Below are 57,671 nucleotides of genomic sequence, written 5' to 3' on the forward strand. Positions count from 1 at the left end.
CCATGGACCTGAAGGCGTGGAAGGTCATTGATGACGCGGGCATGCGCGGCGCTGTGCGGGGTGGGGCGGTGATGAACACCATGCATTCCAACTTCCTGACCAATGCAGGCGGTGCCACGGCGGCGGACCTTGAAGGATTGGGCGAAGAGGTCCGAAAAAAGGTTTACGACACCAGTGGCATCACGCTACACTGGGAAATTATGAGGGTCGGCGAACCGGCCCCAACGGTCTGATCCACCTGAACGGATCTTGGGCCCCACAGGCAGGGGCCACGGCAGAGACAAATGATGGCCCGTCCAAAAGGGCCACGAAAGAGGCGGACAGTGTCGAGCATGACACCCAAAACAGTCGCTGTCCTTTTGGGCGGCCCGTCGGCTGAACGTGAGGTATCCCTCAGTTCAGGGCGCGAATGTGCGGCCGCCTTGCGGACCGCCGGTTTTGATGTCGTGGAAATTGATGCAGGCGCGGATTTGCCCGAACAGCTGAAGGCGGCAAAGCCGGATGTGGTGTTCAACGGGCTGCACGGGCGCTGGTGCGAAGACGGCGTGGTGCAGGGCTTGTTGGAATGGATGCGGCTGCCTTATACCCATTCGGGCGTCATGGCCTCAGCCATTGCCATGGACAAACAAAAGACCAAAGACGTCTACCGCGCCGCAGGGCTGCCTTTTGTGGACAGCGTCTTGGCGACCAAAGACCAGATCGAAAGCGCCCATATGATGGAGCCGCCTTATGTGGTCAAACCCTTCAATGAAGGGTCCAGCGTGGGCGTCTATATCGTGACCGAACGGGCCAATGGCACGCCAACCTTGGCCCCCGATTTGCCCGAGACGTTGATGGTCGAAACCTATGCGCCGGGGCGGGAACTCACGACCGCAGTGATGGACGGGCGCGCGTTGACGGTCACAGATATCATCACCGACGGCTGGTATGATTACGCCGCCAAATATGAAACCGGCGGTTCGCGCCATGTGATCCCCGCCGACATCCCCCAGCCGATTTTTGACGCCTGCATGGAATACGCTGTGCGCGCGCACAACGCCCTTGGCTGTCGCGGGATGAGCCGGACAGATTTCCGCTGGGATGAGGCGCGCGGCCTTGAGGGCCTGATCTTGCTGGAAACGAACACCCAGCCGGGGATGACGCCGACGTCGCTGGCCCCTGAACAGGCGGCCCATTGCGGCATGTCGTTTCCCGAACTGATGGCTTGGATGGTGGAGGACGCGTCATGCGACCGATGAAGGCTGACCGCAAAGACCTGCCGCGCCGCGATCCGGCCCCCAGCCGGTGGGGCTACCGCTATCAGCGGCTGATGCTGACGCCGGGGTTCCGGCGGATGCTGCGGGTGGGCGTGCCTGCTTTGCTGATCGGCGGCATAGTTGCTGGATGGACGGCCCGTGATGCCAACCGCCAGATGATTGCCGATGCCTATGCGGATATGAAAACCCAGATCCAGCAGCGTGAGGAATTTCTGGTCAAGGTCATGGCCGTCGACGGGGCGGACGAGGGCCTTGCGGCAGATGTGCGCACAGTATTGCCGGTGGAATTTCCGGTCTCCAGCTTTGATCTCAATCTTGAAGAGATGCGCCAGACAGTGGCGGCGCTTCCTGCGGTGGCTGAGGCGTCGTTGCGGGTGCGGCCCGGTGGGATTTTGCAGGTGAATGTGACGCAGCGCCAACCGGTGGCGGTGTTCCGCGCGGCCGACGGGCTTAAGCTGATCGACAGTGACGGCGTGCTGATCCAGTCTATCGTGGCACGCGCCGACCGTGCGGATTTGCCGTTAATCACGGGGGACGGCGCCCGTGATGCGCTGACCGAAGGGCTTGAGATTTACCGCGTCGCGGGTCCCTTGGCCCCGCGGATGCGCGGTGTCGTGCGGATGGGGGAACGTCGTTGGGATGTGATCCTCGAAAGTGGGCAGCGCATTTTGTTGCCCACAACCGATCCGGTGGTCGCCTTCGAACGGGTGGTGGCCATGACGGAGGCGCAAGACCTCCTCGACCGAGATGTGGTCGTCGTCGACATGCGGCATCCGGCGCGGCCCACGATCAGAATGAACGAACAAGCGTTGACGAATTTGCGGCAGACAAGTGCGTCGGCGGAACAATAAAGAGACCATTCAGGCAGGTGTGTAGATTATGAGAGACCTTTACCAATCCCAGCGCGCCCAACGGGCCATGCGTCAGGCGGCGATGCAACGTGGTGTTGTGGCCATTCTGGACGTGGGGTCGTCAAAAATTGCCTGTCTGGTGTTGCGCTTTGATGGGCCGGAACACTTTGGCGACAGTGACGGTGTGGGGTCCATGGCGGGGCAATCGTCGTTTCGGGTGATTGGTGCCGCGACCACGCGGTCGCGGGGTGTCCGCTTTGGTGAAATTGACGCCATGGCCGAAACCGAACGCGCCATCAGGACTGCTGTGCAAGCGGCCCAGAAAATGGCCAATGTGCGCGTAGATCATGTGATTGCCTGCCTCAGCGGCGGGCGTCCACGGTCCTACGGGCTGGACGGACAGGTCGATGTGCAGGGCACGGTTGTGACCGAAGGCGACATTGGCCGCGTTTTGGCCGAATGCGACGTGCCGGACATCGGGGCAGGGCGCGAGGTTCTGCATGCCCAGCCGATTAACTTTGCCCTGGATCATCGCAGCGGCCTCGCCGATCCGCGCGGGCAGATCGGGCAGACCCTGACGACCGACATGCACATGATGACCATCGAAGACAGCGTCATCGAAAACCTACTTTACTGCATCAAACGGTGCGATCTGGAACTGGCGGGTGTTGCATCCTCGGCCTATGCGGCGGGGATTTCGTCGCTGGTGGAAGACGAACAGGAACTGGGGGCGGCCTGCGTTGATATGGGCGGCGGGTCCACCGGCATTTCGATCTTCATGCGCAAACACATGATCTATTCAGACGCCGTGCGCATGGGCGGCCATCACGTCACATCCGATATTTCCATGGGCCTGCAAGTGGCCCCCGCCATGGCCGAACGGATCAAGACCTTCTACGGCGGGGTCCTTGCCACCGGCATGGACGACCGCGAAATGATTGAGGTCGGCGCAGACACCGGCGATTGGGAACATGACCGCCGCACGGTCAGCCGCGCCGAACTTATCGGGATCATGAAGCCCCGTGTTGAAGAAATTTTGGAAGAGGTCCGCGTCCGTCTGGATGCGGCAGGTTTTGAACATCTGCCCAGCCAGCAAATCGTGCTGACCGGCGGTGGCAGCCAAATTCCGGGCCTTGATGGGCTGGCCTCAAAAATCCTGGGCCAGCAGGTCCGCATCGGGCGGCCCTTGCGCGTGCAGGGTCTGCCGCAGGCGGCCACGGGGTCGGCGTTTTCGGCGGCTGTTGGCCTGTCGCTCTTTGCGGCACACCCGCAAGACGAATGGTGGGATTTCGACATTCCGGCGGAAAAATACCCCGCGCGGTCCTTCAAACGTGCGGTCCGTTGGTTCAAAGAGAACTGGTGATACGCAAGATTTCGCCTAAAACCCCAAATACGGCGAAAAATCACGGGCGACGCCCCACATTTTGCGGTGTTTTTGCGTTTTTTCCGTGACCATTCCGGCCAAGACCGTTAGGGTTTTGGGAAGATTCAGGCAAATACGCCCGGTGGGACGGGCCAAACAAAACAGGCGGACAGACACATGACATTGAACCTTTCCATGCCCGGTCAGGAAGAATTGAAGCCCCGCATCACCGTGTTCGGTGTGGGTGGCGCTGGCGGCAACGCGGTCAACAACATGATCGAACAGCAGCTGGAAGGCGTTGAATTTGTTGTTGCAAACACCGACGCGCAGGCGCTGCAACAGTCCCACTCGGACGCGAAAATCCAGATGGGCGTGAAAGTCACCGAAGGTTTGGGCGCAGGCGCACGGGCAACCGTGGGCGCCGCTGCCGCCGAAGAATCAATCGAACAGATCGTCGATCATCTGGCGGGTGCGCACATGTGCTTCATCACCGCTGGCATGGGTGGGGGCACCGGCACAGGGGCCGCGCCGATCATCGCGCAGGCCGCCCGTGAATTGGGTGTTCTGACCGTTGGTGTCGTGACCAAGCCGTTCCAGTTCGAAGGCGGCAAGCGCATGAAGCAGGCCGAAGACGGCGTCGAGGCGCTGCAAAAGGTCGTCGACACGCTGATCATCATTCCCAACCAGAACCTGTTCCGCCTGGCCAATGAAAACACCACCTTCACCGAGGCCTTCAGCCTTGCAGATGACGTGCTGTACCAAGGTGTCAAAGGCGTGACCGATCTGATGGTCCGTCCGGGCCTTATCAACCTCGACTTTGCAGACGTGCGCGCTGTGATGGACGAAATGGGCAAAGCCATGATGGGCACAGGTGAAGCCGACGGCCCAGATCGCGCCGTTCAGGCTGCCGAAAAGGCCATCGCCAACCCGCTGCTGGACGAGATTTCACTGGAAGGCGCACGTGGCGTGTTGATTAACATTACCGGCGGCTACGATCTGACCTTGTTCGAACTGGACGAAGCGGCCAACAAGATCCGCGAAAAAGTCGATCCAGAGGCGAACATCATCGTGGGCTCCACGCTGGACACCGACATGGAAGGCAAAATGCGCGTCAGCGTTGTGGCCACAGGCATCGATGCCGTCGCCAAGCCCCATGACATCCCTGTGCCACGCCGCCCCATGGCCGCCCCGTTGACACAGCAGGTCACGGCTGAAGTGAAAGAAGAAGCACCGGCCGCTGTGGTCGAAACCCCTGCGCCCGCAGCCGCCGAAGTTGAAGCCGCACCTGCACCGCAGGTCGCAGCCGAAGCCACTCCGGAGCCATCCCTGTTTGATGAGGCTCCAGCCGCCGCACCAACATTCGACGCGCCCGCCGCCGCGGCTGCCGCCGAAGCAGACCTGCCACCGGCAGCCTACCAGCCGCGTCCGGAGCCTGCGATCGACGCGCCGGTTGACGGCTTCGTGGCCCCGCAGCGCCCTGCCGTTGGCACACCAAGCCAAGAAACGCTTGATCGCCTGCGCACTGCAGCAGCACGGTCCGCACCTGCGGCCCCAACTGCCGCACCTGCGGAGTCCGAAGACGCGGCAAAGCCCCGCATGGGCGGTTTGAACAGCCTGATCAGCCGCATGACCGGCCAGCAGGGCGACGGTCAGACCAAAGAGCGCCCTCAGCCACCCGTGGCGACATTGCGCGAAGATCCGGCGACTCAGCCTGAGGCAGACGAAGATCAGGAACGCATCGAAATTCCGGCATTCCTGCGGCGTCAGGCGAACTGATTTCGATCTGACGCAAGGTAACAATTTATCAAAAGAGGCCACCTTCGGGTGGCCTTTTTCTTTTTGAAATCAACGCACTGCTGCGCTGCAGCGATCAATCCGGCGGCATTGCGCCCGTTTGTGACAGTTCTGTTTCAGACCGTTACAAACTGTGTGTTGAGCCTAAGCCCTATGATCCTTAGCTCTTTATCAACCAAAGAGGATATACCCGTGCAAACCACGCTGGACACCATTGTCGCATTCGAAGGAAAGGGCCTGCACACAGGCGCTTTTGCCTCGGTCGTTGTGCGTCCCGCTCCTGCGGATCATGGCATCGTCTTTCGGCGGACAGATGTGACGGACCACGCTGATGTCAGTGCACTGTGGTCTAACGTTATCGTGTCGCCCCTCAACACGCGGATTGAAAACGCGGCCGGCACCAAAGTGTCGACGATTGAACACATCATGGCGGCCCTCGCAGGCTGCGGCATCCACAATGCTTTGATTGAGGTCAGCGGACCAGAGGTGCCGATCCTTGACGGGTCTGCGGCGGAATTTGTCGAGGGCTTTATGCGGGCAGGGGTCCGGACCATGTCCGCACCGTTGCGTGTGATTGAAGTCCTTAAACCCGTGACAGTGACAGTGGGCGGCGCGACCGCGACGCTGACACCGGCGGACACGCTGCACATCGAATTTGAGATTGATTTCGCCGACCGCGCCATCGGTCATCAGGAAAAGCACCTGAACATGTCCAACGGCGCTTTTGTGCGCGAATTGTGCGACAGCCGCACGTTTTGCCGGTCGTCGGATGTGGACGCCATGCGCGCCCAAGGTCTGGCGTTGGGCGGCACGTTGGAAAACGCTGTTGTTGTGGACGGTGCTGAGGTTCTCAGCCCCGGTGGCCTGCGTCACCGTGATGAGGCCGTGCGCCATAAGATGTTGGATGCATTGGGTGATTTGTACACAGCCGGTGCACCGATCCTTGGCCGTTACACCGGCCAAAAGGCGGGTCACGCTGTGACGAACGCCTTGTTGCGCGCCCTTTTTGACGACCCTGACGCGTGGGGCTGGGCCGTGGCCGATGCGGCGACGGCTGCGCGTTTGCCAGGTGCTGGAATTCGTTGGTCCGACCTTCCCGCAGTTGCGTGAACGTGATCGCGCAAAAGGCATTTTTCCTCTCATTTTTCTGTGCTAGACCCGTCGTAACCGAGGGCTATCTTCGGATAAGAATTTGACGCGGGGGCGCCTTTTCATGTTGGGCCGCAGCAGCACATCACTTCGATTTGGCCTGATCGCAGGCACCTTGGCGCTTGGCCTGTTGGCAGGCTGCGGCGGCTTTGACAGCCGTGCCGAAGGCGCACTCGAAGGCTATACAGCGCAAGAGATTTTCGAGAGGGGCGAATATGAATTGGCCCGTGGCGACGCCGATGATGCGGCCTTCTATTTCGGTGAGATTGAGCGTCTGTACCCCTATTCCGAATGGGCCAAACGCGCATTGATCATGCAGGCGTTTTCCTATCACCGCGATCAGGATTACCCCAATTCCCGCGCCTCTGCCCAACGCTACATCGACTTCTACCCCGTCGACGAAGACGCGGCCTATGCACAATATCTGCTGGCGCTGTCCTACTACGATCAGATCGACGAAGTGGGCCGCGATCAGGGCCTGACGTTCCAAGCGTTGCAGGCACTGCGCGTTGTGATCGAACGCTATCCCGACAGCGAATATGCGCAGTCGTCTGTGCTGAAATTCGATCTGGCCTTCGACCATCTCGCGGCCAAAGAGATGGAGATCGGTCGTTTCTACCTCAAACGCGATCACTTTGCCGCTGCCGTGAACCGGTTCCGGACGGTGGTTGAGGATTTCCAGACCACATCCCACACGCCTGAGGCGCTGCACCGTTTGGTGGAATCCTACCTGTCACTGGGGCTGGTCGAAGAGGCACAGACCGCCGGTGCGATTCTTGGGTTCAATTACCAGTCCACCGAATGGTACGAAGACAGCTTTGCCCTGCTGACCGGTCAGGGGCTTGAACCGCAGGTTCTGGGCGACAACTGGCTGGCCGCGATTTATCGCCAGATGGTGCGCGGCGAATGGCTCTGACGGGGGAGGCGGGGTAACCCCCCGTCCTTTGGGACATGCTGCGCCATCTTGATATCCGTGACATGCTGATCATTGACCGGTTGGAGCTTGCGTTCCAGCCCGGCCTGAACGTGCTGACCGGTGAAACCGGTGCGGGCAAGTCTATCTTGCTGGATTCACTTGGTTTTGTTCTGGGCTGGCGGGGCCGTGCGGAACTGGTGCGCCAAGGGGCCGAACAGGGGGAAGTCACGGCAGAGTTCGATTTGCCCGACACCCATCCCGCGTGGGACGTGCTGCGGGAGGCCGGTTTTACCTATGACGACGCGCTGATCCTGCGCCGCATCAATACCCGCGACGGGCGCAAGACCGCGTGGATCAACGACCGCCGTGTGAGTGGTGACATCCTGCGGCGTGTGTCTGAAACCTTGGTGGAATTGCACGGACAGCATGATGATCGCGGGTTGTTGAACCCCCGCGGGCACCGGATGTTGCTGGATGATTTCGGCGGGCTGGCGGCCAAGATCGCCAAAGTCCGCACCGCGTGGCGCAGCTTAAGCGATGCGCGAAAAGCGCTGGTGACGGCTGAGGCGCGGGTGGCCGAATTGCAGGCGGAAGAGGAATTTTTGCGCCATGCGGTGGCGGAGTTGGACAAGCTGTCACCCGAGGCTGGCGAAGACGCAACCCTTGATCAACAGCGCCGCCGGATGCAGGCCGCCGAGAAGATCGGTGAAGACATTTCAAAGGCATATCAGGCGCTTGGCCTGCAAGGGGCCGAAGGTATGCTGGGCGACGCGGCACGTTGGCTGTCTGACGCTGCAGGGCAGGCAGACGGCACATTGGAGGGGGCCTTGGCCGCCCTAGATCGCGCGATGACCGAATTGAGCGAGGTGCAATCAGGCGTGGAGGCCTGCATGGATGCGCTGGCCTTTAACCCCCATGAACTGGAACAGATCGAAGAACGGCTCTTTGCCATCCGCGGTCTGGCCCGCAAGCATGATGTTCTGCCCGATGAATTGGGCACCTTTGCCGATGATTTGCGCGGACGGTTGACCGCCTTGGACCAAGGCGCATCCGATCTGGCCGATTTGACGGCTGCGGTCACGGCGGCTCAGGCGCATTACGACATGGCGGCGGGTGATTTGACGGCGGCGCGCACAAAGGCCGCGAAGGCGCTGGACACGGCCATGGCCAAAGAACTCGCCCCGCTGAAAATGGACCGTGCGGTCTTTGTCACCAATGTAAGTCCCGCAGAGGCAGGCCCCGACGGCGTGGATGAAGTGGCCTTTACCGTCGCCACCAACCCCGGCGCGCCTGCGGGACCCATCGGCAAGATCGCCTCTGGCGGTGAGCTCAGCCGGTTTTTGCTGGCGTTGAAGGTGTGCCTGACGAGGGCGGACTCCGGTCTGACCTTGATCTTCGATGAGATTGATCGCGGTGTCGGTGGGGCCACGGCGGACGCCGTGGGGCGGCGGTTGTCGCAGCTGGCAGGGCAGGGACAGGTGCTGGTCGTGACCCATAGCCCGCAAGTCGCGGCCCTTGGGGATCATCATTGGCGGGTCGAAAAACGCCAGACAAAGGACGCGACGCTGTCGACGGTGGTCGGTCTGTCTGAGGGCGACCGCGTGGACGAAATTGCCCGTATGATCTCAGGTGATCGCATCACGGATGAGGCCCGCGCAGCGGCGAAATCCCTTCTGGCCGCGTGACCGCGCCAGATTGAAAATCTGATAGGTTTCGCGTCGTTCACGGTCAGATGGACGCTAAAAATGTTCGAAATAGACAAGCGAATTTGCTTAGCCGTTGATGCGCACGACTTTGCCGGGGTTCAGGATATTCTGCGGGTCCATGGCACGTTTGATCGACGCCATGACGTCCCATCCGGCCCCGTGTTCCGCGCCCATGAAATCCAGCTTGCCCATGCCGACCCCGTGTTCGCCGGTCACGGTGCCACCCAAGGCCAGCGCACGGTCTGCCATCCGATTGGACAGGTCCTTGGCTACCGCCCGTTCCTCGGCGCTGTCAGGGTCGATCAACAGGATCGCGTGAAAGTTTCCATCCCCCACATGGCCCAAAATGGGGGCCGGAATGGGGGAGGCATCAATGTCGGCATGGGTTTCCGCGATCGCCTGCGCCATGGCACTGATCGGCACGCAAACGTCCGTGACGATGGCCTTTGCGCCCTTGCGCCACCCCAGAATGGCCCAATAGGCATGGTGCCGCATCCGCCAGAGCCTTGTGCGATCTTCGGGGCGGGTGGCCCAATCGAAATCGGACCCTCCGAAATCTTCCGCGACCTCCCCAAAACGCGCGACGTGTTCGGCCACGCCCGTGTCCGATCCGTGGAATTCAACCATCAGATGGGGCGTTTCTGGAAAGGTCGCGCCCGAATGGGCGTTGACGGCGACCACGCTGGCCGTGTCCAGAAATTCGATGCGCGCCATGGGGATGCCCATGGCGATGGTGGCCGTCACAGCGGCAATGGCGTCGTCGATTGTGCCAAAGGCACAGGTGGCGGCGGCCACGGCTTCGGGCTGGCCTTGCAGGCGCAGGGTCAATTCGGTGATCAGGCCCAACGTGCCCTCAGACCCAACCATCAACGCGGTCAGATCATAGCCCGCGCTGGATTTGCGCGCCCCCGATCCGGTGCGGATGATCCGGCCATCAGCCAACACGACCTCAAGCGCCAGCACGTTGTCGCGCATCGTCCCGTAGCGCACGGCGGTTGTTCCGCTGGCACGGGTCGACGCCATTCCGCCCAATGACGCATTGGCACCGGGATCCACGGGAAAAAACAGGCCTGTGGCGCGCAGGGCGTCGTTCAGCGCCTCACGTGTGATGCCGGGCTGCACGCGGACGGTCATGTCTTCTGCGCGGACCTCGACCACCTCGGCCATGTTACGAAAATCAACGGTGACGCCGCCTTGGATGGCCGATGTGTGCCCCTCAAGCGACGTGCCCGCGCCGTATCCCATCACGGGGCAGGCGTGGTCGGCACAGATCGCCACGATCTGCGCCACCTCGCCGGTGTTCTGCGGATAGGCCACCGCGTCGGGCGGGGTTACGGCAAAGTGCGATTCTGATTGGCCATGTGTGTCCAAATCGGACTTGGACAGCGACAGCCGATCGCCTAACAAAGAACGTAGCGCATGGAGCGCGGTTTCGATGGACATAGAACCCCCATTGCAGTCGCCAAACACTAGACCAGCCATCCGCCAAGGGAAAGCAAAGGGGCTGCGATGAGCAAGCCGCAAAAGTCGGTGATCGGGCAGGGCGTTGATGACGCCCTATGCGCGTGCCGCGATGCTTGGGGTGTGGTGCGCACCCGTGGACCCAGCCAGGTGCAGTTCTGGTTTATCGCTTTGCTGGTGGGCATCGGGGCGAGCCTTCTGGCCATTGCCTTTCGCTTCGGGATTGAGACGTTGCAAACGCGGCTCTATGGCACTGATGACGTGGCCAACCTGCACACGACCATCGCCAATCTGGATTGGTGGTGGATCCTGACGATCCCCGTATTGGGCGGTCTGGCCGTCGGTCTGCTGCTGAACCGGTTTACAGACGACGGGCGCGTGCGGTCGGTGGCCGATGTGATCGAAGGCGCTGCCCTTTACGAAGGCCGTGTGGAACGCCGCCGTGGCCTTGCATCGGCTGCGGCGTCTTTCATCACCCTGTCCACCGGTGGATCAACGGGCCGTGAAGGGCCGGTGGTTCACTTGGCCGGCATTTTATCAAGCTACATCAGTAAGTTGATCCGCGCAGACGGCATCACCGGGCGGGATTTGCTGGGCTGCGCTGTGGCGGCGGCGGTCTCCGCCAGCTTTAATGCGCCCATCGCGGGCGCGCTTTTCGCGCTTGAGGTCGTGTTGCGCCATTTTGCCGTGCACGCCTTTGCGCCCATCGTGATCGCCTCTGTCGCGGGGACGGTCATCAACAGGCTGGTCTACGGCGATGTGACGGAATTCATGTTGCCGAACCAAAACATCCTCGCCTTCTACGTGGAATTGCCCGCCTTCCTGATCCTTGGCCTTTTGTGCGGTTTGATCGCCGTCATCCTGATGCGGGTGATTTTCTGGATGGACGACACCGCCAGCGCCCTGCAGCAGCGCACGGGCCTGCCACGATATCTGCGGCCCGCGCTTGCGGGGCTTTTGCTGGGCGCCATCGCGATCTTTTATCCCCACATCATCGGCGTCGGATATGAAACCACGTCGGACGCGCTGACAGGACGGCTGCTGTTTCATGAGGCTGTGGTCTTCGTCATCATCAAAATCTTTGCCGTGGGCATCACCATGGCAGGCCGCATGGGCGGGGGCGTGTTTTCGCCTTCGTTGATGGTGGGCGCGTTGACGGGCTTGGCGTTCGGCATTGTGGCCACGGCCATCTTCCCTGACGTGTCCGGTGAAGGCACGCTTTATGCGCTGGCAGGCATGGGCGCGGTGTCGGCGGCGGTGCTGGGCGCACCGATTTCGACAACCTTGATCGTGTTTGAACTGACCGGCGACTGGCAGACCGGTATCGCGGTGATGGTGTCGGTGTCCCTGTCGTCGGCACTGGCGTCCCGATTGGTCGACCGCAGTTTTTTCCTTACGCAGTTGGAACGACGCGGCGTGCATCTGGCGGCAGGGCCACAGGCCTATCTGCTGGGCACGTTTCAGGTGTCATCGGTGATGCGCAGCATGGATCACCCTCGCGCCGCCGACGCTGAGACCTGTGCGACCCTAATCAAAGAGGGCACTTACGTGTTTGAGGACAAGACCCTCGATCAAGCGATGCCGATCATTGAGGCCACGGGATCAAGCTTCATCCCCGTCGTGGCCCCAGCACAGGGCGATGGCCCGCCGGAATTGCGCGGGGCCCTGTTTCAGGTGGATGCTTTGCGCGCCTTCAACCGCGCCTTGGCGGCGACGGCTGCGGAAGAACATTCCTAGGGTCCTGACCCTAAAGCTGCTCAACCGCGACCTTATTGGTGTAGAATGCAAGGTAGCCTTTGATCTGCGCCACGTCGTCTTTCGGGTCCTCGTAGGACCACGCGGCGTCCTTGAATGTCCCGCTTTTGGCGACAAAATCATAATGGGTGGCGACACCCTTATGCGGGCAGGTCGATACCGTGTCGGATTTTTCGAAAAACGCCATAGAGATGTCATCACGGGGGAAATAGATCACCTCGGAGTAGTCGCCTTCGGCCAGTTCCAGCGCGTTTTCCGTCTCGGCCAATACGGCGCCGGCTGCGCGTACGGTCCATGTACCCTGTGCCGGTCTGATCTTGATGTAATCGCCCATAGCGATGTCCTCCCCAAAAAAGCGGTTGATCCTCGACCCTTCGATCCCGGATATCACGGCCTGCGCGTAGATGTGTTGTGTAACGTCTAGGTTACAAGGGGGCGCAAGCGGCAGTGAGCCAATCAAGCGCCGATCCCTCTACACGTGGGCCGATTTTTTGCAGTGTATCAGAATGATAGCGGTCAATCCAAGCGTGTTCGTCAGATGACAGCAACGTCACCTCAATCAGATGCCTGTCCAGCGGGACGAAGGTGAGCGTTTCAAAGTCCAGCATCGCGCGATCATCGCCGCCTTCGATCGCAGCGGCCTCCTGCACCACGATCAGGTTTTCGATGCGAATGCCAAAGGCGCCCTCACGGTAATACCCCGGTTCATTGGACAGGATCATGCCGGATTCAAGCGGCGTCATCGACCTGCGCGACAGGCCCTGTGGTCCTTCGTGGACAGACAAATAGGCCCCCACGCCGTGTCCTGTTCCATGATCGTAATCCTGCCCGGCCAGCCACAGCGGATAGCGCGCCAGCGCGTCCAGATCACTGCCGCGCACGCCCTTGGGAAACCGCGCGCGGCTGATGGCGATCATGCCTTGCAGAACGCGTGTGTAGCAGGTCTTTTCCAGCGTCCCGACCTGACCCACAGCAAGGGTGCGGGTGATGTCGGTGGTTCCGTCCATATACTGCCCGCCGCTGTCCACCAGCAGCAGCTCACCCATAGACACGGGGCGGTTGGTGTCTTCGGACACGCGGTAATGCACAATGGCCCCATGAGGGCCTGCGCCGCAGATGGTCTCGAACGAGATATCGCGCAAGGCGTTGGTATCGCGCCGAAATCCTTCAAGGGCCGTGACCACGTCGATTTCCGTTAACCCGCCCTTGGGGGCCTGTGCGGACAGCCAGGCCAGGAACCGCACCATGGCCGCGCCGTCGCGCAGATGGGCGTCCCGGGCGCCTGAGATTTCGGCGTTGGTTTTGCGGGCTTTGGGCAAGACACAGGGATCCTGCCCTTTGACCCAATGATCGTCCTGCAGGGATTGTGCGATGGCGTAGGGCGTGCGGTCGGGGTCAAGTCGCAAAGGATGGTCCAGATCCGTCAAAGCGGCCAGTACAGCGCCTTCGGGTAGGACGACCACGCCATCATCAAGGGACAGATCGGCGGCCTGCTCCGGCTGGCAAAACACCTCAACCCGCGCATCATCATGCAAGATCGCCATGGCATGGGGCACCGGATTGCGCGGAATGTCTGTCCCACGAATATTAAGCAGCCACGCAATGCTGTCAGGCGACGCGATGAAGGCCGCGCGGTGGCCCGCATCGCGCAAAGCGTCTGCCAATCGCGCGCGCTTGTCGGTCGAACGTTCCCCTGCCAAATCATCGGGATAGGCCGTGAAGGGCGCATGGGGTGGGGCCGGGCGGTCGTCCCAGATCACATCAATCAGATTGTCCGTGGGCACCAAGGTGACGCCCGACCCGGCCAGCCCTTTTTCAAGCGCCTCGACTTGCCCGACCGTGTGCAGCCATGGATCATAGGCCAGCCGTTTGACACCCTCTTGGGCACGCACCCAATCGTGCAGCTGGGTTTCGGGCCAATGGACAGGCGTGAACACATCCGCCACCTGATCGCGCACCTGAACACGGTAGCGACCGTCGATAAACACGCCTGCGATGTCCTTCAGAACACAGGCAAAACCGGCCGATCCGGTGAACCCTGTAAGCCACGCCAATCGGTCATCGGCCGGTGCCACATATTCCCCCTGAAACCGGTCCGCACGTGGCACGATAAACCCGTCCACGTCGCGCTCGGCCATCAGATTGCGCAGTTTCGCAAGACGGGCAGGGCCCGCCTGCGGTGAAGAGGTCACCTCAAATGTCTGAAACATGCGCACCCCCTGTTTCGTTTTGCCAAAAATACTCACATCCGACGCGTCAACGTCGCGCCAGACCTATCCAGCCTTGCGCATTCCCAAGACACGGGCCCGTTTGCGCGGGTCGCTGTCAAACAGGCTCGCCAGTTGTTCGGTCATGGCGCCGGCCAGCTGTTCCACATCCGTAATGGTCACCGCACGGTCGTAATACCGCGTCACATCATGGCCGATCCCGATGGCGATCAATTCCACCGCGCGCCGTTTTTCGACCATGGCGATCACATCGCGCAGATGTTTTTCCAGATAATTGGCGGGGTTAACAGACAACGTGCTGTCATCCACCGGTGCGCCGTCGGAAATGACCATCAGCACCTTGCGGGCCTCGGGCCGGGCCATCATCCGGCGGTGCGCCCATTCCAGCGCCTCACCGTCGATGTTTTCCTTCAGCAGACCTTCCTTCATCATCAGACCAAGGTTGTCGCGGCTGCGCCGCCATGGCGCATCGGCCCCCTTGTAGACGATATGACGCAGGTCATTCAGGCGGCCCGGTTGTTGCGGGCGGCCCTCGGCCAGCCAACCTTCACGGCTCAGCCCGCCTTTCCAAGCTTTCGTCGTAAACCCGAGGATTTCGACCTTCACCTGACACCGTTCCAACGTGCGCGCCAACACGTCCGCGCAAATGGCCGCAATGGAAATGGGCCGCCCGCGCATGGACCCGGAATTGTCGAGCAAAAGCGTCACACAGGTGTCGCGAAATTCGGTGTCCTGTTCCACCTTGAAGGACAAGGGCGTCGTGGGGTTGGCCACAACCCGTGCCAAACGGCCCGCGTCCAGAATGCCCTCTTCCTGATCAAAGGACCAACTGCGGTTTTGCTGGGCCTGCAAACGGCGTTGCAATTTATTGGCCAGCCGCGACACCGCCCCTTTGAGCGGTTCCAGCTGTTGATCCAGATAGGCGCGCAGGCGTTCCAGCTCCGCCGGTTCGGCCAAATCCTCGGCCCCGATTTCTTCGTCGTGATCGGTGGAATAGACCACATAGTTGGGGTCGGCATCGGACACGGGCTGGGGGGCGGGGGGCTCCATCGGGGCCTCGCCTTCGGGCATCTCTGCTTCCTCGGCCATCTCCGATTCCGCGCTGTCATCCATTGAAACCTGAGCTTCAGCCGAATCCTGCTGTTCTTCTTGGGATTGTTCCGGCGTGCCTTCGGTTTCGTCCTCGTCACCGTCATCCTGACCGGTGGATTCGGGCTCCTGCTCCTCCTCCTCGCCGGTGTTGGCGTCCTCTTCGTTGTCGCCCATGTCATCGGGGTCATCGCCCAGCTGGTCGCCGTAGCCCATGTCCTGAATGATCTGGCGCGCAAATTTGGCGAAGGCCGCCTGATCTTCAAGCGTGTCTTGCAACCCTTCCAGCGTGCCGCCGCAAGTGTCCTCAATAAACCCGCGCCACAGGTCCATGACGTTCTCGGCCCCGCGCGGCATATCGCGGCCTGTCGCCAGATGACGGATCAAATAGCCCGCGGCCGTGGCCAGCGGCGCCTCGGACGCCTCACGGATCTGGTCATACCCCTTGCGGATCGCCTCATTGCCGATCTTGGCGTCGATATTGCCCGCTGTGCCGGGCATATGACGCGCGCCCACGGCTTCGACCCGCGCGTTTTCCATGGCGGCGAACAGGTCTTGGGCCATCTGGCCCTGCGGCATGTATTTCGCGGCCACACCTGCGTCGTGATACTTGTGGCGCAGCGCATAGGCATCCGCCGTCCCGCGCGCGATCAACACCTCTTCGCGGGTCATCCGGCGGCTGACCTGTGGCAGACGCACGGTTTCGCGCGTGGCCCCGGGCGGGTCCACGGTAAAGCTGACGGCCAATTCCGGATCGTCGGCCATGACCTTCGTGGCCTCGGCCAGTGCCTTTTTGAACGGATCGGCGGGATTGTCGGAGGGTTTGTTCATTGAGGTCTCTTACGGCGCGTGTTGACCTGCAACCTAGTGCCCCGCGACATGGAAAACCAGAGCGCGCGGCGACTTCTGGGGATCAATCAGTCAAGATATCAAAAGCGTCGTGCAAGACTGCACAAGTTCTGCTGCGCGTCCCTTCGCCCAATCGTCTTCGCGGAAGGTGGCGCGGGTCAAAAGGGCGGAGTGGGCGGATTTGGCCTCGATCCGCCAATTGAGGACCTGCCGCCCCTGTCCTTGGTCCATTGTGGCAAAGACAAGGTCCACCATCATGCGTCTTTGCTGTTCGGTCTGACGGGCGCGGTCATCATTCATCAGCCATTCATGTTCCATCTGTGCGGATAAGCGCCCCGCGCAGGATGCAAACAGTCGAAGGGGATCGCTGAAGTCGGCCACCGCGGGCGGCGCAAAAAGGCAGGTCAATGCTGCGAAAACAACTGCCTGCTGCGTTGTTCTTTTTCTGCTCATGTTTTCAGCATTGGGCATATTTTTCCGCCCGTCAAGTTTGCAGTATGGAAACTTTTAACGGGTCGGGGGAGGGCGCAAAGAAAAAGACCGCAGCCTTGGGGCGCGGTCTTTTCGAGGTGGTGTTTGTGATCAGGTGGTCAGATCAGCCAAGTGACGTGCTTGCCGCGCTTTCGGGCAGTTCCTCGTCAAAGCAGCGCTGGTAGAACTCTGCCACGGTCTGGCGTTCCAACTCGTCACATTTGTTGAGGAATGACAGGCGGAAGGCGTAGCCCACGTCTTGGAAAATCCGCGCGTTTTCGGCCCATGCGATGACAGAGCGGGGGGACATCACGGTGCTGAGGTCGCCGTTCATGAAGGCCGTCCGCGTCAGGTCCGCGACGGTGACCATCTGGCTGACGGTCTTGCGACCGGCCTCGGTGTTGAACTGCGGGGCTTTGGACAGGACGATGTTCGTTTCCGCATCATGGCTGAGGTAGTTCAATGTCGCGACCAGCGACCAGCGGTCCATCTGGGCTTGGTTGATCTGCTGGGTGCCGTGATAGAGGCCTGTGGTGTCGCCAAGGCCCACGGTGTTGGCTGTCGCAAACAGGCGGAAGTTGGGGTTTGGCGTGATGATTTCGTTCTGGTCCATCAACGTCAGCTTGCCGTCGGTTTCCAGCACACGCTGGATCACGAACATCACGTCGGCGCGGCCTGCGTCATATTCGTCAAACACGATCGCCACAGGATTGCGCAGCGCCCACGGCAGGATGCCTTCGTGGAATTCCGTGACCTGAACGCCGTCGCGCAGTTTGATCGCGTCCTTACCGATCAAATCAATCCGGCTGATGTGGCTATCAAGGTTCACACGCACACAGGGCCAGTTCAGGCGGGCGGCGACCTGTTCGATGTGCGTGGATTTACCCGTGCCGTGATAGCCCTGCACCATGACGCGGCGGTTGTAGCCGAAACCGGCCAAGATCGCCAAAGTCGTGTCGGGATCAAATTTATAGGTCGGATCGATCTCTGGCACGCGGTCGCTCATGCCTGGTGCGAAGCCCTTGACCGTCATATCAGTGTCGATGCCGAACACCTCACGCACAGATACGTCTTCGGTGGGTCTCATCATCGGGTCCAAGGTTCCGTCGGCCATATCCGTGCCTTCACTTTCAAGAAAAATTTCGTCGTATTCGCGCTTCGGGATGCAACATATCGCGGTTCGCTGCAAGGGGAAGGGGGGCTGCGACATTGCTTGCCATACTGGGACGATCTGTCATTGTCGGAAACGGACTTCAGGGAATGCATTTCGCCATGACGACACCGGACGATATCGAACATATGATCCTGCGCATTGGCATGGGGGATCATAAAGCGTTCGAGGCGCTTTATTCTGCGACCTCCGCGAAACTCTTTGGGATCATGTTGCGTGTCTTAAAGGACCGCGCAGCAGCAGAAGAGGTTTTGCAGGACGTTTATTTGCGTTTGTGGCAGGGGGGTGCGCAGACGTACTCCGCCGGAAAAGCAAGCCCGATCAGTTGGTTGGCCACCATTGCCCGCAACAGATCGATCGACAAGCTGCGTCAGATCCGTCCCAGCACAACGCTGGATGACGCCCCCGAACTGGCCGATCCCGCCAAAGGCCCAGAGGCTTTGGCGATTGCGGCCTCAGAACGTGCGCAAATCTTTGCGTGCCTTGACGAACTCGACCCGGACAGATCGGCCGCCGTGCAGGGGGCCTATCTTGATGGCGACACCTACGCCGATCTTGCGGCCCGTTTCGACGTGCCCCTGAATACAATGAGAACATGGCTGCGCCGCAGCCTGATGCGCCTGAAGGACTGCTTGAGCCGATGACCGATGACAGCCTGACCCCCGATGATTTCGGCGACGATGTGTTGGCCGCAGAATATGCCTTGGGCGTTCTGACCGGTCAGGCCCATGCCGATGCGACCGAAAAGGCGCGCAGCGACCCTGCGTTCGCCATCGAAGTGAACGCATGGCAAGACCGCTTTGCCGCCATGACCGAGGCCGTGGCCCCCGTTGCCCCGCCGCGTGGAGTGTTCAAACGCATCCGTCGCGAGGCCTTCGGCGAAAGCCGACTTGGCTTGTTGCGCCAGCTGGGCATTATTCCGGCCTTCATGGGGGCCGCTGCGGCCGCCCTCGTGCTTTACACGGCGGTCGAATTCGGTGTCTTTACCCAACCTGGGGAACCGACCCCAACCCTTGTGGCGCAGATGATCGCAGAGGATAACACCCTTGTCGTGGCGGCTGCCTATACTGATGACGGCAACCTGTTTGTCGAACGCCGCGTGGGCGCGAGCGCGCCGGGCCGTGTTCTGGAACTGTGGCTGATTTCCGGTGAAGACGCTCCGGTGTCTTTGGGCGTCTTGGCGCAAAATCAGGTGTTGGATCAGATCGCCGTGCCTGAGGATTTGCGCGACCGGCTGATCGGCGGGGTCCTTGCGATCTCAGACGAACCGCCGGGCGGCTCCCCCACAGGGGCGCCCACTGGGGCGGTCTTGGCCGTGGGCGAAATCACGACCCTTTAGCGAAATAAAATCGAAACGTCTGAAACTTAGGCGTTTCGGTCTTCGTGTCTTCTCCATAAGCGCCGCAATCACGCGGTGCGACGTCGAAAGACACTGGAGACCTTTATGCTTACCAAGACCCTCGTATCCGCCACAGCCCTGACACTGACGGCAAGCTTTGCCATGGCAGACGCCCACGCCGAAAACCCCATGGTGGGCGGAGCAGAGATGCTGGCCGAACAAAACATCATCGAAAACGCAGTGAATTCCCCCATCCACACTACGCTTGTGGCTGCGGTTCAGGCTGCTGGTCTGGTTGAGACCCTGTCCGGTCCCGGCCCGTTCACGGTATTTGCCCCGACCGATGACGCCTTTGACATGATCTCGGACGCGAGCCTTGCGGCGCTGCTGGACCCCTCCGCCAAAGCACAATTGACACAAATTCTGACCTGCCACGTTGTTGGTGCGGAAGTGTTTTCCGATGCGATTGGTGGCATGATCGCCGACAGCGGAGGCACACAGGCCGTCGAAACACTGGGCGGTTGCGTTTTGACCGCACAGATGGACGGCGATGCGATCACCCTGACGGATGAAAACGGCCGCGTGGCGACTGTCACGATTGCCGATGTCGATCAGTCGAATGGCGTTATTCACGTCATCGACCGCGTTATGCTGCCACAACAATAAGAACTGGCAGCTGGTCCAAGGGTCCAAGGTATGTATCCCAGAACGTAACCCGTGATCGGACCCTTGGTCACAAATCCGTGCGCCGCGCATTGAATCATCCCAGATTGTGCGGCGCACGGTGTATTACCGACCCAATCCACACCGGAGAGCCCTATGAACCGCCGTACATTTTCCTTTGCCGCCCTGACCGCCGCCTTCACCGCAGGCCAGTCCCGTCCGGCCCAAGGCGCGTTCGAAATCACCCGCACCGATGCCGAATGGCGCGCCATGCTGACGCCCCTGCAATATCGCGTGATGCGCGAAGAAGGCACCGAACGGGCAGGGTCGTCCCCTTTGGATAAAGTCTATGACGCGGGCGTTTATCATTGCCGTGGCTGCGATCAGGCGCTGTACAGCTCAGAACATAAATACGACAGCGGCACTGGCTGGCCGTCGTTCTTTGATGTGCTGCCCAACGCCATCGGCACCCATGTGGACACCCGTTTCTTCATGACCCGCACCGAATGTCACTGTGATCGGTGCGGCAGCCATTTGGGGCATATCTTCAATGATGGTCCCCAACCCACCGGCAAACGGCACTGTCTGAACGGTGTGTCACTGGTGTTCCGTGCCGCGTGATCTAACGCTCGTCCCAACCCTGGCCAGCTTAAGTATTTCAAGGGTTTAGCGCCTTTTGGCCGTACGATTGTCCACATCGCGGAAACATATCATTTCGGCCTTTGATCCCAAGCGTCACACCGGTGCCTCAAACCTTCGCAATAAGGTCCCCAGAAATCGGAGGACCCATGCGTCCATTTTTGCGCAAACGAACCAAACTTTCCGAAGGCACACGCGCCCGCGTGTTGGCCTTCTTGTTGATTGCCGTCAGCAGCGGCGCGCTGGGTTTTCTGGCGGTTTTGCATCTGGACCAAACGGCGCTGTTTGACCGGCTAACGGGATACCAATGGTGGATCGTCGCGGCCTCATCCTTGGGCGGCGTGGTGTCCCTGTTCCTGTCCGGGGACCGCATGGGGCAAACCGGCATCCAAGGGGCCCTGCGCGCCATCGCTGGCGGGATTTGGGTGACATTTGTGGGCGCTTTGATCGGCGGCACATTGGGCCTGCCGCTTTATGGCACGATGTTTGGCCCGTTCATTGTCTGTGTGACTTTGCTGGGCACGCCCGTGTTGTTGATGCTGTGGGTCGTGAACATGTCGGGCATCCACATGTTGTTGGGCATCTACCAGCGGGAACGCGATTCGATCTTCACACCGGCACGGATGACCGTCCCCGACCACCCAGACAGCCTGACGGTCCGGCTGCGTGGTCGGTTTATCTAAGGGTCAGTCGCGGAAACTGCGGCTCGATTTGATCTGATCCCAAGCCCAGACAACTTCGGACAGCTGCTCTTCCTGTGACCGGTCCCCGCCGTTCATGTCAGGGTGCAGCACCTTGATCAGCTTTTTGTAGGCTTTGCGAATCTCGGGCTTGGTCCAGTGATCCTTAGCCTCCAAAATCTCGATCGCGCGGCGTTCGGTGGCGGGCAGGCGGCGGGTCGATCCGGTGGTGGATTTGCCCGGGTTCTGCGTCGCATTGGCACCCAACACCTGATGGGGGTCGTCCACGCCCAACCGCGCCCAAGCGCGCTGTTCGTCAGACTTGCCAAAAGGCTTGGTTTCACGTTCCCAAACGCGGTCCTTGCTGGCCTGAGCGTTCAGTTCCGCCTCGGTCGTGTTTTCAAAGAAATTCCAGCCAAGATTGTATTCGCGCACATGGTCCTTGCAGAACCAGTAATAGTCATCCAGCACATCGGGGTTTTTGGGCGCACGGTACTTGCCCGCCTCTTCGCAGCCCGGCTTTTCGCACACCCGCGTCGACGTCTCGGATGCGCCGGACATGCCACGACGGCCCCGCGGGTTCTTCTTCTTGGAAGACGACACCGACATGTCAAAACCAAAAGGATCATCTTTGCGCATCACTTCACCTTTCTTGTCAGGAGCAGAGATAGTAAACCATTGGTCAGCGGATAGAAGGGGCAGGGGCCAAAATAAATGACTTTAGAAGAACAAATTACAGGCAACCTTAAAACGGCATTCACACCGTCCATGTTGAACGTCATCAACGAAAGCCATCTGCACGCAGGTCACGCGGGCGATGACGGCACGGGCGAAAGCCACTGGCGCGTCGAAATCGCGTCAGATGCGTTTGAGGGGCAATCGCGGATCGCCAAACACCGCGCCATCCACGCGGCCTTGGGGCCCGAGGTTATGGGCCGCATTCACGCGCTGTCGCTTCAGATCAAATAATCACTCGGCCGCAGGCTGGGTGTCATCGGCGCGGCCATTGGACTTGTCGCGCTTGTTCCACGGGAAGGTAAAAGCCTCGGATTTCAGGGTCGCGTCTACCCGTTCATCGGCGCTTTCGGCTTCATCCGGCGCATCGGCGCTGTCTGCCTCGTTGACGGCAGGTGCCACTTCGGCCTCAGCCTCCACCATGGCCTCCGTATCTTCTGCCACGTCTTGGGCGGCCACCTGCGGTGGGGCGCTTAAATCATCCGGCGCAGATTGGTCTTCGATCAGGGCTGCGACCTGTGGTGCAGCGGCGGCACCCAAGGCACGTCGAAAGACCAGCATGTTCTGGAATGTGGTCGTTTTGCCGGTCAGGCCCTGACGTTCTTCCACGGGCAAGGTGTCCGTGCGCTGGTATTCCCAGCCGTCGGTCCCAAGGTCGTTCATCACCGTCTCGAGCGCATTGGCAAACCGAGCAGGGGTGCCTTTGACCCCCTTGGCTTTCAATGGTCGCGTCGGTGCTGGCACCACTTTATACTCATATCCGGTCATGACGTCCCTCATTCTGCCCTGACGGTTCATATCAAGAACGCAGGCCAAGGCCAAGAAAAACAAGGATAAATCACCGCACCACAAGACGTGGTGCTCAGGCCGCTGGTGTCCACCATATCTTCTGGGGTTCGCAAACAGCGGCGGGGGCAGCGCCCCCCAAATCAAACAAAACAGCCTGCGCAGCAGACCTTTGGATCAAAGGCCCAGCTTGGACGACACCAGTTTGTTGACTGCCGCAGGGTTCGCCTTGCCGCCTGTGGCCTTCATCACCTGACCCACGAACCAACCGGCCAACTTGGGATTGGCCTTGGCCTTTTCCACCTGCGCGGGGTTGGCCGCGATGATCTCGTCCACGGCGGCCTCAATGGCGCCGGTGTCTGTGACCTGTTCCATGCCTTCGGTTTTCACGATCTCTTCGGGGTCGCGGTCCGATGTATAGGCGATCTCGAACACGTCTTTGGCGATCTTGCCGCTGATCTTGTCGGATTTGATCAAAGCCACGATCTGAGCCAATCGTGCGGCGGAAATCGGGCTGTCCGCAATGCCCAGATCGTCCTTTTTCAGGCGACCGAACAATTCATTGATGACCCAGTTGGCCGCCAGTTTGCCATCACCGCCTTCGGCCACGGCCTCAAAATAGGCGGCATTGGTCACGTCCGCGGTCAGCACCGACGCGTCATAGTCGCTCAGGCCGAAATCCTTGATAAACCGTGTTTTTTTGTCGTCAGGCAATTCGGGAAGGGAGGCCGCGATGTCATCGACCCATGCCTGTTCAATCTCCAACGGCAGCAGGTCGGGATCGGGGAAATACCGGTAATCATGGGCCTCTTCTTTGGACCGCATGGACCGCGTTTCGTTTTTGTCGGGGTCATAAAGGCGCGTTTCCTGCACCACGGCGCCACCGTCTTCAATGATCGCGATCTGGCGACGGGCCTCCATGTCAATGGCGGCCTGAATGAACCGCATGGAGTTCATGTTCTTGATCTCGCACCGCGTGCCCAGATGGCCGAAATCGCCCGAGGCCTGGAATTTTTCATAATCACCGGGGCGACAGACGGACACGTTCACATCCGCGCGCAGGTTGCCGTTTTGCATGTTGCCATCGCAGGTGCCCAGATAGCGCATGATCTGGCGCAGCTTGCCCACGTAGGCGGCGGCCTCTTCGGGGCCGCGAATGTCGGGGAAGCTGACGATTTCCATGAGCGCCACACCGGTGCGGTTCAGGTCGACAAAGGACATGGTCGGGTCCATGTCGTGAATGGATTTGCCGGCGTCCTGTTCCAGATGGATCCGTTCGATGCGCACGTTGCGCGCGGTGCCGTCGCCAAGCTCTACCAGCACCTCACCAGTGCCCACGATGGGATGGTAGAGCTGTGAAATCTGATAGCCCTGCGGCAGGTCGGGGTAGAAATAGTTTTTGCGGTCAAAGGCGGAGGTCAGGTTGATTTCTGCCTTCAGCCCCAGACCGGTTTTCACCGCAAAGGCCACGCATTCTTCGTTGATGACCGGCAACATGCCGGGCATGCCCGCGTCCACGAAGGCCACGTTGCTGTTGGGTTCTGCGCCAAACTGGGTGGAGGCACCGGAAAACAGCTTGGCTTTGGTGGCCACTTGGGCGTGGACCTCAAGACCGATCACAAGTTCCCAGTCTCCCGTCGCACCTGCGATGGTTTTGGGCGTCGGCGTGTCGTAGGTGAGGTCCAGCATGTCAGGCTCCGCTGCGGTGGGGTTTCACGCGTGAATAGCCGCGCGCGGGGCGGGCTTCAAGACGGCGCGTTGCGTGTGGGGCCACCGCATCCGCAATATGTTGTTCGGGACGGGCGGGAAAACGCCTTACAACAGTGTTTTTCTTGCAAAACGCCTCCACGCAGGCCATCAAACGCCCATGTTTGCTATGAGAGCGATCCTGGGGGGGATTCTCACCATCGCATTGGGCACCGCCGCCTTGGCGCAGGGCCCAACGACGGCGACACGTCCCTTCGCCCGCGAAGATGCGGCGGCCTTGCGTGCTGAAACAGCCCGTGCGGCTCTGGCCGCCGTGCGTCCGCTGGTGCGTCCCGCCCATATGCTGCGCTATCCTGTCGTCATCAGCGAAAACCCGTCCATGCGGCCCATCGCCCGCGTCAATTACATCCCCGACGCCCGCTGGGATTTCCGCGATGACAGCGCCAGCTGGACCCGTGCGGCCCTGTCGGCGCTGCGCACACATGGGTCGCGACTGGAAGAAACCGAACCCCGCGATATCGCCAATTGGTGCCCCGCCTATGTAAACAACCCGCCCCATTTGCGGCGGGCGTTCTGGGTGGGGATGATGTCGGCCTTGGCCAAACACGAAAGCACCTACCGCCCGACCGCCGTCGGGGGGCCGAACCTGTGGTACGGTCTGTTGCAGATCTATCCGGACACCGCCCGCCGCTACGGCTGCCGCGCCACGACCGGTGAGGCGTTGAAGGACCCCGAGGACAACCTCAGCTGTGCGATCCGCATCATGAATGTCACCGTGCCCCGCGATAATGCCATTGCCGTGCGCGACAGCCGCTGGCGCGGGGTCGCCGCCGATTGGGGGCCGATGACCAAGCCCAGCAAGATCGCTGAAATGGCCGCATGGACCCGTACGCAAGATTACTGCCGCCCGAATTTTGATATGGCGACAAGCCTTCGTCCCGTGGCGCGGCCCTTGCCCGCCGCGACACTTTCGACCCGCACCGAAGGCTAGGCCCGCGCCAGCCCCCGCGACGTGGTCACAAGGCTGACGCTTTGGCGGCCATCATCCCCCAATGCCAAGGTCGCACGGCGCAGCAGCGCAATCCCGTCGTCGGAATTTTTCGGCAGGGCCGAGGGCGAAATCGCCTCGCCCACGGTGATCGAAAACGGCTGGCGGTCCTTGTTCAACGTTTCATGAAACAGCGTGATGTCCCGCAGGGTCGGGTGGATCATGTCGAAAAGATAAAACAGCGCCGAATTGCGTGCGCGGATGTTGATGGGAACAACGGGCAGGTCATATTTGCGCGCCAACATGGCCGCTGACGCCATCCATGGCCGTTCATGCAGCCGAAGCCCGCGTCGCTTGGCCAGCCGACCCGAGGGAAAGATCACCCCAAGGCGGTCCTTGGCGACAGCATCGCGCAGAAACGTCATCGTCTCACGGGTCTTGCCATGGCTGCGGTGGTCTGTCCGCCATTCCACCGGCGCAATCATCGGGGCCAGTTGCGGCATGACCCGCAGGATGTCTTTGTTGGCGAAAAAGAACAGATCGGGCCGCACAGCGGCCAACAGCCCATGCAGAATGATGCCATCAGCAATGCCCGTCGGGTGGTTTGCTACCACCAAGGCACCACCCTGACGCGGCACATTTTCAAGGCCGCGCACATCCACATGTCGGGCCAGCTTGCGATACATCTGGTCCATCACGCAGGCCCCGTCCGCGTCGCGCAAGCCCGTCGCGATGCGCACAGTTTCATCGTAGGACAAAGCGTGATCCAGCGCGCCTCGTGCGCAGCTGGCGGCCAGGCTGTTTCGATACAGCCAAGGCGCGCGTTCAGCGATCAAAGGGTCGATGCGATCTTTCATAATCTGGGCTTTCACCAAATTCATGTAACGGATCGACAACAACCGGATGACAGTTTTGTTCCGGCAAAACCCTGCCGTCAGAAGGGGGAGAACGGGTGTTTTTCCGCCGGTATCCCAGCGGATTTCAGCGCAGCCTCAAAGGCATCGACGGGTGGGACGATGTCGGGGGGAAGTCGGGTGTGGGCGATTTCCGAATGGATCAAGGTGATCCGCATCCCGCCGTCAAACCGCCGATCCAGCCTGACGCGCTGGATATTGGCACTCTCATCGCTGCGCAGACCGGACAGCCACACGATGCGCCCGTCCCAGACCTCCAACCGCACCTCTGGATTGCGGATCACATCTAACATCGCCGGAAGGGAGGCCAGCAGAATGATCGCCAGCACGAACCATGCCGCGTCAAACACGGCCCACAAAGCCAAGGCACCGATCCATAGGCACAAAACGGCGCAAATTGTAGCCGGCCTGCGGCCTTGGCGCGTCCACAGGTAGATCATCGCACACGCATGGCGCGGGTGATGTCTTCGAGGGCGTCGCGTTGCTTTTGGGTCAGCTCCCTCACGGTCGCGCCTTTCAGCACCGCCATGAGGGGGTCCATCTGTTCGGCCCCGCCCAGTTTATACAGTTTGCGCGAAATGCGGGCGATGGCAGGTTCAGCCCCGCCGCATTCGGCCATGAACCACCGGCCCAGAATTTCCATCTCTTGCGCTTCGTCTTCGTTGGCCCGCAGGGTGGCGCGCAGCTGAACGGTCAACCGTTGCCGGTCCTCTGCTGTTGGCAGATTGTCCAGTTCAACGAACGCCGTCGCGATGGCCGCGATGGCCAGCCGCGGGTCTTCGATGCTTTCAACGGGGTGGATGTTGGTGTTGCGTTTGAACCCGAACCGCCGCGCGGCCAACCGCACGTCATTGGCCATATCCGGCACATCGCCCAACACATCGCGGGCGCGGCTGGCGCGGTGCGCCCAGATGTAGGCGGTGACGGCGATGCCCAACAGGGCGATCAGGACGGGCATGGGGGGCTCCTTCATGGGGCGTAAAACCAGCCTAGCGGCTGATGCGCCCCTCAGGAAGGGGTGTCGCCCAACATCCGCCCCACCATTTCGCCGGTATCGCGGGACAGGTTTGGTGTGGCCGCAAGCCCCTCCAATACAGCGCGGATCATGGCCTGACGGTCACCGTCGTATCGTTTCCACGTGGCAAAGGCGGTCGTCATCCGTGCGGTTGTTTGCGGGTTGATCGCGTCCAACTGGCCCAACCAATCCCCCAACAGACGGTAGGCGTCACCAGACGGGTCATGGAACCCTGCGGAATGCCCTGCCAATGCGCCAAAGACCGCACGGAAACGGTTGGGGTTTTTCATATCGAAATCAGGCTCTTGCGTAAGTCGCGCGGCGGTGGCGGCTGCGTTTTGGGGCGCCGCGGAACTGACCGTGAGACCGAACCATTTGTCCATGACAAGGCGGTCTTCGCGCCATTGGGCGCGGAACGCCGCACTTTCACCAGCGCCTTTGCCGATCTTCAGCAGGCAGGCCAATGCTGCGATTTGCATAGTCATGTTGTCGGCCGCTTTGTACTGCGCCGCAGCTGCAGCCCCGCCATCAAGACGCGACAGCAGCGCCAGACAGGCGTTGCCAAGGCTGCGTTTCCCAGCGGATTTCGCATCGGGCGAATAGGGGCCATCGATCGCCATATCGGCGCGCACGCGGGGCAGGATGTCTTGCAGATGTTGCGCCATGGCGACGCGCAACGCTTCGCCTGCATGGTGAATGGCCGTGGGGTCGGGGGTGTGGCCCGCATCCGCCAAATCCTGCGCCATGTCGTCCTCGGACGGCAAAGACAGGACCAAGGCACGGAAGGCGGGGTCAAGGCTGTCGTCGCGCAGAATGGCGGCGATGCCATCAAGGTAGGCCGCATCAGGTGCTGCGTCCTCGGTCACCATGCGGCGGTAGACGTCACGCGCAAGGGCGTTGCCTGCGTCCCACCGGTTGAACGGGTCCGTGTCGTGTGCCATCAAAAACGCACGTTCCGCACTGGTCTGATCGCGCTGCAAAATCACAGGGGCAGAGAAATCGCGCAGGATGGACGGCACGGGTTTTGCGGCCAAGCCGTCAAAGGTAAAGGTCTGTTCAGCCTCTGTCACCTCCAGCACTTGGGTGGGCAGGACCTCTGTCCCGTCGTCCGACAGCAGGCCCACGGCCACGGGGATGACTTGCGGGGCCTTGGTGTCCTGCCCCGGTGTGGGCGGTGTCGTTTGGGTGAAGGTCAGCGCATAGGTGCCGTCCTTGAAGTCTTCGGTCACGGCCAGACGCGGCGTGCCCGCCTGTTCGTACCAGCGTTTGAACTGGGTCAGATTACGGCCTGTGCTGTCCTCAAAGACCTTCAGCCAGTCCTCAATCGTCGCGGCCTGTCCATCGTGACGCGTGAAATAAAGGTCGAGCGCTTTGTAATAGGCCGCGTCCCCCACCAGCCGTTTGAGCATCCCGATCAGCTCCGCCCCTTTTTCATAGACAGTGATTGTGTAGAAGTTGTTGATCTCAATGAAACTTTCGGGGCGCACGGGATGGGCGAGGGGCCCGTTGTCTTCGCGGAATTGATGGGACCGCAGCACGATCGCGTCCTCGATCCGTTTGACCGCATGGCTGCCTTGATCGCCGGTGTATTGCTGGTCGCGGAAGACGGTCAGACCCTCTTTCAGGCACAGTTGGAACCAGTCGCGGCAGGTGATGCGGTTGCCGGTCCAGTTGTGAAAATACTCATGCGCGATGATCGCGTCGATGCGTTCGAAATTGGCGTCGGTGCTGGTTTCCGGTGAGGCAAGAACACAGCTGGAATTGAAAATGTTCAATCCCTTGTTCTCCATCGCGCCCATATTGAAGTCATCGACAGCCACGATGTTGAAAATGTCCAAGTCGTATTCGCGGCCATAAACCTTCTCATCCCACGTCATCGACCTTTTCAACGCCTCCATCCCGAAGGCGCATTTGTCCTCATCCGCGCCGGGGCGGACGTAAATGTTGAGGGCGACGTCTTTGCCCGACATCGTCGTAAACTGGCCAGGATGGGCCACCAGATCGCCCCCCACCAGTGCGAACAAATAGGCCGGTTTGGGCCATGGGTCGTGCCATTCGGCCCAACCGTCGCCTTGGCCCACGGGATTGCCGTTGGACAACAGTACCGGCAGATCGCCTTCGATGCGCACAGTGAACACGGACATCACATCGGGACGGTCGGGGTAGAAGGTGATCTTGCGGAACCCTTCGGCCTCACACTGTGTGCAATACATGCCGTTCGACATGTACAGCCCCTCAAGCGCCGTATTCGTCGCAGGCGAAATTTCAACCTCGGCCTCCCACACGAAGGGCGCATCGGGGACAGGGCAGGTCAGGCCCGCATCGGTCACATCCGGCGCAACCTCGGCCCCGTCGATCTTGGCCCAGATGAGTTTCAGATCCTGCCCATGAAGGAAAAACTCCCCCGGATACTCCGCATTGGGCCGCACGGACATGCGCGCCACAACCCGCGTGGCCTCAGGCGACAGGCGGAAGGTCAGGTGTACGTCATCAATGTGATAGCCGAAGGGTCGATAATCCTTGAGGTAGATCGTCTGGGGGGCTGCGTCTTTCATCGAAGGCTCCGGCATAAGGTGGGGTTAAGGCGGTACCTATGCCGCACCCCACTGGCGGACAAGACCCCACTGGCGGACAGGGGCGAAGCCCCTATGTCATGGGGCATGAATATCCTTTGGTTCAAACGGGACCTGCGTGTGCAGGACAATGCCGCCCTTTTGCGCGCGGCGGAGGGTCCCGTGATTCCGCTCTATATATATGAGCCGGACTACTGGGCGCTGCCCGACACGTCAGGCCGACAATGGGCGTTTATCCGCGACTGTCTGGAGGAGTTGGACCGAGACCTCACAGCCCTTGGCACGCCCTTGGTGGTGCGGTCCGGCGATGCCGTCCAGGTGTTGGAGGGGGTGCGTCAGCAGTACGGCGCTACGACGCTGCTGGCTCATGAGGAAACCGGCAATCTTTGGACCTACCGCCGTGATCTGCGGGTCCACGCATGGGCGCGGGGGCAGGGGGTGCGGTGTGTGGAATGTCCATCCTCTGGCGTGGTGCGGCGCATGGGGTCGCGGGATGGTTGGGCCAAGCAGCGCGACGGGCGGATTTTTGCAGCACGGGTTGAACCGCCCCAGGCACTGCGGGGGCCGGATGTGCCGTCTGATCCGTTGCCCAAAGGCCCCGCTGATCCGATTGCCGACCGCCAGCCCGGCGGACGCCGCCGTGGGTTGGCATTGCTCGGCAGCTTTCTAACCGAGCGGGGGCACGACTACCGCCGTGCCATGTCGACCCCGCTGGAGGGTGCCACCGCCTGTTCGCGCCTGTCGCCGCACATCGCCGCAGGCAGCCTGTCGATCCGCGAAATCGCGCACGCGACCGGGGCGCGCCAGCAAGACGACATCGACAGCCAATGGCGCAAATCGTTGAAATCCTTTCAATCCCGGCTGGCGTGGCGCGATCATTTTATCCAAAAGTTCGAAGATCAGCCGCGGATCGAAACCCATTGCCTGCATTCCGCCTACGAACACATGCGCGAAGATCACCCCGTTTTGCGGACCGCTTGGGAAAAGGGCGAAACAGGGCTGCCGTTTGTTGATGCCTGTATGCGCAGCCTGAACGCCACGGGTTGGCTGAATTTCCGGATGCGGTCCATGGTGCAGGCGGTGGCGTCCTATCATCTGTGGCTGGATTGGCGCGCCAGCGGTCTTCATCTGGCGCGGATGTTTACCGATTACGAACCGGGCATTCACTGGTCGCAAGCCCAGATGCAATCGGGCACGACGGGCATGAACACGGTCCGCATTTATAACCCCGTCAAACAGGGCAAGGATCAGGACCCGACAGGGGTATTCACCCGCCGATGGGTGCCCGAATTGCGCGCGGTGCCCGATGCCTATCTGCAAGAACCGTGGCTCTGGGACGGGGCGCAGACGCTTCGCTATCCGCCGCCCATCGTTGATGTGATGGAGGCCGCCCGTGCCGCCCGTGCGCGCATCTGGGCTGTCCGCAACGGTGAGGATTTCAGAAGCGAGGCCGCCGAGATCATTCGAAAACACGCCTCTCGCAAGGACCGGCAGGGGCGCTTCGTCAATGACCGCGCCAAACGCAAACCGCGCAAAACAGACCACCCCGACACCCAGCTGAGCTTTGATTTGTAGATGCCCAAGACCCGCAAGAAATCCGACCTGCCGCAAAAAGACTGTGCCACCTGCGGGCGGCCATTTACCTGGCGTAAGAAGTGGGAAAAGGTCTGGGACGAGGTCCGCTATTGTTCTGAACGGTGTCGCCGTGAAAAGGGGCGCGAGGGCGGGTAAAATTGGTAAAATGATCTGACCAGCGTGTTGCCTATCGGAAACTTCTGTCCTACACCGGAACAAATTGCCGCCCGAGCGGCTGAAGGAAAGGACAGATCATGACCAACCGTGTAGACCGCGCTGGGCTGCAAGTGGCCGAAGAACTTGCGACATTTATCGAAACCCGTGCCTTGCCGGGCACCGGTGTTGAGGTCGCAGCCTTTTGGGATGGATTGTCCGCCCTCATCCACGAGTTTGGCCCGATCAACCGGTCTTTGCTGGAAAAACGTGCCGATCTGCAAAGCCAGCTTGACGATTGGCACACCAAACACCGCGGCTTGGGCGACCCTGAAGCCTACGACGCGTTTTTGCGCCAGATCGGCTACATCCAAGAAACGCCCGCCGCGTTCGAGATTGAGACCGCCAATGTCGATCCTGAAATCGCCTCCATCGCGGGGCCGCAACTGGTGGTGCCCATCACCAATGCCCGTTTTGCGCTGAATGCGGCCAATGCCCGTTGGGGCAGCCTTTATGATGCGCTGTATGGCACGGATGCCATGGGCGATTTGCCCGAAGGCAAGGGCTACAACCCCGATCGCGGGGCGCGCGTGGTGTCCTATGCGAAGGGTCATCTGGACAAGGCCGTGCCTTTGGCCAGCGGGTCGTGGGCGGATGTCACCAAGGTGTCCGTCGAAGGCGGCGTCATGCAGCCCGCCTTGGCGGAGCCTGCGCAATTCGTGGGCCACACAGGGTCGGGCGATACTCTTAAAGTATTGTTGAAAAAGAACGGTTTGCACATCGAAGTCGTGATCGACCCCAGCAGCGAAATCGGGGCCTCTGATTCGGCCGGTATCTCTGACGTGCGTCTTGAAAGCGCGCTGTCCACGATCATGGATTGCGAAGATTCCGTGGCCTGTGTGGACGCCGAAGACAAGGTCACGGCCTATGCCAACTGGCTGGGTCTGATGAAAGGCGATCTGACCGAGGAGGTCAGCAAGGGCGGACAGACGTTTACGCGTAAACTGAACGACGACGTGACCTACACGGCAGCAGACGGGTCCGATCTGACGTTGAAAGGCCGCGCCTTGCTGTGGATTCGCAACGTCGGCCATCTGATGACCAACCCTGCTATTCTGGACCGCGATGGGCAGGAGGCGTTTGAAGGCCTCATGGACGCCATGATCACAACCCTTATCGCGAAACACGATTTGTCGCGCGACAGCGGTAATTCGGTCCACGGGTCCGTTTATATCGTGAAGCCGAAGATGCATGGCCCCGAAGAAGTGGCCTTCACCAACAGCATTTTTGATCATGTGGAAACGGCCCTCGGGCTGCCGGCCAACACTGTCAAAATCGGCATTATGGACGAGGAACGCCGCACCTCCGCCAATCTGATGGCGTGTATTGGTGCCGCGCGGTCGCGTGTGGCCTTTATCAACACCGGCTTTCTGGATCGCACTGGCGATGAAATCCACACCTCGATGGAAGCGGGGCCGTTTTTGCGCAAGGACGAGATCAAGCAGGCGGGCTGGATTCAGGCCTATGAAAACCGCAACGTCGACATCGGTTTGGCCTGCGGTTTGTCCGGTCGCGCCCAGATCGGCAAAGGCATGTGGGCAGCCCCCGATGCCATGGCCGATATGATCGACCAAAAGATCGGCCATCCGAAATCCGGCGCCAACTGCGCATGGGTGCCATCGCCCACGGCGGCAACCTTGCATGCGATGCACTATCACCAAGTGGATGTGTTTGACGTGCAAGCGGGCCTGAAGGCGGGCGGGGCGCGGTCCACATTGGGCGAATTGCTGAGCGTGCCCGTGGCCACCGACACCGACTGGGGCCGCGACGTGATCCTGCGGGAGGTTGAGAACAACGCCCAAGGGATTTTGGGCTATGTCGTCCGTTGGATCGATCAGGGCGTGGGCTGTTCCAAAGTGCCGGACGTGAATGATGTGGGCCTGATGGAAGACCGCGCAACCTGCCGGATCAGTTCGCAAGCGCTGGCGAATTGGTTGCACCATGAGGTCGTGAGCCACGATGACGTGATGGATGCCATGCGCAAGATGGCGGCTGTGGTGGACGGGCAGAATGCCGGTGATCCGGCCTACCGTCCCATGGCGCCCGAGTTTGACGGCATTGCGTTTCAGGCGGCATGCGATCTGGTTTTCAAGGGCCGCGAGCAGCCGTCAGGGTATACCGAGCCTGTGTTGCATCAGCGGCGTCTGGAATTGAAAGCGCAGCGCAATTCTTGAGGGGGTGGATCGAATGGGCTTTGCCCATCCGATCCGCTGGGGCTCTGCCCCGTCCTTCGGACTCCCCGAGGTATTTTTGAACCAGAGAAGACAAGGAGCCTGACCATGGCCGAGATTTCTATAAACAAAGCGCGGACGATGATCCGCAAGGCGCTGCAAAAGGGCCGCGAGATGGAGTTGAAACCGCTGAGCGTCGTCGTTCTGGATGCGGGCGGTCACGTGAAAGCGTTTGAACGTGAAGATGGGGCGGCCCCGGGGCGCTTTGCCATCGCCCAAGGCAAGGCCTACGGCGCGGTGATGTTGGGCATGTCCGGCACAGCACAGATGCAGCGCGCCGAACAGCAGGGCTATTTCATGAATGCCGTCAACGGCGTCTATGGCGGGCAGGTTGTGCCCGTGCCCGGTGGCGTGCTGGTGCGCGACAAACGGGGTGTTGTGATTGGCGCCGTGGGTGTCACGGGCGACACCTCGGACAACGATGCGGTTTGCGCGGCCTTTGGCGTCGAAGCGGCCAACTTGGTGCCTGAAATTTAACCATGCGCATATTTGCGCAGACCATTGCGCGGCAGGTAGGGTAGGATTTGATGCTTTGGCGGGTTAGATAACTGTCAAAGGATTGAGTATGCGTAGACCTGTTATCGGAATCATTGGAAATATGTACCTCATCAATGATGAGTATCCGACCCATGCGGCGGGGACGATGAACTCCGCCGCCGTGGCTGAGGTGGCCGGAGGGCTGCCTTTGATCGTGCCCACGGACCCTGCATTGGTGGATATCGATGAATTGATGGAGGTCTGTGACGGCTTTGTTTTCACAGGCGCGCGCCCCAACGTGCATCCCGAGGAGTACGGCCATGCCCCGACAGAGGCCCACGGTGCCTTTGACCGAGGCCGCGACGGGGTGGCTTTGCCCCTGATCCGCGCTTGCGTGGACCGAGGGCAGCCGATCTTGGGCATTTGCCGCGGCTTTCAAGAGGTCGCCGTGGCCATGGGGTGCACTCTGCATCCCGAAATCCGCGATTTACCGGGACGCGACAATCACCGCATGCCGCCCGATGGCACGCTGGAAGAAAAGTTTGAAATGCGCCACGTCGTCACCGTGTCCGAAGACGGGCCGTTCCAGCAGATTTGGGGCAAGACCGAGGTGCTGACCAATTCCCTGCATGGGCAGGGGATTATGGAGGCCAGCGACCGGATCGTGATTGATGGCCACGCGCCAGACGGCACACCTGAGGCGATTTATGTCAAAGACGCGCCGGGCTTCACTTTATCGGTGCAATGGCATCCGGAATGGCAGGCGGGGATCGATCCCGTGTCCCGCCCCTTGTTCGAAGCTTTCGGGCAGGCGGCGCGCGATTGGGTCAGCCGTAAACAGCAGCCGCAAAAACTGACGGCCTAGACGCCCAGCTGAGAGGCCGCTGTTCGCAGTGTGCTTTGCGGGGTGGACCGACAGGCGGACTGCAGGTCGGACCCGACCTGAAGTGTGTCCGGCATGTCCGCCCTTCGACCAGCCAAGACCTGCGCGCGCATCAACCCCATCACCCAATCTGTCGCGGCATCCACGGCGGCGGGGTTTGCCAGGCTGGCGCATCTGATTTGGCCGGGGTCCATGGGCACAGTGAAGGGTTGCGCGGGGCTGCCCGTGCGTGGTGCTGATTGCGGGGCAGGGGCAGCAGTGCACCCGGTGAGTGCTGCACAAGTCAAAACGAGAATAGACGTCCGCATGTTAAGTCCCTTCAGGCCGGTCTGCGCTTAGACTGGCCTGAAGGGACGCTGTGATCAACCCGCAGATCAGGTGCGGATCAATTTCGCCTCATGGGCTTTGAGGCAGCGCCGTGCGGTATTGCCGTAGTGGTTTTGATCGGCGCGCAGTTCGGGGAAGATCGCGAAGAGTTCTTCGCGGGCCGCGTCGCCAACGGCTGAGAAGCCGATATCACCGGGGTGGAAGCTTTCGGTGGCCGCACCTTCCGCATAGATCACTTCATGTTGGTCGAAGAGCATGTGGATATAGGTGACTTTTTCGCCCTCATCCTGCGTCACATCCATGCCGTCGATCAAATGCTTGGCGGCAACGAGGACTTCGCTTTCACCAAAGAGCAGTTCTGCGCGGTAGCCCTGGAACAACACGCGGTGCTGGGGGGAGACCAGCAGATCACGGTCCTGACCGGCCAGAACGTTGGACCGGATGCGCACGGGCGCGAAACGGTCCACGGCAGGCACGGTGCGGGCCTCGATCCAGCGGATCGGCTGCAGGCCGTGATCGCGGGTGACGACCATGTCGCCCACCTTCAGATCCTCGATGTTGCGCAGCCCATGGGGGGTCGCGATGCGGGTCTGGGGCGTGAAGCAGATGATGTTCTCGATCTCGGAGAAGTTGAGGATCGTGCCATCGTCCAGGGTGATCGAACCTGAGAAGCTGCCTGTGCCATCGTCCGTGGCATTGGCCAGCACGTCTTGCAGGTTTGCAAGATCGCCCAGCTGCAAGGTGTCGCCGCCTCCGACGCCGGTGGATTCGTCGCCCGCCCCGCCGTCGATGGTGATCGTGGCACCGGGACCGCCAATCGTGTCGACCAGTGTGATGACGTCGTCGCCGGACCCCGCGTCAGCCGTGTCACCGTCAGACACCACGAGGATGTCGTCCCCTCCGTTGGTGGAGATGCTGTCTGCACCGTTGCCACCAACGAAGGTGTCGTTGCCGGACCCTGTTTCGATCTGTTCGATCTGGGTAAAGGTGCCGGTGTCCGGACCGTTGTTGAAGGTGCCCGCTTCGTCGCCCGTCATTGTGACAGTGACGTTTTGCGTCAGGCCGGACCCGTCCAGTGTGTCGCCATTTGTTTCACCGGTCTCGCCACCGGTGATGACGTCGTTGCCGAAATCGTCTTCGATAACAAAGATGTCGTCGCCACCTGCGCCGAACTGCGTATCCGCGCCGGTGCCACCGTAAAGCGTGTCGTCTCCGTCGCCTGCGGACAGTCTGTCATCGCCGGTGCCGCCATACAGCGTATCGGCGCCCACATCGGACCCAGCCAAGATCGTGTCATTGCCTGCGCCGCCATAGAGTGCGTCGTCGCCTTGCGCGCCGTCGATATAGTCGTTGCCTTCGCCGCCATAGGCGGTGTCATTGCCCAACCACATCTCGAATGTGTCGTCTCCGCCACCGCCGAAAGCGATGTCATCGCCGTCGCCACCGTAGACTGTGTCGTTGTCATTGCCTGCGTAGAACGTATCTGCGCCGTCGCCGCCATAAAGCGTGTCGGTGCCGTCATCGCCAATCAGCTGGTCATCGCCGGTCCCGCCGAAGATCGTGTCGTTGCCGGCTTCGCCGTCCAGATTGTCCGCATCAGCGCCGCCATAGATCAGATCGCCGCCCTGACCGCCAAAGACGGTGTCTGTGCCCGCTTCACCGAAGATGGTGTTGGTTTCGGTATCGGGGCCGCCAAAGACGGTGTCGTTGCCGGTTCCGGCATAGATCGTATCGCCACCAAGACCGCCATCGATCTGGTCATTGCCGCCACCGGCCTCGATCAGGTCATCGTTGGCGTCATGGCCGCTGATGATCGCGTCGCCTGCGTCGACCACGTCGCCTTCGGGATCGCCAGTGTAGCCCGCGTTGATGATGTCATCGCCAGCGGTACCGGACACCGTGCCGTCCTGATCTTCGATGATCACGTCTTCGATATTGGTGAAGGTCAGCGTGCTGCCATCGTTGAAGGTGACCGTGCCATTTTCGCTGTTGACCGGATCATAAGCGATGGACGCCACGTCGGAGACATAAAGCACGTCAAAGTCCGTGCCGCCTTCACCACCATCAACGGTATCGTTGGACCCTGCATAGATGCTGTCCTGATCGTCGCCACCCGAAAGGGTGTCCGCGCCGGTGCCGCTGGTTAGCGTGTCATCACCGGTGCCGCCATCCAGCACGTTTGCATCGCCGCCGACCACTGTGATCGTGTCGTTGCCTTCGTCGCCATAAAGCGTGTCGTTTGAATTTGTACTTGCTTCGGACGAGGTGATGATATCATCCCCCGCGCCGCCATAGACGGTATCGCTGTCCCCAAAGCTGCGTTCCTCGCCTGCTTCGATGGTGTCTGCACCGTCGCCGCCGAAGATGACATCATCCCCGTCCGCGCCGTCGATGCTGTCATTGCCTGCACCGCCAAAGAGGGTAGATGTCCCTGTTGCGTTGTTGTCCTCACCGATGATCGTGTCGTTGTCATCACCACCGTAAACGGTCGTGTTTCCCGAAACACCGGTGATAACGTCCTCACCCCCGTTGCCGCTGATGGTCATGCCATCGCTGCCGGTCAGGGTGATCGTGTCATCCTGCTGGGTGCCTTCGATGTTCTCAATCTCGGTGAAGGACCCGCCAGCACTGTCACCGGGGAAGGTGTAGGTGCCGGTTTCGGTGCCACCACCGGTGATGGTCACGCCATCGGGGCCGGTCGTGTCACTGAAATTGATGGTGTCGACGTCGCCGTTGCCCGCGTCCGCGCCGCCATCAATGGTGTCCGTGCCGCCATCCTGCGCCACGTTGAACACATCGTCGCCCGTGCCGCCCGACATGCTGTCATCACCGGTGCCACCGGTCAGCGTATCATTGCCTGCGTTGCCGATCAGCGTGATGCCGCCCGTATCGGCGGACGCATCAAGGGTGTCGTTTGCATCCGTGCCGTCGATCGCCTCGATCTCTGAGAAGGTGCCGGATCCGGTGGTGCCGTCAAAGGCATAGCTGCCGGATTCGTTGCCATCAAAGGTCACTGTAACGCCCTGGCCTGATCCGGCTTCGTCCAGATCAAGGGTGTCGATGTCTGTGCCGTTTGCGTCTTCGCCGCCTACGATCACATCACCGGAGCCGTCGTTTTCGCCTACGATGACGGTGTCATCGCCGGTGCCGCCGTACACACTGTCTGTGCCCGTGCCGCCGGTCAGCGTGTCATTGTCTTCGCCACCATAAAGCGTGTCATTGTCCGCGCCGCCGTCCAGAACATCTGTCCCTGCGCCGCCATAGATCGTGTCATCGCCCGCGTCACCATTGAGGGTGTCGTTGCCAGCCGTTGCCAGATCGCTGGTAATGGCCGTGGCACCCCAGATGCCGTTGTTGGTGCTGAGCTCTTGCTCCCAGACGAGGGGCAATGTGCCGGGGGCGGTGCTGAAGACTTCGCCCGTGCCCTCGGTGGCATAGATCAGACCATCGTCGCCCAGATGCAGCCCGAAGATGTCGGTCTGCCCGTTGACCGTGCCAAGGTTGACCTCATTGGTGAAGGTGCCGTCGGGATTGACGTCGTAGGAATAGATCACGCCACCGGAAGTTGCCCATGCTGTGCCATCATCTAAAAAGACGATGTCTTTCACGCCTGTGGGCAGTGTCCCTACAGAGGTCGGCGCGCTAAAGCCGCCCGACCCATCAGGGGCAAACATCAGCAACTCGCCCGTGTTGTCCACGGTCATGTAAAGGTTGCCGTTCCCGTCCGATGCCATGGAGGCATAGCTGTTGCCGTCATCGGCCAGATCGTAAACGAGGGTCTCCGTGCCGGTTGCCGGATCAATGGCGTAGATGCCAGCATCCGACGCAGCGTTCGTGGAGAAGATCACCCCATAGAGTTCGCCTGTCGGAACCTGCGCGATATCGCCGTAGGCCTGCAAACCGGATTGGATAACCTCGGTCTGGCCGGTCAGCGGGTTGTATTGCAGAAGATCGCCGGAACCGGTGTTGAAATAGGCGCCGTTGGACCCCGTCATATCGCCAATGATCAGGTCATCGCCCGCCCCGCCGGAGACGGAATCGTCCCCTGCACCGGCCACGACGCTGTCGTTGCCAACGCCTGCGACAACAGTGTCATCGCCTGCGGCCGCATGTATCCGGTCATCATTGGCGCCGTCGCCTGCGATGATGGCGTCGCCTGCATCGACCATGTCCTCTTCCGGATCGCCCGTGTAGCTGGCGTCGATGGTGTCGTTGCCTGCCGTGCCTTCAACGATGCCGTCGCGGATTGGGATGCCGATGGCGTTAAGATATTCGGGATCGTTCGCGTCCGTCGGGCTGATGCCCACAAGGGTCACGCTTTCGCCGTTGGGGAAGGTTAGCACTGCGTTGCCGGACCCGTCGTCTGTGACGGTCACGTCGTCTGTGTTGACGAAGTTGCCGTCTGCGTCGGTCAGCGTGCTGACGTCGAAGGTGTCGATCCCGTTAAAAGTGCCGTCCCCGTTGGGGGTAGGGGCGTCGAACTCTGTAATGATGTCGTTGCCGAAACCATCTTCAAGCACGACGACATCGCGGTCGCCGTCGGGCGATCCCGCCCCGCGGTTCAGCACGATGGTGTCATTGCCTGCGCCCGCATTGACGGTATCCGCACCTGCGCCAGCCTCGATCAGGTCATCGCCTGCGCCGCCGATGATGCTGTCATTGCCTTGGTTTGCATCAATCGACACACCCGATCCGTCGGCCGACATATCAAACGTGTCGTCAAAACTTGTCCCTGAATGGGCCTCGATTTCGCTGAACGTGCCGCTTGCGACCGAACCATCGTAATCGAACGTACCGCTTTCTGCGCCCGTGGCCGTGACAGTCACACCTTCGGACGTCTCAAAATTGAAGTAGCTGATTGTATCGATGTCGGACCCATCGGGGTCTTCACCGCCGAAGACGGTTTCGCCTTCGTGGTCGTCGGTGATCCAGATTGCGTCGCTGCCTTGGCCGCCGTAGGTGGTGTCGTTTCCTGCGCCGCCAATCAGTGTGTCGGTGCCGTCCCCGCCATAGATTTCATCGTTGCCATTGCCGCCGTTCAGCGTGTCATTACCGGTTCCGCCGAAGATCGTGTCGTTGCCATCATCGGTCGAAAAATCGCCCACGTTGTCGTTGCCCGCGCCGGCATAAACCGTATCGTCGCCCGACCCCGAAAAGATGCTGTCGTTGCCCGCATTGCCTTCGATGTAATCGTTGCCCGCGCCACCATCGATGGTGTCATTTCCCGCTTCGGTGTTGTCGGCGGCGACTGTGTCAAAATAAACGTCAGTGACCCACAGCGCCTGACCGGAGGTCCCTGCATTGGAATAGATAATCTCAATCTCGTGGACGGGGCCCGCGATTTCAACCAGCACAGAGCCTGAGGCATCTGCGGCGGATTGCGACCCTGTTCCAGCGGTGATTGTGTTGCCCGACACCGTGTCGTCCGATGCGGTTCCAGTCACCTGACCAGGTGTCAGCGTGACTGTGACGGCAATCCCGTCCGCATCATATGCGTTGACGGTGATCACATCCTGCCAGCCTGAGGTGTCGATGTCGTTGATGCGGAACACGACATTTTCAACTTCGTCAGACAAGCCGGTATCAAGGTTGGGATCAAAGGTGATGTTGGTGGTGGAGGTCGGACCAGCGCCGCCCGTCAGCCGCAGGGCAGAATCCGTCGCAAACGGTTCTCCGGCCTCTGTATATTGCGTGGTGTTGCTGGTCTGCATGCCGGTGGCATTGCCATCGTTGGTGGTTTCGACCTGAACGGTCATGCCACCGGTGGACTGAACCACAGCGCCATTCAGATCTGTCCCTGCTGCGCCAAATCCGGTCCAGTTGAGGGATTCTTCGCCGGTGATTGCCACATCGTCGGTGTCACCGATCAGAACGTCGTCACCGTCGCCGCCCAGAATGCTGTCGTCGCCTGCGTTGCCTTCGATCGTGTCTGTGCCCGCGCCCCCATCAATGGTGTCGGACCCAGACCCGCCGGACACCACATCGTTGCCGGCACCTGCATTGATGCTGTCGTTGCCTGCTTCACCAAAGATGGTGTCATTGCTCACCGATCCGCCGGTGTCAGTGATAACGTCGTTGCCGGACCCGCCGCGCACGACATCGCTGTTTTCGCCGCCATCAATCGTGTCCGCGCCGGACCCGCCATACAAAACATCGGTACCGGATCCGCCGGTCAGGCTGTCGGCGCCTGATCCTGCAAAGACGGTATCATTGCCGTCTTCCGCCGCGATGGAATCGTTTCCGCCGCCGCCATAGATTGCGTCGGTCCCCGTGCCGCCAAAGACCGTATCATTGCCGCGTTGGCCCAGAAGGGTATCGTTGCCGGTGCCGCCATAGATCGTGTCATTGCCGTCACCTGCCTGCACAACGTCGTTGCCGCCTCCGGCGGCGATGATGTCGTCCCCGGTGGTGGGGCCTTCGTTGGACTGGTCGGAATAGGTTGTATCAATAACGTCGTCGCCCGCCGTCCCGTCGACCGTGCCGTTGGTGGGCGCTGCCGGATATGTCGGGCCAGAGGTGACCGTGGCGGTGCCGCTCGTGGTGAACCAGTTGTCTGGGATGAAGTAAACGTTGCCGTCCGTCCCTTCGTAGTAGACGCCGGTATCCGTAATGTTGTTATAGGTCTGGCCATTGCCCTGCCACACGCCGCTCCAGGTCCATTGACCGTTGCCGATCGTTGACCCGATGTCGAACGTCGACTGGGAGCCGGAGATCGCATCGCCGGGATCAAGGGTGCCGTCGCCAAGTGTTACAAGATAACCGGTAGCCATATTCAACCTCATACATGTCGGTCCTCAAACGGGACCGCGCCCCTACACGCGGGCGGTTTCATTGGCTGATGTCTACGGGACCAATTCGACAACAATGCGGAGATTGCCGCATGAACTGCCTGCAATGGGGGTCATTTTGGGGCACTGCGTCCAATTATGGTCTTATTTCACGGGGGTGTGCCACGTTGGTGCCTTAGTTCTCGTTTGAAGTGTGGAGGCTGACACCCTGTGGTTGAGACGGCTTTTTTAGCTGTTTATCCAGCCTTAACGGACGCATTTTCGATTTTGGATTCGCCTTTCGCCGTGGCCGCTAAGTGCGCTGGGCAATGCGTTTTTCGCTTCCCTAAATTTGCGCGGAATGTGACGGTGCCGGTCATGAAATGGATCGATATTCCCCCCGTTTGGCTGCTGGCCAGCATGGCAATTACACATCTGGTGGCGCAGGTGTCAGGCGACACTGCAGGGGCTGACAAATGGGCGGTGCAGATGCTGGGCGCTGGGCTGATTGGCATCGGGCTTTTGTTGATGGGGGGGGCGGTTCTTGAAATGCGCCGTTTCAAGACGACTGTCTTGCCCCATATGACCGCAGATACCTTGGTCCGGACCGGCGTCTTCGCCTACAGCCGCAACCCGATCTATCTGGGTGATATGCTGGTCCTTGCAGGCTACGTTTTTTGGACGGGTGGCTTTGCCGCCGCACCTTTGATGCTGGTTCTCTTTTGGGTGCTCGAAGTGCGTTTCATCCGCCCCGAAGAACACCGGCTGGCGGCGAAATTCGGCGAGGCCTTTGATCGATACACACAGCAAACGCGCCGCTGGTTGTAATAATCTTGCGTAAAGTTAGCGCAAGCATACCAATGCATACCGGCCGGACATCTTGTGAATCCCCTCGCGCGGCTATAACGACCCTGTAACCGCGACAAAAAGAGGGGGAGTCCGCATGAAAATCGGCACGCCAAAAGAACTGTTCGAGGGGGAAAACCGCGTTGCGATGACGCCGGCCTCCGCGCTTGAACTGCAAAAGCTTGGACATGAATGCGTCATTGAAACAAAGGCCGGTGTGCCTGCTGGTTTCTCGGACAAGGACTACAAAGATGCCGGTGTTGAGGTCGTCAAGACCGCCGCCGCGCTGTGGAAAGCCGCCGACATTGTCGCCAAGGTGCGCGTGCCCGACGACGCCGAAATGAAGCGCCTGCGCGACGGTCAGACATTGATCTCCTTCTTCTCGCCCGTGGCGGATGAGGCAAAGATGCAAAGTGCTGCCAAAAAGGGCGCCACGGTCATCGCGATGGAAATGATCCCGCGTATTTCCCGTGCACAGAAAATGGACGCGCTGTCCTCTATGGCCAATATCGCAGGCTACCGTGCCGTGATTGAAGCCGGTAACAACTTTGGTCGGTTCTTCACCGGTCAGATCACCGCCGCGGGCAAGGTGCCTCCGGCCAAGGTGCTGGTCGTGGGGGCAGGGGTTGCGGGCCTTGCTGCCATCGGGACATCCACGTCTCTGGGGGCCATCACCTACGCCTTCGACGTACGCCCAGAAGTGGCCGAACAGGTTGAGTCGATGGGCGCGGAATTCGTCTATCTGGACTTTGAAGAAGAACAGCAGGACGGCAGCGCCTCTGGCGGCTACGCCTCTGTTTCTTCTCCCGAATTTGCCGCAGCCCAGCTGGCCAAGTTCCGCGAACTGGCCCCTGACATCGACATCGTCATCACCACCGCGTTGATCCCCAACCGCGAAGCGCCTGAGCTGTGGACCGAGGACATGGTCAAATCCATGAAACCCGGGTCCGTGATCGTCGATCTGGCCGCCGAAAAGGGCGGCAACTGCAAGCTGACCGTGAAGGATGAGAAGATCGTCACAGACAACGGCGTGACCATCATCGGCTACACCGATTTCCCAAGCCGCATGGCGACGCAGGCGTCCACGCTTTATGCGACCAACATCCGCCACCTGATGACCGACCTGACGCCAGAAAAAGACGGCGTGGTTGACCACAACATGGAAGACGACGTCATCCGTGGCGCGACCATCGCCCACGCCAAGGACGTGACCTTCCCACCACCCCCGCCCAAGGTACAGGCCATCGCGGCCCAGCCCAAGGTTGAGGTCAAGGAAATGACGCCCGAAGAAAAGCGCGCTGCCGAAGTGGCCGCCTTCAAGGCGCAGACCAAGACCCAAGTGACGTTGCTGGCCGTGGGGGCTGCTGTGGTTCTTGGCATCGGCATGATCCCCGGCATGCCCGCGTCGTTCATGCAGCACTTCATCGTCTTCGTGCTGTCCGTGTTCATCGGCTTCCAGGTGATCTGGAACGTGGCCCATTCGCTGCACACGCCGCTGATGGCCGTGACGAACGCGATTTCAAGCATCATCATTCTGGGCGCGCTGATCCAGATCGGATCGACCTCATGGTTGATCACGATTTTGGCGGCACTTGGTATCTTTATGGCCGCCGTTAACATCTTCGGTGGTTTCCTGGTGACACGGCGGATGCTCGCCATGTTCCAGAAGTCTTAAGGGAGCAGGCGCAATGGAAAACGCATTCACCATCGCGGCCTATGTGGTCGCAGCCATTCTTTTCATCCTCTCGCTGGGCGGCCTTTCGGGGCAGGAAAGCGCCAAGCGCGCTGTCTGGTACGGTATCGCGGGCATGGGTCTTGCCGTGGCGGCCACGATCATCGGGCCCGGGTCCGGTCTGTGGCTCTTGTCGCTGATCCTGATTGCGGCAGGCGGGGCGGTTGGCTATCAGCTCGCCACCAAGGTCGAGATGACGCAGATGCCGGAACTCGTGGCGATCATGCACTCGCTTGTGGGTCTGGCGGCTGTGTTCGTAGGCTTCAACGCCGACCTGATGATCAACTACATCACCGGCGTTTACACAGACAACGGTCAGATGCTGGGGGCCGCTGGCGCCTATGCCGCCATGCCCAAGGACGTGGTGTCCGACCTGTCGACCTTCGGCCAGTTGATCGCCAAGAAATCCGCCGTCGAAATCGGCATTTTGCGGGTTGAACTGGTGTTGGGCATCTGGATCGGTGCGGTGACCTTCACAGGCTCTGTCATCGCCTATGCCAAGCTGGCAGGCAATTCGTCCAAACTGCCGTTTGAGATTGACACATCGGCCAAGAAATTGCCTGGCGGTCATTATCTGAACGCAGGGGCAGCGGCGCTGTCCGTGATCTTTGCGATCATGTATCTGTCCAACGGCGGCACCTTCACGCTCGTCCTGTTGACGGTGCTGGGGCTGTTCATCGGCTACCATCTGATCATGGGCATCGGCGGCGCGGACATGCCCGTGGTCGTGTCCATGCTCAACAGCTATTCCGGCTGGGCGGCAGCGGCGATTGGTTTCTCGCTGGGCAACGATCTGCTGATCGTGGTGGGCGCGCTTGTCGGCTCTTCCGGTGCGATCCTGAGCTACATCATGTGCAAGGCCATGAACCGGTCGTTCGTATCGGTCATCTTGGGCGGCTTTGGCGGCCCTGCGGGCGAACAGATGGCCGTTGAGGGTGAGCAAGTCGCCATCGACGTGGACGGCGTGGCAAACGCGCTGGAGGAGGCTGACAGCATCATCATCATCCCCGGCTACGGCATGGCCGTCGCACAGGCCCAGCAGAACGTGGCTGAGCTGACCCGCCGGTTGCGCGCCAAGGGCAAGACCGTGCGTTTCGCGATCCACCCCGTGGCAGGCCGTTTGCCCGGCCACATGAACGTCCTGCTGGCCGAAGCAAAGGTGCCCTATGACATCGTGATGGAAATGGATGAGATCAACGACGACTTCCCCGACACGGACGTCGCCATCGTCATCGGGTCCAACGACATCGTGAACCCCGCCGCACAGGACGATCCCAACAGCCCCATCGCCGGGATGCCGGTGCTGGAATGCTGGAAAGCCAAACAGGTGTTCGTGTCCAAACGCGGGCAAGGGACCGGCTATTCCGGCATCGAAAACCCGCTGTTCTTCAAGGACAACACGCGGATGTTCTACGGCGATGCGAAAGCAAGCCTGGATGCGCTGCTGGGTAAGATCGACTGATCTGGTCCACGACTGAAGACCGAAAGGCCCCGCCAGCACTGGCGGGGCCTTTTTCTTTGACTTCGGGCGCGCGGGCGTCACCTCTAAGTTCAAAGGAGAGTTTCATGAAATGGATGACAGGTGTGATGGTGCTCATGGGCACAGCGGCGACCGCAGATATTGAAGTCACCTTCAGGGATGGCGCGCCAAAGGATCGCATTGAGATTGCCAACATCGGTGGCTGCGAGGTCGGACCCATGACATTGGCCGTTGATCTGGTTCCAAGCCCATCTGGGTTGATCTTTGATGTGTCGTCTCAAGGCGCAGGGGTGCAGGTCAACCAGCCTGTCGAAATCGTCGATGGGGCGGCCCTCGTGGCGACAATGAGCGTTGTAAATGATGGTGATCAGTTGCTCACCCTGCGGTTGGCGGAGATGCAGGCCGGTGATGTCATCAGATTGACGCTGGATCTGGATGATACGGTTAGCACACGGGAGATCACCGTGGACGGGGCGGAGATTGCGGGCGCGCAGGTGATCGTCACCCGAGAGGGCGAGAGCCTTTTTCGCACCGGCTTGTTTGATGCCTCGGGCCGCGCTTTGGTGCCTTTAGACGGCTGTCTGTCCTAGACCGCCTGCCACTTTCCCTGACCGATGCCGTCAAGGGTCCATCCGCCCACAGACCAGCGTACCAGCCGTAGGCAGGGAAAGCCTGCGGCGGCACACATGCGGCGGACCTGTCGGTTGCGGCCTTCGGTGATGGTAATCTCGATCCACCTGTCGGGGACGGTTTTGCGGACCCTGACGGGCGGGTCGCGCCGCCACAGATCAGGTGCCGCGATCAGGCGCGCTTTGGCGGGCAGGGTGGGGCCATCTTTGAGGGTCAGGCCTGCGCGCAGCGGGGTGAGGTCCGCATCAGACGGCGCGCCTTCGACCTGCACAAGATAGGTTTTCGGGGTCTTGAACTTCGGGCTGGAGAGTTTGGCCTGAAGTTTGCCGTTGTCGGTCAGCACCAATAATCCCTCGCTGTCGCGGTCAAGACGCCCTGCGGCATAGACATTTTTCGGCAGATCAAACCCCGACAACGTCGGGCGTTCCGTCGGGGATTTGACGTCCGTAAACTGGCTGAGAACGCCAAAGGGTTTGTTGAACAGGAGTGTGGTCATATGCGCGCTGGTAGCTCGAATTGCAGCCCATGGAAAGGGATCTGCGATCCGGTCCTGCGGACGGCGGGGGGCGCCCCTGCGGGGCGCGGAACTGCCGTTTGCGCAAGCGCTTGGGGAGAGGCCGGATTTTAGGTATTTTTGAACCAGAGAAACGGGGGCGTGGCGCGGATTTCAGGTGGCGCGTTCGGGGGTGAAAGAAGCCGGATTTTCCCCGAAGATATTTCTTGTGCGACTCGAAGAATGGGCGCATAGGCGCGCTCAGACGCCAACGCACGCGCCTCTGGCCCTTTCGGTTTGAAGTGTGTTTATGCAGCGACGGTAACGTCTCCTTTTGGAAGTGAGCGGTCTGCGATGGGATGATCCATCATGGCCGGGTCTTATTGGAGATGAGACATGACGATGCAATTTGCGGCCCCCCAAGGCCTTGGGGCGTCCGCCCCTGTTTCTACATTTGACGCCGTGGTCGAGACCGCGATGTTCGACCAGCCGACGCTGGTGATTTCGCTGGATCGGGTCGAGCAGCAGTATCACGCCCTGAAAGCGGGTTTGGGCCGCGCGGATATCCATTATGCGGTCAAAGCCAACCCCGCGCCCGAGGTCATTGCGCGGCTGGTTGCGGTCGGGTCGCATTTTGATGCGGCATCCCGCGGTGAAATTGAGCTGTGTTTGGCCCAAGGTGCGCGGCCCTATGAAATTTCTTTTGGCAACACCATCAAACGGGCCGCAGATGTGGCCTATGCCCATTCGGTGGGTGTCACGCTTTTTGCGGCAGATGCGGCTGAAGAGCTGGACAAGATTGCGCAGCACGCCCCCGGTGCGCAGGTCTATATTCGTCTGATTGTCGAGACATCCCAAGCCGATTGGCCGCTGTCGCGTAAGTTTGGCTGCGACCGGGATATGGCGTTGGAGCTTTTGGACCGCGCCCGTGATCTGGGGCTACAGGCTGTTGGGTTTTCGTTTCACGTAGGCTCCCAAACCCGTCGGGCGGCCATGTGGGGGCCGACATTGGATGAGATGCACAAGATTTGGCATGCGGCGACAGAGGCGGGGCATAACCTGACGCTTCTCAACATCGGCGGTGGTTTTCCGGCCTTTTACGGGCAGGACATTGAAGCCCCGACCGACTACGCGGCCTCGGTCATGGATCAGGTCTCCGCGCGTTTCGGGGAGGTTGCGCGTGTGATGGCCGAACCGGGCCGGGGCCTCGTGGCGGAGGCCGGTGCCATTGTGGCGGAGGTCATGTTGGCCAGCCGCAAATCGGCGCGCGATCTGCACCGATGGGTCTATCTGTCGATTGGCCGCTTTAGTGGTCTGGCCGAGACCGATGGTGAGGCGATCCGCTATCAGATCAGCACCCCGCGCGATGGTGATCCGATGGGGCCGTGCGTTCTGGCGGGCCCGTCATGCGACAGCGCCGATGTGCTTTATGAGAAACAACCCGTGTTGTTGCCGTTGAGCCTGAGCGCTGGTGATCGCGTCGTCATCCGCAATTGCGGTGCCTACACCAGCAGCTATTCTTCTGTTGGTTTCAATGGCTTCCCGCCGCTTGCGGTGATGGTTGTCTAAAGCTGAATGGGGTGTCATGCCGCGCACGGTATACCATTGTGCGCGGCTAACCTTATGAACATGCGAGGTTTTTTCTTTACAGGCGCGTGAAAGCGGCTAGGTCTTGGTGCAACATCCCTAAGGACGCCGCGCCATGAGCCCGATCCAAGACCACCCGCTGCGCTATGCTTTGGCCAATGAATTGCATGCGCGGCCGTTCCCGACCCTCGATGCGCCTTGTCGCGCGGCTTATCTGGCGATCAAGCCTGCGGAGAACGCTGCAGGTCGGGACCGGGCCGCAGATGTGGCGCATCTGAAGGCGTTGCTGGATCATTACGCAGCCCCCCATCCCGAAGAGGGGGCGACCCATTATTTTGGCCAGATCGGCCAGCATGTCCTCAAGTGGGAAAGCCACACGGAATTTGTGACCTATACGATCTTCGGGCAGGGGCCTGCGGCCACCCCGTTCGATGCCAAGACCTTTGCGATGTTTCCGGACCACTGGCTGGCGGATGCGCCGGGTGCGCGGGTCACATCGGCCCTGATCCGCGTCGAGGAGCAGGTGGGCGACGAGGGCATCACCGATAAAGTGCGCGATTGGTTTGTCCCCGAAAGCGTCGCCGTCAGCCGCGTTCTGGATGATGACGCCATCATTGCGGCGGATTTCCGGATTGATCCTGCAGGCCACATGCGCTTTGCCGTTTTTGCGCGCCCCAGCACGGGGGAACGCCGCACGGGGCGCATTGTTCAACGTCTGTGTGAGATTGAGACCTATAAGGCCATGGCAATGTTGGGCTTTTCGCGGTCGCGGTCCTTGGGCAAAACCATGGGCGATTTGGATAGGCGTCTGTCGGGGCTGACCGATGCCTTGTCTGGTGCGCCGCAGGACACGGAGACGACGCTCAATTCCCTGTTGCAAGTGTCCGGTGAGTTGGAGGCGATGACCGCGCAGAATACCTTCCGGTTTGGCGCGACCCGCGCCTATGAAAAGATCGTCAATCAACGGATTTCGGTGCTGCGTGAAGACCGCTTTGACGGGCGCCAGACCTTTGGTGAATTCATGATGCGCCGTTTTGATCCGGCGATGCGGACGGTGGCCAGCACCAAGGAACGTCTGGATGCGATGTCTGACAGGGCCATCCGTGCGTCTGATCTGTTGCGGACGCGGGTAGATGTGGAACGCTCGGCTGAAAATAAGGCGCTGCTGGAAAGCATGGACCGGCGCGCGGATTTGCAGCTGCGTTTGCAAAAGACGGTTGAGGGGCTGTCGATTGTCGCGATCAGTTATTACGCGGTGAATTTGGCGGCCAATATGGCGCTGCCTTTTGCTGACGGACTGGGGCTGTCGTCACTGGCGATGAAGGCCGTTTTGACGCCGCTGGTGATCGGTCTGGTGTGGCTGATGGTGCGTCAGATCCGAAAGGCGCTGGACTAAGGATCCGACCTGAGCATGGCCACCCCGTTTGATCGGACCAGACAGGTGCGATAGGCGAACCAGACAGCGGCGGCAGCGGCCAACAGGTTGGCGGTGACCGCAGCGGCCAGAACGCCCGTGTAGCCCAAGACACTGACACCAAGCCATGCCCCCGGCAAATAAACCAAAAAGATGCGCCCCAGTGACAGCGCCATGGAATAGATCGCTTTGTCACGGGCATTCATGGCGGCATTTGCGGTCACAACAAAGCCGTAACCAAACAGTGACCAACCGACGATCCGAAGGTACAGCGCGGCTTGATCTTGTGCGCCGGTGTCACCGGCAATCAGGCCCGCGATAGGGGTGGCAAACACAAACAGCAAAGCCCCCACAACCAGTCCGTAGGCCAGACAGAATGCAAAGGACCACATCAGGCCGCGTGCTGCGCGGTCCTGTTTGTCAGCCCCCCAGTTCTGGCCCACCACCGGCCCGATCCCTGCAGACAGCGCCAACATTGGAACGATGGCCAAAGACTGCACGCGCGTGGCGGCACCAAAGGCCGAGACAGCTGTTTCGCCCAAAGTGGCCACAGCACCGGTGACCGCGGCCATACCGGCGGGGTTGATGGCGTTTGAGAGCGCTGCGGGGCCACCGACGGATGTGATCGCTTTGATGGAGCCTCCAAGGCCCTTGAGAGGGGATTTGGGGAACGTCAGAAATCCTTGACGTATGGCCCAGAAAACAGCCGCGCCCGCACCGACGGCGCGGGCCACCAAGGTCGCCAGTGCGGCCCCGCCCGTCCCCAGTTCAGGGAACATCCTCATCCCGAAAATAAACAACGGATCAAGCGCGATGTTGATCGCCGCGACCCCCACCATCACAACGGCTGCTGTGGCCCCGTCGCCGTGGGCGCGAAAGGCCGATTGGGTAAGCATCATAACCACCAGCAGAGGAAAGCTGGCGGCCCAAAAGGGCAGGTATGCGTTGATTTCGTCCATCACAGCGTCGCCTGCGCCGATCAATCCGAACACGACACCTGAGACCGCGAAGAACAAAACCGCAATGACAATGGACAGGACCAAACCGATGCCGACAGCATGAAGGGCGAGGCGCTGTTCCGCGTCGTCACCATCTTTGCGTCCGATGGCCTGCGAAATCGCCGTATTGGCGCCCGCACTCAATCCGATCGACAGGGACGTGATCGCGGTCGTGACGGGATAGATGTAGCCCACAGCGGCCAGCGGTTCGCCGCCCAGTTGACCCAGAAAATAAGCATCCGCCAGACCGACGCTAAGGACGCCAAGGATGCCCAGCGACATAGGCGCGGACACAGCCGCGAGGCCGCGCCACACGGGGCCTTGGGTTAGATCACGGCTTGCTGACATGCCGGAGAACCCTGATGGGGGGGCAATGGTTCCCGCGCGGGCGGCTTAAATCACAATCCGCGAATGCGGGGGTCCAGCGCGTCGCGCAGCCCGTCGCCCATGTAGTTCACAGACAGCACCGTCAGGCTGATCGCAAGGCCGGGCCACATGACGCGTTCAGGGTGCTGTTGCATGAAATCCGTCGCATCAAACAGCAGGCGGCCCCATGTGGGGAAGTCCGGTGGAAAGCCGAGGCCAAGGAAGGACAACGCGCTTTCGGTGATGATCGCCGTGGCAATCCCCAGCGTGGCAGAAACCATGATGGGTGACATCACGTTGGGCAACACATGCCGCAGGATCATCCTGCCGGGCCGCGTGCCGATCGACCGGGCCGCCAGAACAAACTCACGCTCTTTCAGCGCAAGAACATCGCCGCGCACAATCCGCGCCGTGGGCATCCACGATGTGATGCCGATGGCCACCACGATCAGGATAAAGATGCCCGTCTCGGGCCTAAAGGACGCCGACAGGGGCTGGCGGAACAGCATCACCATGACCAGCAGCAAAGGCAGCAGGGGCAGGGCCAGAAACAGGTCCGTGGTGCGCATCAGCAGCCCGTCGATGCGTTTGAAATACCCCGCCAGCACCCCAACAAGCGTGCCGAGCAACAGCGCCAGCGCCATGGCCGTCAGGCCCACGGAAATCGACGTCTGACCGCCCGCCATCATCCGTGCCAGCATGTCGCGGCCCAGCTGGTCGGTGCCAAAGGGATGCGCCCATGTGGGGCCGGAATTGCGCGCACGGATGTCGATGTAGGTGGGGTCAATCGTCCACAGAAACGGGCCCAGATAGACCGCTGCAATCACGAAGATGAAGAAGGACGCGCCAAAGACGGCACCCTTGTGGGTCTTGAACTGGTCCCAGACGTCCCACCATTGATTGCGCGCAGGCGCATCGGCGCGGGTGTCCTCGGCCAGGGCCGGTGGGGCGGGGCTTACGGCCCCTGCGGCTGCGGGGTCTATCGGATCAGTCATAGCGAATCCTCGGATCGAGAATGCCGTAGAGAATATCGGCAATGAGGTTAAAAAGGACGATCATCACCGCAAAGATGAAGGTGATCGTCTGGACCATCGGCAGGTCAGAGGCTTGGATCGACACGATCAGCATCTGGCCAATCCCGTTCACCTTGAAGATCTGTTCGGTGATGATCGCACCGCCAAAGATCGACGGGATACCAAGGGCGATCACAGTGACCACCGGTATCATCGAATTGCGCAGCACGTGTTTTAGGACCACGACGCTTTCGGTCATGCCTTTGGCGCGGGCCGTACGCACGTAATCTTGGTTCAGGTTGTCCAGCATGGACGCACGCATAAAGCGGCTGATCTGGGCGGTGGTTTGCAGTGCCAAGACCATAACAGGCAGCACCATCTGGCGGATTTGCGCCTTAAAATTCTCCCAACTGTCGACGACCAGCGTGGTGTCGTAGATTGACGGAAACCACCAAAAGCTGTCGTTGGGCATCATCACCGTAAACAGGATGATCATCAGCACGCCTGAAAAGAACGGCGGGATGGAAAAGCCGATCATCGACACGAATGTACCGGCCTGATCGAAGACGGAATATTGTTTGTAGGCCGAAATAATGCCGATGGGCAGGGCGATCAGCACACCGACGACATAGGCCAGACCCACCACCATCAACGTCTGGGGCAGACGTTCGAACAGCGTGTCCATCACCGGTGCGCGGGTCTGCCATGAGATCAGCCGCGCGCTGTCAGGCGCGTTGATCCAGGACACTCCTTCGGAGAGGTAAAACAGCGGCTCCGTCCAGATGACCTGTTTCAGCCAGAGGAAATAGCGGATGTGCACAGGCTCCCCCAAGCCCAAGGACTGGCGGATTTGCTCGCGGACCTCGGGTGGGATGGTCAGGGGCAGCTGTGCCGTAGGATCGCCCGGTGCCATGTCCAAAAGCAAAAAGATGATCAACGAAATGAAGATCAACGTGGGGATCGCCGTTAGCAAACGCCGGATGGTGTAAGTCAGCATAGAGTGGCTCCGATGGGCGCGAAGGGGATCGAGAGAGGGCAGCGAAAGCGAGGCGGGACAGCAGGCCGGATCATGCGGCTTGCCTCACATCACAAGTCGCGTCCCAAGTGGTGATCAAAGGCGCGCGAAACGTGTATTGGGCGGTGATTTCGGTAGCTGTGGCCTCAATCCGCAGCAGGCGGTTGGTGTCCTCCATGTCGCCATATTCCAGCCGTGTGCCAAGCCCGCCAGCCATGCCGTCGGTGGCCACCCAATTGAGCCTGTGATCCTTGCCGTCCACGGTGACCACAGCGGCGTCATCTGCCCAGTCAAAGGTCACGGCGAAGGGGGTCGTTTCGGGCTGACAGCCCGCGTTGCCACAAGATTGCAGTGTGATGCAGTCCAGATCGCCAAACGCCGCCGCCGGAAGGGGGGCGAGGGTCGCGATCAAAAGGAAGGTTCTGAACGACATGACACAAAAATCCGAGGGTTGAGGGATGGTGAGCGCGACACTGCCGCGCCCACCTGTGGTTTCATGCAAAGCGATTATTCGCCTGCGCGGTACCAGTCTTTGATGTTCCACAGCTCAGAATCCCAATCAGAGATCTGGATGCCGCCCAGTGTGTTGGCATGTGCGGACACACCACCACGGTGGATCAGAGGGATGATGGTGTAAGACTGCATCAGCATGTCGTTCATCTCTTTGACGATCGCGGCACGGGCCTCGATGCCGGCAGTTGTGGCCAGCTGGTCGATCAGCGCGTCATATGCAGGATCGCAGAAACGCTGCATGTTGGACCCCTGCCACTGGGACTCTGGGCTTGGCCATTCGGAACACGCCCAGTTTGCCATGTACGCTTCGGGGTCAACGCCCGCGAAGTTGTTGGTGTACATTTCAACATCCGCAAAGAACTTCTGGAAGGTGTCAGGGGAGGCCGGATCACCACCAAAGAACACAGACGCATCGATGTTGCGCAGTTCTGCGTTGATGCCGATTTCGGACCACCACTGTTTGACCAGTGCCTGGGTGTCCTGACGGACCGCGTTGGTGGACGTCTGGTACAGAACCGTCAGCGGCGTACCTTCGTATTCACGGATACCGTCGCCGTCGCTGTCCACGATGCCATTGTCATCGAGCAACGCGATGGCGCCTTCGATGTCCTGTGTCAGGCAGGCGTCATTGGCCGTAGAGGCATAGACGGCAGGTGCTGGCAGCACGTTACAGGTGGGCTGACCGCCCGCACCGTAGCCGATTTCAACCAACAGGCTGCGGTCGATGGCCATGGACATGGCCTGACCGATCACAGGGTTGGTCAGGAACGGGTGTGGCCCGCCTTCGGCTGTGGCGCGCAGATCGCCGAGATCGGCTGAGGGGTTCGTCTGGTTCAGGTGCAGACGTTCCACAGATGTACCAAACGCAGTCACAACGGTGCCAAGGCCCGCGGATTCCATATCGGCCAGAACAGTCGGGTCGATCTGCAGGTTCCACGCGTAGTCAAACTCGCCTGTTTCCAGCACGGAACGTGCCGCAGCCGCTGCATCGCCGCCCCCTTTGAACAGAACGGTCTCAAAGGCAGGCTTGCCTGCTTCGCGGAAGTTCTCGTTGGCGGAGAACTGGATCACGTCGTTGGCTTTGAATTCCGTCACCACGAAGGGGCCGGTGCCGATGGGGCCAAAGTTGGCGTCCACGCACGTCGGGGCCGCAGCACCCAGACAATCCGCGAACTGTGCGGCCTGAATGATCGGGCTTTCCGAGCCCACAAGCGCTGTGTAGGGGAAAGGCTTGGGCGCGTCGAAGGTGATCTTGATCGTCAGATCATCTACGGCTTCCACAGATTCAACACCGTCGAAATAGGACGCCTGAGCGCAACCGCCGCCTTCTGCGGTACAATACTGCCATGTGAACACAGCGTCAGCTGCTGTCAGGGCAGACCCGTCGGACCACATCACGCCTTCTTGCAGGGTCCATGTGATGGATGTGAGGTCTTCGGCCACGCCACCATTTTCCACGGTGGGGATTTCAGCGGCCAGCCATGGGATCAGTTCACCGTTGTTGTCGAAACGGCCAAGGGATTCCAGAACGAGGGACGCAGATTCAACCTCTTTCGTGCCGCCCGACAGATACGGGTTCAGCGTCGATGGCGCCTGCCAGTAGATGATGTTGAGCTGGCCGTCGCGGCCGCGCTCACCTTCGTGGCCGTCGGCAATCGCCGTCGATCCAAATGCCACCAATGTGGCGGCGCCCATGAGGGCTGTTGTCAGTTTCATTGTCACTCTCCTAGTTGGTATCGAGTTGATCTTGCTCTTGATCCAGATGTTACTGGGCCTCGGATGCAGCGCGGATGGCGTCTGCATCGGTGATATCGTTGTAGTGATGGCAGGCGACGAATTGGCCGGGCAGCACCTCTCGATATTCGGGGTCTTGTTGATGACAGATGTCCATAACCGCCGGACAACGGGTGCAGAAATTGCACCCCTTGGGCGGATTGGCGGGGGAGGGCACGTCCCCCGTCAGGATCGTGCGGTCCATCGTGTCGTGCAGGTCAGGGTCGGGTTCGGGCACCGCCGACAGCAGCGCCTTGGTGTAGGGATGCAGAGGGGCCGCATAAAGTGCTTCACGCGGGGCGAGTTCGACGATCTTGCCCAGATACATCACCGCCACACGGGTCGCGATATGGCGCACCATGCTCAGATCGTGTGAGATAAAGAGGTACGTCAGACCGTATTCCTGTTGCAGGTCTTCCAGCAGGTTCACCACCTGCGCCTGAATGGACACATCCAGTGCCGCAATAGGTTCGTCGCAGACGATAAACTTGGGGTTCAGCGCCAGTGCGCGGGCAATGCCGATCCGCTGGCGTTGTCCGCCCGAGAACGCGTGGGGGTAGCGGCCTGCGAATTTGCGGTTCAGCCCGACCTGATCCATCAGGGCCAGCACCTTTTCGCGCTTTTCCTCTTTGTTCAGGGTCGTGTGTTCATCCAGCGGTTCCTGAATGATCGCCTGCACTGTCATACGTGGGTTCAGCGACGCTTGCGGGTCTTGGAACACCATCTGCATGGTGGGTCGTTTGCCGCGCAACTTGGCCTGCGGTGTCGCCCCGATTTCATCCCCGTCGATCATGATCGACCCATCGGTGACGTCATAAAGACGCAGGACAGCGCGGCCACAGGTGGATTTGCCACACCCGCTTTCGCCCACAAGGCCCAGCGTCTCGCCTTCGTAGATGTCAAAGCTGACGCCATCGACGGCCTTCACATCGCCGGTGTGACGCCGAAACAGGCCCGTGTGGATGGGAAAGTGCATCTTGAGGTCACGGACCTCGACCAGTTTGGTGTCGGTTTTGGGTGCATCAAACATCGCGTGGTGCCCCTGTGTTGGCGTCATAAAAACAGGCGGCGTCATGTCCGACACCCACATCAAAGCGCGGTGGGTTTTCTTGCCCGCATCGATCAAACGCCACATCGCAGCGGTCGCGGAAGGGGCAGGCGGCGGGTTGAGCGCCAAGGATCGGCGGCTGGCCTTCGATGATGGCCAAACGGTCCTCACGCTGACCGCGCACAGACGGCA

50 protein-coding genes (2 of these 50 running past the window's edge) are annotated in these 57,671 nt (G+C 60.6%); 27 read left to right on the plus strand and 23 right to left on the minus strand.

From position 1 onward, the window contains the following. The 8 genes from murB to recN all read left to right on the plus strand — a co-directional run. Window positions 1–233 carry the 3' end of a UDP-N-acetylmuramate dehydrogenase gene (murB, locus tag ACTG36_RS03675; RefSeq protein WP_375280619.1) on the plus strand. The gene continues 706 nt to the left of window position 1, outside the view, so 233 of the gene's 939 nt are visible here — the last part of the coding sequence; the start codon falls outside the window, past its left edge; the stop codon is at window positions 231–233. Between the two features lie 99 nt (window positions 234–332). Beyond that, on the plus strand, window positions 333–1,238 hold the full coding sequence (locus ACTG36_RS03680) for a D-alanine--D-alanine ligase (RefSeq protein WP_375280618.1): 906 nt from the start codon (window positions 333–335) through the stop codon (window positions 1,236–1,238). Beyond that, window positions 1,226–2,107 (plus strand): cell division protein FtsQ/DivIB, encoded by an 882-nt coding sequence (locus ACTG36_RS03685; protein WP_375280617.1) that lies wholly within the window; start codon window positions 1,226–1,228, stop codon window positions 2,105–2,107. The genes ACTG36_RS03680 and ACTG36_RS03685 overlap by 13 nt, the downstream gene beginning before the upstream one ends. A 28-nt stretch (window positions 2,108–2,135) precedes the next feature. After that, a complete protein-coding gene (gene ftsA, locus ACTG36_RS03690) occupies window positions 2,136–3,470 on the plus strand; it encodes a cell division protein FtsA (RefSeq protein ID WP_375280616.1) in 1,335 nt (444 codons plus the stop codon). Between the two features lie 177 nt (window positions 3,471–3,647). Then, a complete protein-coding gene (gene ftsZ / locus ACTG36_RS03695; protein WP_375280615.1) occupies window positions 3,648–5,246 on the plus strand; it encodes a cell division protein FtsZ in 1,599 nt (532 codons plus the stop codon). A gap of 210 nt (window positions 5,247–5,456) precedes the next feature. Beyond that, window positions 5,457–6,374 carry a UDP-3-O-acyl-N-acetylglucosamine deacetylase gene (lpxC, locus tag ACTG36_RS03700; protein ID WP_375280614.1) on the plus strand — a complete coding sequence of 306 codons (918 nt, stop codon included), beginning with the start codon at window positions 5,457–5,459 and terminating at the stop codon, window positions 6,372–6,374. Between the two features lie 103 nt (window positions 6,375–6,477). Next, window positions 6,478–7,329: an outer membrane protein assembly factor BamD gene (locus tag ACTG36_RS03705; protein WP_375280613.1), complete on the plus strand. Its 852-nt coding sequence runs from the start codon at window positions 6,478–6,480 to the stop codon at window positions 7,327–7,329. Between the two features lie 35 nt (window positions 7,330–7,364). Next, window positions 7,365–9,014: a DNA repair protein RecN gene (gene recN, locus ACTG36_RS03710; protein ID WP_375280612.1), complete on the plus strand. Its 1,650-nt coding sequence runs from the start codon at window positions 7,365–7,367 to the stop codon at window positions 9,012–9,014. 87 nt (window positions 9,015–9,101) lie between these two features. On the opposite strand, the gene ACTG36_RS03715 is transcribed toward recN, so the two are convergent. After that, on the minus strand, window positions 9,102–10,478 hold the full coding sequence (locus ACTG36_RS03715) for an FAD-binding oxidoreductase (protein WP_375280611.1): 1,377 nt from the start codon (window positions 10,476–10,478) through the stop codon (window positions 9,102–9,104). A gap of 66 nt (window positions 10,479–10,544) precedes the next feature. Between ACTG36_RS03715 and ACTG36_RS03720 the strand changes: the two genes are divergently transcribed. Beyond that, a complete protein-coding gene (locus tag ACTG36_RS03720) occupies window positions 10,545–12,233 on the plus strand; it encodes a chloride channel protein (RefSeq protein WP_375280610.1) in 1,689 nt (562 codons plus the stop codon). Between the two features lie 10 nt (window positions 12,234–12,243). Here ACTG36_RS03720 and ACTG36_RS03725 read toward each other — a convergent pair whose 3' ends face one another. The 5 genes from ACTG36_RS03725 to cobS form a co-directional block, all read right to left on the minus strand. Further along, window positions 12,244–12,585 carry a DUF427 domain-containing protein gene (locus tag ACTG36_RS03725; RefSeq protein ID WP_375280609.1) on the minus strand — a complete coding sequence of 114 codons (342 nt, stop codon included), beginning with the start codon at window positions 12,583–12,585 and terminating at the stop codon, window positions 12,244–12,246. A 91-nt stretch (window positions 12,586–12,676) separates the two neighbouring features. Continuing rightward, window positions 12,677–14,461 (minus strand): aminopeptidase P family protein, encoded by a 1,785-nt coding sequence (locus ACTG36_RS03730; protein WP_375280608.1) that lies wholly within the window; start codon window positions 14,459–14,461, stop codon window positions 12,677–12,679. Between the two features lie 63 nt (window positions 14,462–14,524). Further along, window positions 14,525–16,399: a cobaltochelatase subunit CobT gene (cobT, locus tag ACTG36_RS03735; RefSeq protein ID WP_375280607.1), complete on the minus strand. Its 1,875-nt coding sequence runs from the start codon at window positions 16,397–16,399 to the stop codon at window positions 14,525–14,527. Window positions 16,400–16,489: 90 nt separating this feature from the next. Continuing rightward, window positions 16,490–16,717 (minus strand): hypothetical protein, encoded by a 228-nt coding sequence (locus ACTG36_RS03740; RefSeq protein WP_375280606.1) that lies wholly within the window; start codon window positions 16,715–16,717, stop codon window positions 16,490–16,492. A gap of 295 nt (window positions 16,718–17,012) precedes the next feature. Beyond that, window positions 17,013–18,002 carry a cobaltochelatase subunit CobS gene (gene cobS, locus ACTG36_RS03745; protein WP_375280605.1) on the minus strand — a complete coding sequence of 330 codons (990 nt, stop codon included), beginning with the start codon at window positions 18,000–18,002 and terminating at the stop codon, window positions 17,013–17,015. Window positions 18,003–18,148: 146 nt separating this feature from the next. Here cobS and ACTG36_RS03750 point away from each other — a divergent pair, with 146 nt between their 5' ends. The 5 genes from ACTG36_RS03750 to ACTG36_RS03770 all read left to right on the plus strand — a co-directional run bounded on the left by ACTG36_RS03750 (window position 18,149) and on the right by ACTG36_RS03770 (window position 21,383). Beyond that, window positions 18,149–18,703, plus strand: coding sequence for a sigma-70 family RNA polymerase sigma factor (locus tag ACTG36_RS03750; protein ID WP_375280604.1), 555 nt, complete (start codon window positions 18,149–18,151; stop codon window positions 18,701–18,703). Continuing rightward, the gene (locus tag ACTG36_RS03755) at window positions 18,700–19,398 is read left to right on the plus strand and encodes an anti-sigma factor (protein ID WP_375280603.1); all 699 of its coding nucleotides are present in this window, start codon (window positions 18,700–18,702) and stop codon (window positions 19,396–19,398) included. The genes ACTG36_RS03750 and ACTG36_RS03755 overlap by 4 nt, the downstream gene beginning before the upstream one ends. Before the next feature lie 105 nt (window positions 19,399–19,503). After that, window positions 19,504–20,064, plus strand: coding sequence for a fasciclin domain-containing protein (locus tag ACTG36_RS03760; protein WP_375280602.1), 561 nt, complete (start codon window positions 19,504–19,506; stop codon window positions 20,062–20,064). 153 nt (window positions 20,065–20,217) lie between these two features. Next, entirely contained in the window at window positions 20,218–20,682 is a 465-nt protein-coding gene (gene msrB / locus ACTG36_RS03765) for a peptide-methionine (R)-S-oxide reductase MsrB (RefSeq protein ID WP_375280601.1), read from the plus strand. Between the two features lie 167 nt (window positions 20,683–20,849). Further along, entirely contained in the window at window positions 20,850–21,383 is a 534-nt protein-coding gene (locus ACTG36_RS03770; protein WP_375280600.1) for a hypothetical protein, read from the plus strand. Between the two features lie 3 nt (window positions 21,384–21,386). Here ACTG36_RS03770 and ACTG36_RS03775 read toward each other — a convergent pair whose 3' ends face one another. After that, window positions 21,387–22,019, minus strand: a complete 633-nt coding sequence (locus ACTG36_RS03775; protein WP_375280599.1) for a J domain-containing protein — start codon at window positions 22,017–22,019, stop codon at window positions 21,387–21,389. Between the two features lie 75 nt (window positions 22,020–22,094). On the opposite strand from ACTG36_RS03775, the gene ACTG36_RS03780 reads away from it, so the two are divergent. Continuing rightward, window positions 22,095–22,349: a BolA family protein gene (locus ACTG36_RS03780; protein ID WP_375280598.1), complete on the plus strand. Its 255-nt coding sequence runs from the start codon at window positions 22,095–22,097 to the stop codon at window positions 22,347–22,349. Here ACTG36_RS03780 and ACTG36_RS03785 read toward each other — a convergent pair whose 3' ends face one another. Together ACTG36_RS03785 and gatB are read right to left on the minus strand one after the other, a co-directional pair. Next, window positions 22,350–22,883, minus strand: a complete 534-nt coding sequence (locus ACTG36_RS03785; RefSeq protein ID WP_375280597.1) for a DUF4177 domain-containing protein — start codon at window positions 22,881–22,883, stop codon at window positions 22,350–22,352. A 195-nt stretch (window positions 22,884–23,078) separates the two neighbouring features. Continuing rightward, entirely contained in the window at window positions 23,079–24,590 is a 1,512-nt protein-coding gene (gene gatB, locus ACTG36_RS03790; protein WP_375280596.1) for an Asp-tRNA(Asn)/Glu-tRNA(Gln) amidotransferase subunit GatB, read from the minus strand. A 178-nt stretch (window positions 24,591–24,768) separates the two neighbouring features. Here gatB and ACTG36_RS03795 point away from each other — a divergent pair, with 178 nt between their 5' ends. Then, window positions 24,769–25,599: a transglycosylase SLT domain-containing protein gene (locus ACTG36_RS03795; protein ID WP_375280595.1), complete on the plus strand. Its 831-nt coding sequence runs from the start codon at window positions 24,769–24,771 to the stop codon at window positions 25,597–25,599. Here ACTG36_RS03795 and ACTG36_RS03800 read toward each other — a convergent pair. The 4 genes from ACTG36_RS03800 to pepN form a co-directional block, all read right to left on the minus strand. Beyond that, the gene (locus ACTG36_RS03800) at window positions 25,596–26,453 is read right to left on the minus strand and encodes a lysophospholipid acyltransferase family protein (RefSeq protein WP_375280594.1); all 858 of its coding nucleotides are present in this window, start codon (window positions 26,451–26,453) and stop codon (window positions 25,596–25,598) included. The genes ACTG36_RS03795 and ACTG36_RS03800 overlap by 4 nt on opposite strands. Window positions 26,454–26,530: 77 nt before the next feature. After that, window positions 26,531–26,875, minus strand: a complete 345-nt coding sequence (locus ACTG36_RS03805; protein ID WP_375280593.1) for a hypothetical protein — start codon at window positions 26,873–26,875, stop codon at window positions 26,531–26,533. Window positions 26,876–26,946: 71 nt separating this feature from the next. After that, window positions 26,947–27,468, minus strand: a complete 522-nt coding sequence (locus ACTG36_RS03810) for a hypothetical protein (protein WP_375280592.1) — start codon at window positions 27,466–27,468, stop codon at window positions 26,947–26,949. Between the two features lie 50 nt (window positions 27,469–27,518). Continuing rightward, complete coding sequence (gene pepN / locus ACTG36_RS03815; protein ID WP_375280591.1) at window positions 27,519–30,080, minus strand: aminopeptidase N; 2,562 nt, start codon at window positions 30,078–30,080, stop codon at window positions 27,519–27,521. A gap of 105 nt (window positions 30,081–30,185) precedes the next feature. Here pepN and ACTG36_RS03820 point away from each other — a divergent pair, with 105 nt between their 5' ends. The 5 genes from ACTG36_RS03820 to ACTG36_RS03840 all read left to right on the plus strand — a co-directional run bounded on the left by ACTG36_RS03820 (window position 30,186) and on the right by ACTG36_RS03840 (window position 35,459). After that, window positions 30,186–31,673, plus strand: a complete 1,488-nt coding sequence (locus tag ACTG36_RS03820; RefSeq protein WP_439141495.1) for an FAD-binding domain-containing protein — start codon at window positions 30,186–30,188, stop codon at window positions 31,671–31,673. Next, on the plus strand, window positions 31,674–31,829 hold the full coding sequence (locus ACTG36_RS03825) for a DUF2256 domain-containing protein (protein WP_375280589.1): 156 nt from the start codon (window positions 31,674–31,676) through the stop codon (window positions 31,827–31,829). 98 nt (window positions 31,830–31,927) lie between these two features. Then, window positions 31,928–34,060, plus strand: coding sequence for a malate synthase G (locus ACTG36_RS03830; RefSeq protein ID WP_375280588.1), 2,133 nt, complete (start codon window positions 31,928–31,930; stop codon window positions 34,058–34,060). A 105-nt stretch (window positions 34,061–34,165) separates the two neighbouring features. Beyond that, the gene (locus tag ACTG36_RS03835) at window positions 34,166–34,594 is read left to right on the plus strand and encodes a GlcG/HbpS family heme-binding protein (RefSeq protein WP_375280587.1); all 429 of its coding nucleotides are present in this window, start codon (window positions 34,166–34,168) and stop codon (window positions 34,592–34,594) included. 88 nt (window positions 34,595–34,682) lie between these two features. Beyond that, entirely contained in the window at window positions 34,683–35,459 is a 777-nt protein-coding gene (locus tag ACTG36_RS03840) for a gamma-glutamyl-gamma-aminobutyrate hydrolase family protein (protein ID WP_375280586.1), read from the plus strand. Here the strand turns inward: ACTG36_RS03840 and ACTG36_RS03845 are convergent. Both ACTG36_RS03845 and ACTG36_RS03850 read right to left on the minus strand, forming a co-directional pair. Continuing rightward, the gene (locus tag ACTG36_RS03845) at window positions 35,456–35,785 is read right to left on the minus strand and encodes a hypothetical protein (RefSeq protein ID WP_439141498.1); all 330 of its coding nucleotides are present in this window, start codon (window positions 35,783–35,785) and stop codon (window positions 35,456–35,458) included. The two genes, ACTG36_RS03840 and ACTG36_RS03845, sit on opposite strands and share 4 nt — an antisense overlap. Window positions 35,786–35,851: 66 nt before the next feature. Beyond that, window positions 35,852–42,574 carry a Hint domain-containing protein gene (locus ACTG36_RS03850; protein WP_375280585.1) on the minus strand — a complete coding sequence of 2,241 codons (6,723 nt, stop codon included), beginning with the start codon at window positions 42,572–42,574 and terminating at the stop codon, window positions 35,852–35,854. A gap of 375 nt (window positions 42,575–42,949) precedes the next feature. Between ACTG36_RS03850 and ACTG36_RS03855 the strand changes: the two genes are divergently transcribed. From ACTG36_RS03855 to ACTG36_RS03870, 4 genes are all read left to right on the plus strand, one after another. Next, window positions 42,950–43,399 carry a methyltransferase family protein gene (locus ACTG36_RS03855; RefSeq protein WP_375280584.1) on the plus strand — a complete coding sequence of 150 codons (450 nt, stop codon included), beginning with the start codon at window positions 42,950–42,952 and terminating at the stop codon, window positions 43,397–43,399. Window positions 43,400–43,514: 115 nt separating this feature from the next. After that, a complete protein-coding gene (locus ACTG36_RS03860) occupies window positions 43,515–45,092 on the plus strand; it encodes a Re/Si-specific NAD(P)(+) transhydrogenase subunit alpha (RefSeq protein ID WP_375280583.1) in 1,578 nt (525 codons plus the stop codon). A 13-nt stretch (window positions 45,093–45,105) separates the two neighbouring features. Then, entirely contained in the window at window positions 45,106–46,611 is a 1,506-nt protein-coding gene (locus ACTG36_RS03865; protein WP_375280582.1) for an NAD(P)(+) transhydrogenase (Re/Si-specific) subunit beta, read from the plus strand. 104 nt (window positions 46,612–46,715) lie between these two features. Continuing rightward, a complete protein-coding gene (locus ACTG36_RS03870) occupies window positions 46,716–47,219 on the plus strand; it encodes an aggregation factor core protein MAFp3, isoform C (RefSeq protein WP_375280581.1) in 504 nt (167 codons plus the stop codon). On the opposite strand, the gene ACTG36_RS03875 is transcribed toward ACTG36_RS03870, so the two are convergent. Further along, a complete protein-coding gene (locus tag ACTG36_RS03875) occupies window positions 47,216–47,755 on the minus strand; it encodes a pseudouridine synthase (protein WP_375280580.1) in 540 nt (179 codons plus the stop codon). The genes ACTG36_RS03870 and ACTG36_RS03875 overlap by 4 nt on opposite strands. Before the next feature lie 393 nt (window positions 47,756–48,148). On the opposite strand from ACTG36_RS03875, the gene ACTG36_RS03880 reads away from it, so the two are divergent. Beyond that, window positions 48,149–49,321 (plus strand): type III PLP-dependent enzyme, encoded by a 1,173-nt coding sequence (locus tag ACTG36_RS03880; RefSeq protein WP_375280579.1) that lies wholly within the window; start codon window positions 48,149–48,151, stop codon window positions 49,319–49,321. A 133-nt stretch (window positions 49,322–49,454) separates the two neighbouring features. Then, window positions 49,455–50,735 (plus strand): DUF3422 family protein, encoded by a 1,281-nt coding sequence (locus ACTG36_RS03885; RefSeq protein WP_375280578.1) that lies wholly within the window; start codon window positions 49,455–49,457, stop codon window positions 50,733–50,735. Here ACTG36_RS03885 and ACTG36_RS03890 read toward each other — a convergent pair. The 7 genes from ACTG36_RS03890 to ACTG36_RS03920 form a co-directional block, all read right to left on the minus strand. Further along, window positions 50,732–52,099: an MATE family efflux transporter gene (locus ACTG36_RS03890; RefSeq protein WP_439141502.1), complete on the minus strand. Its 1,368-nt coding sequence runs from the start codon at window positions 52,097–52,099 to the stop codon at window positions 50,732–50,734. The genes ACTG36_RS03885 and ACTG36_RS03890 overlap by 4 nt on opposite strands. Before the next feature lie 50 nt (window positions 52,100–52,149). Then, window positions 52,150–53,112, minus strand: a complete 963-nt coding sequence (locus ACTG36_RS03895) for an ABC transporter permease (RefSeq protein WP_439141504.1) — start codon at window positions 53,110–53,112, stop codon at window positions 52,150–52,152. Next, window positions 53,105–54,127 carry an ABC transporter permease gene (locus tag ACTG36_RS03900; protein WP_375280575.1) on the minus strand — a complete coding sequence of 341 codons (1,023 nt, stop codon included), beginning with the start codon at window positions 54,125–54,127 and terminating at the stop codon, window positions 53,105–53,107. The genes ACTG36_RS03895 and ACTG36_RS03900 overlap by 8 nt, the downstream gene beginning before the upstream one ends. A 70-nt stretch (window positions 54,128–54,197) precedes the next feature. Then, on the minus strand, window positions 54,198–54,578 hold the full coding sequence (locus tag ACTG36_RS03905) for a hypothetical protein (RefSeq protein WP_375280574.1): 381 nt from the start codon (window positions 54,576–54,578) through the stop codon (window positions 54,198–54,200). A gap of 74 nt (window positions 54,579–54,652) precedes the next feature. Next, window positions 54,653–56,374, minus strand: a complete 1,722-nt coding sequence (locus tag ACTG36_RS03910; protein ID WP_375280573.1) for a peptide ABC transporter substrate-binding protein — start codon at window positions 56,372–56,374, stop codon at window positions 54,653–54,655. A 49-nt stretch (window positions 56,375–56,423) separates the two neighbouring features. Continuing rightward, window positions 56,424–57,461, minus strand: a complete 1,038-nt coding sequence (locus ACTG36_RS03915) for an ABC transporter ATP-binding protein (RefSeq protein WP_375280572.1) — start codon at window positions 57,459–57,461, stop codon at window positions 56,424–56,426. Beyond that, window positions 57,454–57,671, minus strand: partial view of an ABC transporter ATP-binding protein gene (locus tag ACTG36_RS03920; RefSeq protein WP_375280571.1) — the 3' end only. The gene runs 787 nt beyond the window's last position; 218 of the gene's 1,005 nt are visible here — the last part of the coding sequence; its start codon lies off the right edge, out of view; the stop codon is at window positions 57,454–57,456. Before ACTG36_RS03920 ends, ACTG36_RS03915 begins: the two co-directional genes overlap by 8 nt.

It is taken from the genome of Pseudooctadecabacter sp. (assembly GCF_965657175.1).
Classification (GTDB): domain Bacteria; phylum Pseudomonadota; class Alphaproteobacteria; order Rhodobacterales; family Rhodobacteraceae; genus Octadecabacter.

What these genes read in the sequence shown, in the direction of transcription:
- ACTG36_RS03680 (WP_375280618.1), top strand. Translation starts at nt 333, where the DNA reads ATGACACCCAAAACAGTCGCTGTCCTTTTGGGCGGCCCGTCGGCTGAA.
- ACTG36_RS03685 (WP_375280617.1), top strand. Translation starts at nt 1,226, where the DNA reads ATGCGACCGATGAAGGCTGACCGCAAAGACCTGCCGCGCCGCGATCCG.
- ftsA (WP_375280616.1), top strand. Translation starts at nt 2,136, where the DNA reads ATGAGAGACCTTTACCAATCCCAGCGCGCCCAACGGGCCATGCGTCAG.
- ftsZ (WP_375280615.1), top strand. Translation starts at nt 3,648, where the DNA reads ATGACATTGAACCTTTCCATGCCCGGTCAGGAAGAATTGAAGCCCCGC.
- ACTG36_RS03705 (WP_375280613.1), top strand. Translation starts at nt 6,478, where the DNA reads ATGTTGGGCCGCAGCAGCACATCACTTCGATTTGGCCTGATCGCAGGC.
- recN (WP_375280612.1), top strand. Translation starts at nt 7,365, where the DNA reads ATGCTGCGCCATCTTGATATCCGTGACATGCTGATCATTGACCGGTTG.
- ACTG36_RS03715 (WP_375280611.1), bottom strand. Translation starts at nt 10,478, where the DNA reads ATGTCCATCGAAACCGCGCTCCATGCGCTACGTTCTTTGTTAGGCGAT.
- ACTG36_RS03720 (WP_375280610.1), top strand. Translation starts at nt 10,545, where the DNA reads ATGAGCAAGCCGCAAAAGTCGGTGATCGGGCAGGGCGTTGATGACGCC.
- ACTG36_RS03725 (WP_375280609.1), bottom strand. Translation starts at nt 12,585, where the DNA reads ATGGGCGATTACATCAAGATCAGACCGGCACAGGGTACATGGACCGTA.
- ACTG36_RS03730 (WP_375280608.1), bottom strand. Translation starts at nt 14,461, where the DNA reads ATGTTTCAGACATTTGAGGTGACCTCTTCACCGCAGGCGGGCCCTGCC.
- cobT (WP_375280607.1), bottom strand. Translation starts at nt 16,399, where the DNA reads ATGAACAAACCCTCCGACAATCCCGCCGATCCGTTCAAAAAGGCACTG.
- ACTG36_RS03740 (WP_375280606.1), bottom strand. Translation starts at nt 16,717, where the DNA reads ATGAATGATGACCGCGCCCGTCAGACCGAACAGCAAAGACGCATGATG.
- cobS (WP_375280605.1), bottom strand. Translation starts at nt 18,002, where the DNA reads ATGGCCGACGGAACCTTGGACCCGATGATGAGACCCACCGAAGACGTA.
- ACTG36_RS03750 (WP_375280604.1), top strand. Translation starts at nt 18,149, where the DNA reads ATGCATTTCGCCATGACGACACCGGACGATATCGAACATATGATCCTG.
- ACTG36_RS03755 (WP_375280603.1), top strand. Translation starts at nt 18,700, where the DNA reads ATGACCGATGACAGCCTGACCCCCGATGATTTCGGCGACGATGTGTTG.
- ACTG36_RS03760 (WP_375280602.1), top strand. Translation starts at nt 19,504, where the DNA reads ATGCTTACCAAGACCCTCGTATCCGCCACAGCCCTGACACTGACGGCA.
- msrB (WP_375280601.1), top strand. Translation starts at nt 20,218, where the DNA reads ATGAACCGCCGTACATTTTCCTTTGCCGCCCTGACCGCCGCCTTCACC.
- ACTG36_RS03770 (WP_375280600.1), top strand. Translation starts at nt 20,850, where the DNA reads ATGCGTCCATTTTTGCGCAAACGAACCAAACTTTCCGAAGGCACACGC.
- ACTG36_RS03775 (WP_375280599.1), bottom strand. Translation starts at nt 22,019, where the DNA reads ATGCGCAAAGATGATCCTTTTGGTTTTGACATGTCGGTGTCGTCTTCC.
- ACTG36_RS03780 (WP_375280598.1), top strand. Translation starts at nt 22,095, where the DNA reads ATGACTTTAGAAGAACAAATTACAGGCAACCTTAAAACGGCATTCACA.
- ACTG36_RS03785 (WP_375280597.1), bottom strand. Translation starts at nt 22,883, where the DNA reads ATGACCGGATATGAGTATAAAGTGGTGCCAGCACCGACGCGACCATTG.
- gatB (WP_375280596.1), bottom strand. Translation starts at nt 24,590, where the DNA reads ATGCTGGACCTCACCTACGACACGCCGACGCCCAAAACCATCGCAGGT.
- ACTG36_RS03795 (WP_375280595.1), top strand. Translation starts at nt 24,769, where the DNA reads ATGTTTGCTATGAGAGCGATCCTGGGGGGGATTCTCACCATCGCATTG.
- ACTG36_RS03800 (WP_375280594.1), bottom strand. Translation starts at nt 26,453, where the DNA reads ATGAAAGATCGCATCGACCCTTTGATCGCTGAACGCGCGCCTTGGCTG.
- ACTG36_RS03810 (WP_375280592.1), bottom strand. Translation starts at nt 27,468, where the DNA reads ATGCCCGTCCTGATCGCCCTGTTGGGCATCGCCGTCACCGCCTACATC.
- pepN (WP_375280591.1), bottom strand. Translation starts at nt 30,080, where the DNA reads ATGAAAGACGCAGCCCCCCAGACGATCTACCTCAAGGATTATCGACCC.
- ACTG36_RS03820 (WP_439141495.1), top strand. Translation starts at nt 30,186, where the DNA reads ATGAATATCCTTTGGTTCAAACGGGACCTGCGTGTGCAGGACAATGCC.
- ACTG36_RS03825 (WP_375280589.1), top strand. Translation starts at nt 31,674, where the DNA reads ATGCCCAAGACCCGCAAGAAATCCGACCTGCCGCAAAAAGACTGTGCC.
- ACTG36_RS03830 (WP_375280588.1), top strand. Translation starts at nt 31,928, where the DNA reads ATGACCAACCGTGTAGACCGCGCTGGGCTGCAAGTGGCCGAAGAACTT.
- ACTG36_RS03835 (WP_375280587.1), top strand. Translation starts at nt 34,166, where the DNA reads ATGGCCGAGATTTCTATAAACAAAGCGCGGACGATGATCCGCAAGGCG.
- ACTG36_RS03840 (WP_375280586.1), top strand. Translation starts at nt 34,683, where the DNA reads ATGCGTAGACCTGTTATCGGAATCATTGGAAATATGTACCTCATCAAT.
- ACTG36_RS03845 (WP_439141498.1), bottom strand. Translation starts at nt 35,785, where the DNA reads ATGCGGACGTCTATTCTCGTTTTGACTTGTGCAGCACTCACCGGGTGC.
- ACTG36_RS03850 (WP_375280585.1), bottom strand. Translation starts at nt 42,574, where the DNA reads ATGGCTACCGGTTATCTTGTAACACTTGGCGACGGCACCCTTGATCCC.
- ACTG36_RS03855 (WP_375280584.1), top strand. Translation starts at nt 42,950, where the DNA reads ATGAAATGGATCGATATTCCCCCCGTTTGGCTGCTGGCCAGCATGGCA.
- ACTG36_RS03860 (WP_375280583.1), top strand. Translation starts at nt 43,515, where the DNA reads ATGAAAATCGGCACGCCAAAAGAACTGTTCGAGGGGGAAAACCGCGTT.
- ACTG36_RS03865 (WP_375280582.1), top strand. Translation starts at nt 45,106, where the DNA reads ATGGAAAACGCATTCACCATCGCGGCCTATGTGGTCGCAGCCATTCTT.
- ACTG36_RS03870 (WP_375280581.1), top strand. Translation starts at nt 46,716, where the DNA reads ATGAAATGGATGACAGGTGTGATGGTGCTCATGGGCACAGCGGCGACC.
- ACTG36_RS03875 (WP_375280580.1), bottom strand. Translation starts at nt 47,755, where the DNA reads ATGACCACACTCCTGTTCAACAAACCCTTTGGCGTTCTCAGCCAGTTT.
- ACTG36_RS03880 (WP_375280579.1), top strand. Translation starts at nt 48,149, where the DNA reads ATGACGATGCAATTTGCGGCCCCCCAAGGCCTTGGGGCGTCCGCCCCT.
- ACTG36_RS03885 (WP_375280578.1), top strand. Translation starts at nt 49,455, where the DNA reads ATGAGCCCGATCCAAGACCACCCGCTGCGCTATGCTTTGGCCAATGAA.
- ACTG36_RS03890 (WP_439141502.1), bottom strand. Translation starts at nt 52,099, where the DNA reads ATGTCAGCAAGCCGTGATCTAACCCAAGGCCCCGTGTGGCGCGGCCTC.
- ACTG36_RS03895 (WP_439141504.1), bottom strand. Translation starts at nt 53,112, where the DNA reads ATGACTGATCCGATAGACCCCGCAGCCGCAGGGGCCGTAAGCCCCGCC.
- ACTG36_RS03900 (WP_375280575.1), bottom strand. Translation starts at nt 54,127, where the DNA reads ATGCTGACTTACACCATCCGGCGTTTGCTAACGGCGATCCCCACGTTG.
- ACTG36_RS03905 (WP_375280574.1), bottom strand. Translation starts at nt 54,578, where the DNA reads ATGTCGTTCAGAACCTTCCTTTTGATCGCGACCCTCGCCCCCCTTCCG.
- ACTG36_RS03910 (WP_375280573.1), bottom strand. Translation starts at nt 56,374, where the DNA reads ATGAAACTGACAACAGCCCTCATGGGCGCCGCCACATTGGTGGCATTT.
- ACTG36_RS03915 (WP_375280572.1), bottom strand. Translation starts at nt 57,461, where the DNA reads ATGTTTGATGCACCCAAAACCGACACCAAACTGGTCGAGGTCCGTGAC.